The organism is Pseudomonas pichavaramensis (assembly GCF_050473265.1).
Classification (GTDB): Bacteria; Pseudomonadota; Gammaproteobacteria; order Pseudomonadales; family Pseudomonadaceae; genus Aquipseudomonas.
Genome location: NZ_JBJKFJ010000004.1, coordinates 111,764 through 169,434, shown reverse-complemented (window position 1 = coordinate 169,434; position 57,671 = coordinate 111,764). Strand labels below are relative to the sequence as shown.

Here is a 57,671-nt window from a genome sequence, read left to right as displayed (position 1 = left end):
ACCACCAATCGTCTTCGCTGAGGTTGCGGCGCACGTTGGCCAGCGCACGACGGAAACTCAGCGCTTCGTCGAAGGTTTCCTGGATCAGCGAGCGACCCGCTGGCCCCTCCATCATCGCCGAGGCCACATCCAGCGAGGCGATGATGCCGTACTGCGGCGACGTCGAGATGTGCATCATGAAGGCCTCGTTGAAGCGATCACGATCGAGCTGCCGCTGCCCGCCATCCTGTACATGGATCATCGACGCCTGGCTGAAGGCCGCGAGCAGCTTGTGCGTCGAATGCGTGGTGAAGACCAGCGGCGAGCGCTCGCCGCACTGAGTACCCATGCCAAAGCGACCGGCGTAGAAGTCGTGGAAGGCAGCATAGGCGTACCAGGCTTCATCGAAGTGCAGCACCTCGACCGAATCGCCCAGTGCCTGCTTGACCATCTCCGCGTTGTAGCACAGGCCGTCATAGGTGGAGTTGGTCACCACCGCCAGCTTGACCTTCGGCGCCCGCCCGCGCGCCAGCGGGCTGGCGTCGATCTTGGCCTGGATCGACTCGCGACTGAACTCGCTCAGTGGAATCGGCCCGATGATGCCCAGCTCGTTGCGCTCGGGGCAGAGGTACAGGGGGATCGCCCCGGTCATGATGATCGAATGCAGGATCGACTTGTGGCAGTTGCGGTCGACCAGTACCAGATCATCGCGACCGACCATCGAGTGCCAGACGATCTTGTTCGCTGTCGAGGTGCCATTGATGACGAAGAAGGTGTGATCGGCGCCGAAGTTGCGCGCGGCCCGCGCTTCGGCCTCGGCCAGTGGCCCGGTGTGGTCGAGCAGCGAGCCCAGCTCCGGCACCGATACCGATAGGTCCGAACGTAGCGTGTTTTCCCCGAAGAACTGGTGAAAGGCCTGACCGACCGGGCTTTTGCGATACGCCACGCCGCCGCCATGACCCGGCGTGTGCCAGGAATAGTTGGACTGCGCGGTGTGCTGCACCAACGCCTTGAAGAATGGCGGCAGCAGACCTTCCAGGTAGTTATGCGCGGCACGCGCCACCTGCCGTGCCAGGAAGGACACGGTGTCTTCGTAGAGATAGAGGATACCGCGCAGGTGGTTGAGGTCAGCCATGGCTTCGGCTGGCGCGTTTTCGATGGTGACCTGCTCGCCCAGCGCGAAGATCGGCAGTTGCGGGGCCCTCACCCGCGCCACGCGGATCAGCTCGACCATATCCTGCAGCAGACGGCTGTTCTCGCCCGCGCCCTCGGCGGCCACCAGAATACAGGCCAGACCATGGTGGGTGGAGGCAACGATGCGGCCTTCGGCCGCGCTGGCCGTGGGCAGGATGCTGAAGCCGTCCTGGGTGAGTTCCTGAGCGATAGCGCGCACCCGGTCGCCGGCCACGGTGTCGGCCTTAATGTCGCGGTGCACGATTAGGACGGGGAATTTGAGATCTTTATACATTGTGACGTCCTGAAGACTGGCAGACCCGGCCTGCCTATCGCCTCAGGTTAGAGGGTCCCCCTGAGCGGCGGAACCCCCTGAGCATCACACTATAAGAAAAGGTCGCAATTGCGCTGCTCGGTTATTCCGGGGCTTTTTCCAGCTGAGCCCACAATGCCGGACCACCTGCAGATTTTTCGATGGCTGCCAGGCGCGCCATGTGTGCTGCAAGCTCGTCTTCGCTGGCGTGAATGACGCGGGTGCGTGGACGAGCGGGATCCAGACGACGAATCGGAGTGGCCTGCTGGCGCCCGCTGCCATCGCCATCGGCGCCTTCACCGGCCAGAGACAGGTTGGTCTGCCCACCGGTCATCGCCAGGTAGACGTCGGCCAGAATCTCCGAGTCGAGCAAGGCGCCGTGCAGTTCGCGGTTGGAGTTGTCGACGCCGTATCGCTTGCACAGTGCATCCAGGCTATTACGCTGCCCCGGATGGCGTTCACGCGCCATCATCAGGGTGTCGAGCACCGAGCAGTAGTCACTGACATCGGCGCGCTCGCTCTGCCCCAACAAGGCGAATTCGTTGTTGATGAAGCCAACGTCGAACGCCGCGTTGTGGATGATCAGTTGGGCGCCTTTGATGAACTCGTAGAACTCATCGGCCACTTCCCTGAACCGTGGTTTGTCGGCCACGTACTCATTGGTGATGCCGTGGACCGCGATGGCGCCTTCGTCGATTTCGCGGTCCGGATTGAGGTAGACATGGAAGTGACGCCCGGTCAGGCGCCGTCCCAGCAGCTCGACACAACCGATCTCGATGATCCGGTGCCCATCCGTGACCGGCATGCCCGTGGTTTCGGTATCCAGCACCACATAGCGCTTGAGGGTGTTATCGATCGTCACGCCTTGTCTCTCTCATCATTCAGGTTGCCGCAAAGCGCAGCATCTTACCCCAGGTTGCAGTGCATCACTCAGCGCGCAGAGCGCACCTCGTCGACACCGCGGTTGGCCAACTGATCGGCACGTTCGTTGCCCGGGTGGCCAGTATGCCCGCGCACCCACTGCCAACTGACCTGGTGCCGATTGACCTCTTCGTCCAGCTTTTGCCAGAGGTCGGCATTCTTCACCGGCTCTTTCGAGGCCGTTTTCCAGCCGCGCTTCTTCCAGTTGGGCATCCACTCCTGGATGCCTTTCATCACGTACTGCGAGTCGGTCACCAGCTTGACCGAACAGGGCCGGGTCAGGGCAATCAGGCCAGCGATGGCAGCCATCAACTCCATGCGGTTATTGGTGGTGCTGGGGTCGCCTCCCCACAGCTCCTTCTCCGCCCCCTTGTAGACCAGTAGCGCGCCCCAGCCGCCAGGGCCAGGATTGCCCTTGCAGGCGCCATCGGTGTAGATCACCACTTCATCGGTTTCAGACATTCACGAACTCTGTAGGGTTTTGACCATGCGGACGGCTGCTCAGCTGTCCAGGTCGCGCCGACTGATCTTCGCGACCGGCATCGGCAGCAGCTTGCCCATTGGTTCTCGGCGCGCCTGGCGCAACGGACGCAAGCCGACCACCAGCTTGCGCGCGACCAGCAGATAGAAGCCTGCGCCCGGAAGCTGCCAGGCATCGCCCCAGCGCTCCATTCGCCGCAATCGAATCTGCCAGGCCAGCGAAGCGAGCGGCGGACGATAGCATCCGAACCGGCGTTTCTCCAACGCAAAGCCCAGCAGCGTCAGCCAATCGCCCACCCGACGCGGATCGATACAACGCGCCTTGGCCAGACCATCTCGCGCGAACAGGCGACGAGCGCCCCATGCACTCCACGGATGAATACCCAGGATCAGCAAGTGCCCGCCGGGCCTGACACTACGCGCGGCCTCGCGCAGCAAGCCATGAGGCGACAGGCTGAAATCCAGGCCATGCTGCAACAGCACTACATCGGCGGCGTGCTCGCCGAGCGGCCAGGACTGTTCTTCGCAGACGATCTGCACACCGGGCAACGGCGCACCCAGGCGCACATTGTGCTGGATCTGCCCGGCCTCGGGCGTGCGCTCGGCACCAGGGCCGTAGCTCACCAGGTAGCCGCCGAAAAAACGTGCGAGCTCATCCTCCAGCAAACGTCGCTCCTCCTCCAGCAACAACTGCCCAACCGGCCCTGAAAGCCAGTCGCGTGCCTCGCTGATGAGCTTGAGCCACTCAGGGTCTGCCTGAGCGAATGCCTGATCGGTCATCGCTGCCTCCGCATGACAGGTTCTGCATCCAGTGTCTAAGATGCACCTTTATACCCAGCTTAGCGACCTACAATGATTCAGATCGACGCATTGCCCGCCTTCAACGACAACTATCTCTGGCTGCTGCAGGAGCCAAGCAGCAAGCGCTGCGCGGTGGTCGACCCGGGCGATGCGGCGTCCGTGCTGGCCTGGCTCGAAGCGCACCCTGGCTGGCAGCTCTGCGATATCCTCATCACTCACCATCATTTCGACCATGTCGGCGGCGTCGAGACGCTTAAAAAAGCCACCGGCGCCCGGGTCGCCGGCCCGGCAGCGGAAAAGATTCCAGCGCGCGAGCTGGATCTGGGCGACAACGACGAAATCGAAGTCCTTGGCCTGCGTTTTCAGGTCATGGCAGTCCCCGGACACACCCTTGGTCATATCGCCTACTACAACGCCGATCAGCATCTGCTGTTCTGCGGTGACACCCTGTTTGCCGGTGGCTGCGGCCGCCTGTTCGAGGGCACGCCGCAACAGATGCATGACTCGCTCAGTCGCCTGGCCGCCCTCCCCGCAGCGACGCAGGTCTACTGCACCCACGAATACACCCTGAGCAACCTGCGTTTTGCCCACGCCGTAGAGCCGAACAACCCGCGCCTCAACGAGCGCCTGGACGAAGTGACTCGCTGGCGCGACGCAGACCGCATCAGCCTGCCTTCCAGCATCGAGCTGGAGCTTGCCACCAATCCTTTCCTGCGCACCGGCGAGCCAGCAATCATCGCTGCGACCACAGATCGCGAAGGCCGTCAGCTCGGCGAGCCCAGCGCGGTGTTCGCCAGCCTGCGTGCCTGGAAAGATAAATTCTGAACATCCAACGGCCTCACCAACGCCTTGCAGCAGCATTTTTCTGGCGTCATTGCCAAGGCAGATTGAACCAAGCAAGAGGGATACAGGTCACAAAAGGCTGGTGAAAACTTGACCAGCCCCGACCCGATTCCTAGAATCCCCCGATCTTTTTTCCGGGAAAACCACCTCACCCAATGCCTTTTTCGTCACGTAACCCATTGAATATCAAGGCATTGGCGCGAAGCTCTCGAGTGTTCGCGATAATGTGTTGTGTCACCCTGGCCGGCTGCCAAAGCCTGCCCAGCGACAGCCCGGATGGTGCAAGCGATACCTCGCGAGCCGTCGGCCTGGAGCGTGAACCCGAGTGGCTCACCAGCGAGGTCAAGCCGCACGAATACAACGATATCTGGGAGCGTATGCGTGACGGCTTCCAGCTACAGGATCAGATCGGCATCAATCCACGCATCGAGCGCCTGCGTCTCTGGTACGCCAGCAACCCGCGACATGTCGACGCCGTCAGCGAACGCAGTGCACCGTACATCCACTACATAGTCGAACGCCTTGCAGAGCGCGACATGCCAATGGAGCTGGCGCTGCTGCCGGTGATCGAAAGTGCCTACGATCCCCAGGCCTATTCTCCCGCGCATGCCGTTGGCCTTTGGCAATTCATTCCCTCGACCGGCCGACATTTCAATCTACGTCAGACCAACTGGTACGACGGCCGCCGCGATGTCACCGCGTCCACCCAGGCCGCACTGAATTACCTGAGCCGCCTGCACGAGATGTTCAACGGTGACTGGCTGCTTGCCCTGGCAGCCTATAACGCCGGCGAAGGCCGCGTCAGTCGCGCCATCGAACGCAATGAGAAACTCGGCCTACCCAGTGACTACTGGAATCTGTCACTGCCCAAGGAAACCGAAGACTACGTGCCGAAGCTGCTGGCTCTGTCACAGGTGATCCTTGCTCCCGAGGCCTACGGCGTGACCTTGTCACCGATCGCCAACGAGCCCTACTTCGAACAGATCGCCATCAAGCAGCACATGGACCTGTCCCGCGTGGCCAAGCTTGCCGACCTGGATGAAGAACAATTGCTGCAACTGAACCCCGCGTACAAGCGCGGCATCACCCTGGACGGCCCACAGCACCTGCTGGTGCCCACTGACAAGGCCGAACTGCTCAGCGCCAACCTGGCACTGATGAAGCCGCAGGACCTGGTCAACTGGCAGACCTATACCGTTCGCTCCGGCGATAGCCTGCATGCCATCGCCAACCGCAACCACCTCACCGTCAACATGCTCAAGGACGTCAATCGTCTGAGCAGCAACACGCTACGCATCGGCCAGGTACTGACGATTCCAGGCAAGCCCGGCGTACAACCCAGCGAGCCGCTCTATCAGCAGCGCACGGCACTGGCCGCCGCGAGCCCGAGCGCAAGCCGTACCTACACAGTGAAAAATGGCGACAATCTCTGGCAGATCGCCCGCAACCATCAGGTTGCGGTGCATGACCTGCGCAGCTGGAATGCCCTGAAAGGCAACCAGCTGAAAGTCGGCCAGGTGCTGAACCTGGCAGCCGCCGAAGGCACCAGCGCAGTAGCCAGCAACAACGACGCAAGCGACAAGGCGACCTACTACCGCGTCCAGCGCGGTGACTCACTCTACGTCATCGCCAAGCGCTTCAAGATCGAACTCAAGCACCTGCAGGCCTGGAACCCCCGCAGTAACACACTGCGCCCCGGGCAGATGCTGACACTCTATCTCCCCTGATCAGCGTTTGCTGATCGCCTCCAGGCAACGTCCGGTCAACTGGGTAAAACGCTGAAACGCCACGAACTGCTCGTGGCGTAAAGCGCGGCCGGACAGGCGACTGTCGGCATACAGCACGCCGATCTCACGCGTTCCCGCAACGACGGGGGCAATAAAGAACATGCCATTGCCAAGGCTGCGGCGCATCGGCTGAGTGACCAGCTCGGCCAGGTTGTAACTGGCCGGAACCCCCATCCAGATCGCTTCGCGATGTCGCAGCACATAGTTGAAGATGTGTGGCTGCTCAGGCTGCTCGGCGGGCAAGACGAAATCCTCCAGCCATTGCTGGGTGTTATCGCCAATCACACGCTTGGCGCGGAAACGACTTTGCCCATCGGCCAATACTGCAAGCATGACCCTTTCCAGGCCAACGCCGCGATGCAGGCCGTTGAGCAGCGTATCCAGCACCAGACCAACATCGGCTCGCGCGCTGACCATAAGCCCCAGATCCTGCAATGACTGCTGCATCAGCAACAGATCGGGCTGCAACAGTCGTGCACGGCGCTCTTCCTGCTGCAGGCGAATCTGTTCTGGATCGGTATTGGGGATCAGACGACATAGCTTGCTGGCACCGAAGGTCGAGGCGACCTTGACCGCTTCATCGGCGCTTGCCAGCACCTGCTGCAGGGTTTCTTCCTGCGTCAGCGCAGTGAAAGCAGCGACCTTGCCCAGCACCTGCTCCATCTCGGCACAATCCCAGCCGTTGAGCGCCGCCTCACTGATACGCACGCCCAGCTGCACGGCATAGGCCGCCGGATCATGCTGGTTGCTACCGGCTTGGGCCAGACTGGCGGTCTCACCCAGATTCCAGCTCTTCAGCAGGGCCTGAGTCAGCTGGCGAAAGCTGGTACCCAATACCTCACGTACCGCCTCCTCGGGCTCGACACCGGGGCGCTCAAGAGCAGCAACCAGTTCATCCGCCTGCTCACCGGCACAGCCCCAGAACGCGAGCTCACCGAGGTGATGCAACAGCGCCGCGATGAACACCTCCTCGGCATGCCCGGCCAACACGTAACCGGCTATGTTGCGCGCCTGTACTGCAGCATGAAAGGAGCGCGCCAGTAGCGCCTGCAGTTGCTCGCGCGGGGCACGGGTCAGAAGCCCGTCAATCAGGCTTACCGAGAGGCCTATCAGCCGCACATTCTCGAAACCGATCAGCACGATGGCTCGTGAGATGGTCTTGATGGTTTCCTGGGACGGGTTGTAATAGACGCTGTTGCCTACTCGCAGCACCTTCGAGGTCAGTGAGGCGTCGCGCAACAGCACATCGGCCAGCTGCTGCACCGAGGCTGAGTCCTGCTGCGCCAGGCGTTGCAGGTCCTGCACGACGGCAGCCAACGCAGGGAGTTCGGCTTGGTTGAGGCGGTCGATCCATGACTGCAAACCATGGCTACGTTCCGGCAAAATCTTACCCTCTAGGTGTCTGCTTGAAGTGTATGTCAAAGCGCCATGATTGCTCGCCCACCGACCCACTCTTTTTCCTGCCGATACAAGCTGTTACTGTACCGCTCACAAAGCCCAAACGCCGCCATGGATCGGATCTCACACCCGATGCGTCCCCTCCTACTGCTGTTCCTCAGCCTGGCCTTGAGCTTTCCCGCCTCTGCGACTATCAGCGAGAGCCACGGCTACGCCCAGTTCGGGACACTCAAGTACCCTGCCAGCTTCAGTCACTTTGACTGGGTCAACCCCGACGCGCCCAAAGGCGGCACGTTGCGCATCATGGCGTCCGGCACATTCGATACGCTCAACCCCTATACCTTCAAGGGCAGCAGTCCGATCTCGACTGCGCACTTCCTGCAGTACGGTGTCAACGAGCTGAACGAACCATTGATGGTCGGCACAGGTGCCTACGATCCTTCCGGCGATGAACCGGCGTCCAGCTATGGCCTGATCGCCCAGAGCGTGGAATACAGCGAAGATCGCAGTTGGGTGGTCTTCAACCTGCGCCCGGAAGCCCGCTTCAACGATGGCAAGCCGATCACCGCCTACGACGTGGCCTTTTCCTACAGACTGCTACGTAACGACGGCCACCCGCAGTACCGCACCAACCTGCAGGAGGTGAAGCGCGTCGATATTCTGGGCCGTCACCGCATTCGTTTCGTCTTCAAGCGAGCAGGCAATCCGCTGCTGATATTGCGCCTAGGTGAATTGCCGGTGCTGCCGCAGCACTACTGGAAAGATCGCGATTTCAAGAGCACCACCTTCGAGCCGCCACTGGGCAGCGGCCCCTACCGCATCACCCAGGTCGTACCGGGAAGAAGCCTGGTATTCGAACGGGTCAAGAACTGGTGGGGCAAGGATTTGCCGGTCAACCGCGGCAAGTACAACTTCGACCGGGTCGAGGTAGAGTTCTACCGCGACAACAACGTGGCCTTCGAAGCCTTCAAGGCTGGCGAGTTCGACTTCTATATCGAGAACCAGGCGAAGAACTGGAGCAACGGCTACAACTTCCCGGCCGCCGCGCGCGGCGAAGTGGTGCGCGCCGAGATACCGCACCAGATCCCGACCCAGACCCAGGCATTGTTCATGAACACCCGCCGCGAGCTGCTCGGTGACCGTCGAGTACGCGAAGCACTGGGGTTGATGTTCGACTTCGAATGGACCAACCGTACGCTGTTCAGCAACGCTTACGTCCGCGCGTCCAGTTACTACCCCAACAGCGAATTCTCGGCGACCGGCAAACCCGAGGGTGCGGAGTGGCTGCTGTTGTCCCCCCACCGTGACAAGCTCCCTGCCCGTCTGTTTACCGAAGCCCCGACGCAACCGGTAACCAACGGCCGTGGCATCCCACGGGAAACCTTGCGCCGCGCCCTCGGTCTATTGGCCGAAGCCGGCTGGAAACCGGTCGGCCAGGAGTTGCGCAACGCCCGAGGCGAACGCCTCGAATTCGAGATCATGCTGGTCAACCCCAGCCTCGAACGCATTCTCCAGCCCTATACCGCCAATCTCGCCAGCATTGGCATACAGGCGAATCTGCGCACCGTGGACCGCGCTCAGTACAAGCAACGCCTCGACCAGTTCGATTACGACATGATTCTGCTGACCCTACCGCAAACGCTCAGCCCCGGCCTGGAGCAGTCACTGTATTTCCACTCCAGCCAGGTGAACGTCAAGGGCGGCAAGAACTACGCCGGGGTCAACGACCCCGTGGTCGACGAAATGATCGACAAACTACTCTCGGCGCAAACCCGCGACGAACAGATTGCCGCCACCCGCGCACTCGACCGAGTGCTGCTCTGGCAGCACTACAGCATCCCCAACTGGTACATCAATTATCACCGCCTGGCGTACCGCAACCGGTTCGCCTTCGTCACCACGCCACCCTATACATTGGGCCTGCGCACCTGGTGGCTGAAGCCAACGGAGAACGCTCGATGATCCACCCGCTGCGCAGTTTCCTGCTTCACGGTAGCAGCCTCATTCTGCTCGGCCTGGCCGGCCTGACATTCGCCGCTCCGCAACACGCCATCACGCTCTATGACGAGCCATCCAAATACCCTGCGGACTTCACCCACTTCGAGTACACCAACCCCGACGCGCCCAAGGGTGGCACTTTTCGCGAAGCAGGCTTCGGTGGTTTCGACAGTCTCAACCCCTTCATCAGCAAGGGCGTGGCCGCAGACGACATTGGCCTGATTTACGACACCCTGACCGTACAGAGCATGGATGAGCCATTCAGCGCCTACGGCCTGGTGGCAGAGAAGATCGAGAAGGCGCCGGACAACGCCTGGGTACGCTTTCTGCTGCGCAAGGAAGCTCGCTTCCATGACGGCACCCCGATTACCGCCGAGGACGTCAAATTCAGCTTCGACATCCTGATGGAGAAAGGCGCGCCGATGTACCGTGGCTACTACGCCGACGTCGACCACGTTGAAGTCGAATCGCCGCGCAGCGTGCGTTTCGTGTTCAAGCATGCTGGCAACCGCGAACTGCCGCTGATTGTCGGCCAACTGCCGGTGCTGCCCAAGCACTGGTGGGCCGAGCGCGATTTCGCCAAGAGCAATCTCGATGCGCCCCTGGGCAGCGGCCCGTACAAGGTCGGTCGGGTCCAGGCCGGGCGCAGCATCCGTTACGAGCGGGTCAAGGACTGGTGGGCCAAGGACCTGCCAGTCAGCCGTGGCTTCTACAACTTCGACACCATCCAGATCGACTACTACCGCGACAACACCGTAGCCCTCGAGGCGCTCAAGGCGGGACAGTTCGACTACTGGCTCGAGACCAGCGCGAAGAACTGGGCCACGGCCTACAACACGCCAGCAGTGGCCAACGGCCAACTGATCAAGGAAGAAATCCAGAACCGCAACCCGACCGGTATGCAGGGGTTTATCTTCAACACCCGCCGCCCACAGTTTCAGGATCGCCGTGTGCGCGAAGCCCTGGGGCTGCTGTTCGACTTCGAATGGGCCAACAAACGCCTGTTCAATGGCGCCTATATTCGCACCCACAGCTACTTCGACAACTCTGAGCTGGGCTCCAGCGGCCTGCCAGGTGACGACGAACTGGCGATTCTCGAACCGCTGCGCAGCCAGATTCCACCCGAGGTCTTCAACGAAGAATTCCGTGTACCGGTCACAGATGGCAGCGGCATCATCCGCGAGCAGCAGCGTCGCGCCTATCAGTTACTGCAGCAAGCTGGCTGGCGTATCGAGGGCGACCGCATGCTCGACGCCAACGGCCAGCCGGTGAGCTTCGAGTTCCTTCTCGCCCAGACCGAGTTCGAGCGCATTCTTCTGCCGTTCAAACGCAACCTCTCCGACCTGGGCATGGAACTGGTGATCCGCCGTGTCGACGTATCGCAGTACATCAACCGTCTGCGCTCACGCGACTTCGACATGATTGTCGGCGGCTTCGGCCAATCCAATTCGCCCGGCAACGAACAGCGTGAATACTGGCATTCCTCCAGCGCCGACAACCCAGGCAGCCGCAACTACATCGGCCTGAAAGATCCAGCCATCGATCAACTGGTCGAAGGTCTGATCAACGCCGACTCCCGCCAGAACCTGATCAGTCATACCCGCGCCCTGGATCGCGTTCTGCTGTGGGGCTACTACGTGATCCCCAACTGGCACATCAAGACCTGGCGCGTGGCCTACTGGAATCGCTTCGAGCACCCGAAGGTGACACCGCTCTATGACATCGGCCTGCACACCTGGTGGGTGCGCCCTGGCCTCGAGCAACCAAGCGAAGAGCAGCAACAAGCCACTGAACAGGCGGAGCAATAAGCATGCTGGCCTATATCATTCGCCGCTTGTTGCTGATCATTCCGACCCTGTTCGGCATCCTGGTGATCAACTTCGTCATTATCCAGGCCGCGCCCGGCGGCCCGGTCGAACAGATGATCGCCAAGCTCGAGGGCTTCGAAGGCGCCACCAGCCGAATAGCCGGCGGCGGTGCAGAGGTCTCGGTGGCCGGCTCCAACTACCGCGGCGCCCAGGGCCTGGACCCGCAGCTGATCGCCGAGATCGAGAAGATGTACGGCTTCGACAAGTCGGCGCCCGAGCGCTTCTGGATCATGCTGAAGAACTACGCCCAGCTGGACTTCGGCTCCAGCTTCTTCCGCGACGCCCAGGTCATCGACCTGATCCTCGAGAAGATGCCCGTCTCCATATCGCTGGGGCTGTGGAGCACCCTGATCATGTACCTGGTGTCGATTCCGCTGGGTATCGCCAAGGCCACCCGCCATGGCAGCGCCTTCGACGTCTGGACCAGCTCGGCGATCATCATCGGCTACGCCATTCCTGCGTTCCTCTTCGCCATCCTGCTGATCGTGCTGTTCGCTGGCGGCAGCTACTGGGACTGGTTCCCCCTACGCGGTCTGACGTCCAACGACTTCGAATCACTCAGCCTCGGCGGCAAGATCCTCGACTACCTCTGGCACCTGGTCTTGCCTGTCACAGCACTGGTCATCGGCAACTTCGCCACCCTGACCCTGCTGACCAAGAACAGCTTCCTCGACGAGATCAACAAGCAATACGTGGTCACCGCCCGCGCCAAGGGCCTGACCAACCACCGCGTGCTTTACGGCCACGTCTTTCGTAACGCCATGCTGCTGATCATCGCCGGCTTTCCAGCTGCGTTCATCGGTATCTTCTTCACCGGCTCCCTGCTGATCGAGGTGATCTTCTCCCTCGATGGCCTGGGACTGATGAGCTTCGAGGCGGCAATCAACCGTGATTATCCTGTGGTGTTCGGCACCCTGTTCATCTTCACCTTGCTGGGGCTGATCGTGAAACTGATCGGTGATATCACCTACACCCTGGTCGATCCGCGCATCGACTTCGAAAGCCGGGAGGGTTGAAGATGAAACTCTCCCCACTCAATCAACGCCGTCTCGATCGTTTCAAGGCGCACAAGCGTGGCTGGTGGTCGCTCTGGCTGTTCCTGATCCTGTTCGGCCTGAGCCTCGGCGCGGAATTGATCGCCAACGACAAGCCTCTGGCCGTGCGCTATGACGGGGAATGGTATTTCCCGGTGCTCAAACGCTATCCGGAGACCGTATTCGGCGGCGAATTCCCGTTGCAGGCCAACTACAAGAGCCCCTATATACAGGACCTGATCGCAGAGAAGGATGGCTGGATGCTCTGGCCACCTATCCCCTTCAGCTACTCGAGCATCAACTACGACCTGGAAGTCCCCGCCCCTGCGCCACCTTCGGCGCAAAACTGGCTCGGCACCGATGACCAGGGGCGTGACGTACTGGCACGAGTCATCTACGGCTTTCGTATTTCGGTGCTGTTCGCCCTGACCCTGACCCTGGCCAGCTCGGTGATCGGCGTCATAGCCGGCGCCGTGCAGGGTTTCTATGGCGGCTGGGTCGACCTGCTCGGCCAGCGCTTTCTGGAAATCTGGTCAGGCCTGCCCGTGCTCTACCTGCTGATCATCCTCGCCAGCTTCGTGCAGCCGAATTTCTGGTGGCTGCTGGGCATCATGTTGCTGTTCTCCTGGATGAGCCTGGTCGATGTGGTGCGCGCCGAGTTTCTCCGCGGGCGCAACCTGGAGTACGTGCGCGCGGCGCGCGCGCTGGGCATGGGCAATGGCGCGATCATGTTCCGCCATATCCTGCCCAACGCCATGGTCTCGACCATGACCTTCATGCCCTTCATTCTTACCGGCGCGATCGGCACCCTGACGGCCCTGGACTTCCTCGGCTTCGGCCTGCCACCCGGCGCACCGTCACTGGGCGAGCTGGTTGCCCAGGGCAAGAGCAACCTACAGGCGCCCTGGCTGGGTATCAGTGCCTTCGCCGTGCTGGCGATCATGCTCAGCCTGCTGGTGTTCATCGGCGAAGCCGCCCGCGATGCGTTCGACCCAAGGAAGTGACATGAGCCAGAACGAAACCCTGTTGCAAGTTCGCGACCTGGCCGTCGAGTTCGTCATGGGCGAGCAGTGCCAGCGCGTGGTCGAAGGTGTCAGCTTCGACATCAAGAAAGGCGAAACCCTCGCCCTAGTCGGCGAAAGTGGTTCGGGCAAATCAGTCACCGCGCACTCGATCCTGCGCCTGCTGCCCTACCCGCTCGCACGTCATCCGCACGGCAGTATCGAGTACGCAGGCGAAGACCTGCTCAAGCTCGGCGAGGGCCGCCTGCGCGGTATTCGCGGCAACCGTATCGCCATGGTCTTCCAGGAGCCGATGACTTCGCTCAACCCGCTGCATACCATCGAGAAGCAGATCAACGAGGTGCTGGCTCTGCACAAGGGGCTACGCGGCAAGGCTGCCAGTGCGCGCACCCTTGAGCTTCTCGAACTGGTCGGTATTCCCGAGCCGAAGAAACGGCTGAAAGCCTACCCGCATGAGCTTTCCGGCGGCCAGCGCCAACGCGTGATGATCGCCATGGCCCTGGCCAACGAACCACAGCTGCTGATCGCTGACGAGCCGACCACCGCACTGGACGTCACCGTACAGCTGAAAATCCTCGAGCTACTCAAGGATCTGCAGGCGCGCCTGGGCATGTCCTTGCTGCTGATCAGCCATGATCTCAACCTGGTTCGCAGGATCGCCCACCGCGTATGCGTCATGCAGCGCGGTCAAATCGTCGAACAGGCCCCGTGCGAGGAATTGTTCCAGGCCCCGCAGCATCCCTACACCCGGGAGCTGCTCGGTGCCGAGCCCAGCGGTGAACCCGCGGCCAATTCCGTGGGCGAACCGATGCTGGAAGTGGACGATCTGCGCGTCTGGTTCCCGATCAAGAAGGGCTTGCTGCGCCGGACGGTGGATCATGTCAAAGCAGTGGACGGTATCAACTTCAGCCTGCCCCAGGGTCAAACACTGGGCATTGTTGGCGAAAGTGGTTCCGGCAAATCCACCCTGGGCATGGCCATTCTGCGGCTGCTCGCCAGTCGCGGCGATATTCGTTTCCAGGGCCAGCAGTTACAGGGACTGAGCCAGCAGGAAGTACGCCCGCTACGCCGGCAGATGCAGGTGGTGTTCCAAGACCCTTTCGGCAGTCTGAGCCCACGCATGTCGGTGAGCCAGATCGTTGGTGAAGGGCTGCGTATCCATCGCATGGGCAGCGAAGCTGATCAGGAACAGGCCATCATCGACGCGCTGCTGGAGGTAGGTCTGGACCCGGATACACGGCATCGCTATCCGCACGAGTTTTCCGGCGGACAACGCCAGAGGATCGCCATCGCCCGCGCGCTGGTGTTGAAACCGGCGCTGATTCTGCTCGACGAGCCCACCTCGGCACTTGACCGTACGGTACAGCGCCAGGTCGTGGAGCTGTTGCGCGGCCTGCAGGCCAAGTACAACCTGACCTACCTGTTCATCAGCCATGACCTGGCGGTGGTCCGAGCGCTGAGCCATCAGCTGATGGTGGTCAAACAAGGTCAGGTGGTCGAACAGGGCTCTGCCGAGTCGATCTTCAGTGCACCGCAGCACCCCTATACCCAGCAACTGCTGGAAGCCGCGTTCATGGTCCCGGCCAGCGCACACTGAAGCAAGCACAAGCGACAGACAGAGCAGGCATAAAAAAACCCGCATCGATGCGGGTTTTTTTATGCCTGCTGGGCGCCTCGCGAGAGGCGCTCAAGGCAGGTTAGAAGCGTTCGATGTCGGCCTTGGCCGCCAACTGCTGACGCAATGCGGCGAAGTCCTGCTGGCCTTCACGCGATGCCAGGAAGTTACGGTACATGGCCAGCTCTTCAGCCGCGACCGCCTCTTCCGGGACGTTGACGCCGTCAAGGCGCAGCAGCACGTAGTCACCATTGTTCAGCGTCACGCCTGCGAACGTCGGTTCACCAGCCTTGGCCGGCTTGGGCATACGGAACAGCGCCTGCAGCACCTTGGGCTCCACGCCGTCCTGGCTACGGGTAGCCGCTTCCTGAACCTGCCAGTCAGCACCTTGCACCTCGCCAGCCTGAGCAGCTGTCAGTTGCTTCTCGCCCTCGGCTTTCGCCGCCGCACTTGCACGCTCCTGCAACAGATGGCCACGGATACTCTCCGCGACCTGCTCCAGCGGCAGTTGCTCAGGCTTGTTGTGCTCTTTCACACGCACCACAACCACAGTGCTCGGATCCAGCTCGATGGTCGAGCTGTTGGCACCGTCCTCGAGAACCTCGGGGCTGAACGCCGCCTGCAGCACCTGACGATTAGCGGTGATACCGCTAGCGCCGCCCTCACGACCAAAGGCCTCGCTGACCTTCACCTCGAGACCGAGATCTTGAGCCGGCTGGACCAGATCCGAGGCTTCGAACGCAGAATCTTCCAGTTGCTTGGTCGCTTCGACGAAACGCTGCTCGACCTGCTGTGCCTTGAAGTCACGCGCCAACTTGTCCTTGAGACTGTCGAAGCTCGGTACCTCAGGCGCCTGAACGCCCAGCAACTTGATCAGGTGCCAGCCGAACTCGCTCTTCACAGGCTCGGAAACCTGCCCTTGCTGCAGCGCATAGAGCGCCTCTTCGAAGGCCGGGTCATAGACGCCCGGACCGGCATAACCCAGGTCACCGCCCTCGGCAGCCGAACCCGGGTCCTGCGAGAACTCCTTGGCCAACGCAGCGAAATCCTCACCGGCGTCCACTCGCGCCTTGATCTCGTCGATCTTGCTACGCGCAGCTTCATCATCACCCTCGATGAGAATATGCGCGGCCTGACGCTGCTCGGCCAGGTTGGCGATCTCAGCCTCGTACAAGGGCTTGAGGTCCTCGTCACTGACCTCCACCTGATCGAAGAAGCTGTCTTTCTGCAGCTCGACGTACTCCAGCACCACTTGCTCAGGGCTCATGAACTCGCTGGCATGCTCGTCATAGTAGGCACTAACGTCAGTGTCGCTGAGTTCAACCGCAGCGGTGTCGGCCTTGATGGTGAGGCTGGCAAAATCACGGGTCTGACGCTCGAGGTTGGCGAAAGCACGTGCCTGCTGTTCGGTAACGAAACTGCTGGCACCGATGCCTGCACGCAGTTGGCCGATCAGCATTTCCTCTTCCAGCATCTGACGGAACTGCATGCGGGTATAACCCATCTGGCGGATTACTTGGTCGAAGCGCGCAGCATCGAAGCGACCTTCCACCTGAAATTCGGGGGTCTGCAGAATGACCTGGTCCAGCGCAGCTTGCGAGAAAGCGAAATCAGCGTCGCCAGCAGCCTGCAGAAGCAGCTTGCGATCGATCAGCCCCTTGAGCGAAGACTCTCGCAGCAACTTGTCGTCGAGCTGCGAAGCATCGAAATCACGCCCGAGTTGCTGCAGCAGCTGACGGCGCTGCATCTCAACGGCCTGACTGAGCTCGTTGAGGGTAATGGTGTCACCGTTGACGTCCGCAGCATTGTTGCGATTGCTGGTACCCGTCACGATGGCTTCGAAACCGGTGAAGGCCATCAGCATCACAATGAGGCCGATAATGGTTTTGGCAATCCAACCGCGTGAATTGTCCCTGATGTTTTGCAGCATGCTTCCCCCAGAACGACTGTACTGAACCACCAGCCGCGCAGTGTGGGTAATGTCCAGATAGAAGAAAGGCGCATCCTTGGATGCGCCTTCTCGTAACGCGTTAAGCGGCCGGTGCAGAAGAGTCCAGACTTCCTGCTCCGCCTCCTAACAGCCGCCGGGCCATGGCCCTAACGGCGAGGCAAACCCGGAAGACGCTTAGTTGACAGCGTCTTTCAGAGCCTTGCCAGCTTTGAAGCCCGGGATCTTGGCAGCAGCGATGCTGATCGGCTTGCCAGTCTGCGGGTTGCGGCCAGTGCGAGCAGCACGCTCTTTGACAGCGAAGGTGCCGAAGCCAACCAGTACAACGGAGTCACCAGCCTTCAGAGCGCCAGTGACGGATTCAATCACTGCATCCAGCGCGCGGCCAGCAACAGCTTTCGGGATATCAGCAGATGCAGCGATGGCATCGATCAGTTCCGACTTGTTCACTCTAAGTCCCCTTATTTCTGTTGAGTTTGTTTCTTGATTTTTAGTGTAAGCAAAGCGGGTGCTGGATGGCCTGCCGACACAATAAAAGCCGCTTTATAACAAGGGCCCAAAAATTGTGTCAAGAAAGCCCCCCGGCTAATGCGTGCTGATTCGCTCCTTGGAATCAGACTCGCGCTTGTCATCCGTTGCAACCATCTCGGGAGCCGCATCGGGCAAGGGCTCCGGGGCGTATTGCAGCGCAATTTGCAGGACCTCGTCAATCCATTTAACCGGTTTAATCTGCAGGTCCTGCTTAATATTTTCCGGAATTTCTTTCAGGTCACGCACATTTTCTTCCGGAATGATCACAGTCTTGATACCACCGCGATGAGCAGCCAGGAGTTTTTCCTTCAAGCCGCCAATAGCCAGCACCTGACCACGCAAAGTAATTTCACCCGTCATGGCGACATCCGCGCGCACCGGAATCTGCGTCAGAGCAGACACCAGAGCGGTGCACAGACCGATACCAGCACTTGGGCCATCCTTGGGCGTGGCACCTTCGGGCATATGGATGTGAACGTCGCGCTTCTCGTTGAAATCACTAGGGATTCCGAGACTCTTTGCACGACTGCGCACCACGGTCATGGCTGCCGTCATGGACTCGGCCATGACATCACCGAGAGAACCGGTCTTGATCAGATTACCCTTACCCGGCACGACCGCCGTCTCGATAGTCAGCAACTCGCCACCCACCTGAGTCCAGGCCAGGCCGGTCACCTGACCGATCTGATCCTGCTGTTCGGCAAGGCCGTAGCGATGCTTGCGCACACCCAGGAAATGCTCCAGCGAATCGGCGGTTACCGTGACCTGGAAACGCTTCTCGCGCACGTGCTCCTTCACCGCTTTGCGGCACACCTTGGCGATCTGCCGCTCGAGGCTACGGACCCCTGCTTCGCGGGTGTAGTAACGAATGATGTCGCGGATGGCCGACTCATCGAACTCCAGCTCGCCCTTCTTCAGGCCATTGGCCTGAGTCTGTTTGGGCGCCAGGTATTTGATGGCGATATTGACCTTCTCGTCCTCGGTGTAACCCGGCAAACGAATGATCTCCATCCTGTCCAGCAACGGACCAGGGATATTCATCGAGTTGGCGGTACAGAGGAACATCACATCGGAAAGGTCGTAGTCGACTTCCAGATAGTGATCGTTGAAATTGTGGTTCTGCTCCGGGTCGAGGACCTCAAGCAGCGCCGACGCAGGATCGCCGCGCATGTCCTGGCCCATCTTGTCGATCTCGTCGAGCAGGAACAACGGGTTGCGTACGCCGACCTTGGTCATCTTCTGAATCAGACGCCCAGGCATCGAGCCAATGTAGGTACGACGGTGACCACGGATTTCGGCCTCGTCACGCACACCGCCAAGGGCCATGCGCACGAACTTGCGATTGGTCGCAGTGGCGATCGACTCGGCCAGCGACGTCTTGCCAACACCGGGCGGGCCAACCAGACAGAGCACCGGCCCCTTGAGCTTCTTCACCCGTTTCTGCACGGCGAGATACTCGAGGATACGATCCTTGACCTCTTCGAGGCCGTAGTGGTCGGCATCGAGAATGCTCTCCGCACGGGCCAGATCCAGGCGCACCTTGCTCTCGGCCTTCCACGGCACATTCACCAGCCAGTCGATGTAAGAGCGCACCACTGTGGCTTCGGCAGACATCGGCGACATCTGCTTCAGCTTGTTCAGCTCGGCATTGGCCTTGGTCAGCGCCTCCTTGGACAGGCCGGCGTTGTCGATACGCTTGCGCAGTTCGTCGAGCTCGTTATGACCTTCGTCGATATCGCCCAGCTCTTTCTGAATGGCCTTCATCTGCTCATTCAGGTAGTACTCGCGCTGGCTGCGCTCCATCTGCTTCTTGACCCGCCCACGGATACGCTTCTCGACCTGCAGTAGATCGATCTCTGCATCCAGCAGCGCCAGCACATGCTCGACACGCGCAGACAGCGATGTGATTTCGAGAATTTCCTGCTTCTGCTCGATCTTCAGGGCCATGTGCGCAGCCATGGTGTCGACCAGACGGCTGGGCTCTTCGATGCTATTGAGCGAGGACAGCACTTCAGCAGGCACCTTCTTGCCCAGCTGAACGTATTGCTCGAACTGGCTCAGCAGACTGCGAGTGAAGACTTCGGACTCGCGCTCGGCGGTCTCGCCCTCCTCGATCAGCTGCACCTCGGCACGGCAGTGGTCGTCGATCTCGACGACGCGTTCGATGGAGCCGCGCTGCTCGCCTTCGACCAGCACCTTGACAGTGCCATCAGGCAATTTGAGCAGTTGCAGAACGGTGGCCACGGTGCCGACGCGGTATAGATCCTGATCATCCGGATCATCGACAGCCGGATTCTTCTGGGCCACCAGCAGAATCTGCTTGTCACCCGTCATCGCAGCCTCGAGGGCCTCGATGGATTTCTCACGCCCGACGAAAAGCGGGATGACCATGTGCGGATAGACCACAACATCGCGCAACGGCAGGAGAGGCAATTCGATGGTTGTCTTCATGATTTCGGCTCAGCGGCGGCCATAAGGCCGTAAACAGGCGGGATTACCCTTGGCTTTTAAGATGGGGGCAGCTTCCACAAAAAACAAGCGTAATGTCCATAAAAGCGAAGGGGCCCATAGGGCCCCTTCTTTGCACCGTGTAACAGGCGTTACGCCTCGGGTGCGGCTTTGGCGGGCGGCTCGCTGTTCTCGTAAATCAACAGCGGCTTGGAAGAGCCATCGATGACGCTCTCGTCGATCACCACCTTGCTCACGTCCTGCTGGGACGGAATTTCGTACATGGTGTCGAGCAAGATGCCCTCGAGAATCGAGCGCAGACCACGCGCTCCGGTCCTGCGCTCCAGCGCCTTCTGCGCGACGGATTTCAGCGCGTCGGGACGGAACTCCAGATCGACGCCTTCCATCTCGAAGAGCTTGCCATACTGCTTGGTCAGCGCGTTCTTCGGCTCGGTAAGGATCTGCACCAGTGCAGCCTCATCCAGCTCCTCGAGAGTGGCAATGACCGGCAAACGACCGACGAACTCGGGGATCAGGCCAAACTTGACCAGATCGTCCGGCTCGACCTCACGCAACGACTCGCCGATCTTCTTGCCTTCCTGCTTGCTGCGCACTTCCGCACCGAAACCGATGCCGCCCTTGGTGGAGCGAGCCTGGATGACCTTCTCCAGACCGGCGAAAGCGCCGCCACAGATGAACAGGATGTTGCGCGTATCGACCTGCAGAAACTCTTGCTGCGGATGCTTGCGACCACCCTGCGGCGGTACCGAGGCTACAGTGCCTTCGATCAGCTTGAGCAGCGCCTGCTGCACGCCCTCACCGGATACATCGCGAGTGATCGACGGGTTATCCGACTTGCGCGAGATCTTGTCGATTTCATCGATGTAGACGATACCCATCTGGGCTTTCTCGACATCGTAATCGCACTTCTGCAGCAGCTTCTGGATGATGTTCTCAACATCCTCACCCACGTAGCCAGCCTCGGTCAGCGTGGTGGCATCGGCGATGGTGAATGGCACATTGAGCAGACGAGCCAGGGTTTCAGCCAACAGCGTCTTGCCCGAACCGGTCGGACCGATCAGCAGAATATTGCTCTTGCCCAGCTCGACATCATCTTTCTTGTCACGCTGGTTGAGACGCTTGTAGTGGTTGTAAACCGCTACCGACAGCACCTTCTTGGCGCGCTCCTGACCAATGACATACTGATCGAGGATGCTGCTGATTTCCTTGGGCGCTGGAAGCTTGTGCGCGCTGCTCTCGGCCTGGGCTTCCTGCACCTCCTCGCGGATGATGTCATTGCACAGGTCGACGCATTCGTCGCAGATGAAGACGGAGGGACCGGCGATCAACTTGCGCACTTCGTGCTGGCTCTTGCCGCAGAAGGAGCAATAAAGCAGTTTGCCGCTGTCCTCACCGTTACGGGTATCAGTCATTCGATCAATCCAATACGGTAGGCTTGAAACACAAGATGAAGGCAAATGCGGGCATTTTCAAGGGCACGAATTGCACCCATTGAGAATGCCCGCTGCCGGCGCCGCATCTAGACCGGCATTTGACGCTTCTCATGCACCGCATCGACCAGGCCGTACTCGACGGCGCGCGAGGCGCTCATGAAGTTGTCGCGGTTGGTATCACGCTCGATGGTTTCCAGGCTCTGGCCGGTGTGCTGGGCCAGCAACTCGTTCAGGCGCTCACGGATAAAGAGGATTTCCTTGGCGTGGATCTCGATGTCCGAGGCCTGGCCCTGGAAGCCGCCCAGCGGCTGGTGGATCATCACACGCGAGTTAGGCAGGCAGAAACGCTTGCCCTTGGCGCCGCCAGCCAGCAGGAAGGCACCCATGCTGCAGGCCTGACCGATGCATGTGGTGGACACATCCGCCTTGATGAACTGCATGGTGTCGTAAATGGCCATACCAGCAGTTACCGAACCACCGGGCGAATTGATGTACAGGTGAATGTCCTTGTCCGGATTCTCTGCCTCAAGGAACAGCAACTGGGCACAGATCAGGTTGGCCATGTAATCCTCGACCTGGCCAACCAGGAAGATCACACGCTCCTTGAGCAGGCGCGAATAGATGTCATAGGCACGCTCGCCACGAGCGGATTGCTCGATGACCATCGGCACCAGGCCGCCAGCGGCCTGGATTTCAGGCATGTTTTGCATAAAAGGATTGCGGGACATGTCTTGCGCTCACTCCCTAATAGTCATGTCTCAAATACACATAAGCCAGCGCGGAGGCTGGCTTATGGTGGTGTTCTCGAACGAGCTTACGAGATCAGTCGGCTTTAGGAGCTTCCGCCGGCTTGACTGCGTCTTCGTAGGAAACTGCTTTATCGGTCACGTTGGCCTTCTGCAGAACAGTATCTACAACTTGCTCTTCCAGTACAACCGAACGCACTTCGTTCATCTGCTGGTCGTTCTTGTAGTACCAAGCCACCACCTGCTCAGGCTCCTGGTAGGCCGAGGCCATCTCTTCGATGAGCTCACGCACGCGGGCCTCGTCAGGCTTGAGTTCGAACTGCTTGACCACTTCAGCGACGATCAGGCCCAGCACGACACGGCGCTTGGCCTGCTCTTCGAAAAGCTCGGCCGGCAGTTGATCAGGCTTGATGTTGCCACCGAACTGCTGAACAGCCTGCACACGCAGACGATCCACTTCGTTACCGATCAGCGCCTTCGGCACTTCAACCGGATTGGCAGCCAGCAGGCCGTCCATTACCTGGTTCTTGACCTTGGATTTGATGGCCTGACGCAGTTCGCGCTCCATGTTCTTGCGAACTTCGGTACGGAAACCTTCCAGACCACCTTCCTTGATACCGAACAGGGCGAAGAACTCATCGTTCAGCTCAGGCAGCTGCGGTGCGGAAACGCTGTTCACGGTAACGGTGAACTCGGCGGTTTTGCCGGCCAGATCGAGGTTCTGATAGTCCTCGGGGAAGGTCGGATTGATCACGCGCTCTTCACCGGCTTTGGCGCCAACCAAAGCGTCTTCGAAGCCCGGGATCATACGGCCGCTACCCAACACCAGCTGAGTGCCCTTGGCACTGCCGCCAGCGAAGGCTTCGCCGTCGATCTTGCCGACGAAGTCGATGTTCAGCTGATCGCCGTTCTCGGCTGCGCGCTCAACGTCTTCGAAGCGAGTGTTCTGCTTGCGCAGGATGTCCAGCATGTTATCGACGTCAGTATCGGCAACCTCGGCCTGCAGACGCTCGATGGCGATGCCTTCCAGACCGGTGACTTCGAACTCCGGGAACACTTCGAAAGTCGCGACATACTCCAGCGCCTGGCCCTTCTCGAAGGATTTCGGCTCGACCGACGGAGCACCAGCCGGGTTCAGCTTCTGCTCGACGACGGCCTCATAGAAGGTCGCCTGAATCAGATCACCCAGCGCTTCCTGACGTGCGGCATCTTCGTAACGCTGACGAATGACGCTCATCGGCACTTTGCCAGGACGGAAGCCAGGCACTTTTGCACGGCGGGCAGTCTGTTGCAGACGCTTGTTGACTTCGGTCTCGATGCGCTCGACGGGTACGCCGACGGTCATGCGGCGCTCAAGAGCAGAAGTGCTTTCAACAGAAACTTGCATGGATATTCCTCGTTGCACAGACACAAGCCGGCACAGGCCGGCCCCGATTCAAGGCCAAGCATTCTAGAGGGTCGATTTGAAGAAGTCACCCTAGAAACAGGCGGCAATACGGGGGGATTTGTAAGATGGTGCGGACGGAGAGACTCGAACTCTCACACCTTGCGGCGCCAGAACCTAAATCTGGTGTGTCTACCAATTTCACCACGTCCGCGTGGTTTGAAGCCTAAAACAAAAACGCCAGGCTTTGGGCCTGGCGCTTTGGAATATGGGGTGGACGATGGGAATCGAACCCACGACACCAGGAGCCACAATCCTGTGCTCTACCAACTGAGCTACGCCCACCATATTGCATTGCTACTCATATTGCCTGACCGCCAAATGGCGCACCCGGCAGGACTCGAACCTGCGACCATCCGCTTAGAAGGCGGATGCTCTATCCAGCTGAGCTACGGGCGCTTATCCATCCGCTAGCGCAGACTTAGAAGCTTTCGGCTCCAGCCTCACCACAAGGGTTTGACTCTTGCCGTCTCACCCAGCGAGTGGCTGTTCCTGAGAAGCGGGGCGAATGTTATAGACGCCCCCTGACCTCGTCAACATAAATTTTCAAAAAAGTTCAGCGATATAAAGGAGTTACGCGAAAACGACGGCAGGCGCCTTTGCCCAGGTCAGCGCCCATGCGAGAATGCGCGTCCTTTTTTCATCCTTATTAATGGTTAACCAGCGTAATGACCGCACAACTGATCGATGGCAAAGCGATCGCCGCCAGCCTCCGCCAGCAGATTGCCAAACGCGTCGACGAACGCCGCCAACAAGGCCTTCGCACTCCGGGTCTGGCCGTTATTCTGGTCGGTACCGATCCGGCCTCTCAGGTCTATGTGTCACACAAACGCAAGGATTGCGAAGAGGTTGGCTTTCTGTCCCGCGCCTACGACCTACCGGCAGAGACCAGCCAGACCGATCTGCTCGCCCTGATCGACGAACTCAACGAAGACCCGGCCATCGACGGCATCCTGGTTCAGCTGCCGCTGCCTGAACACCTGGACAGCTCACTGCTGCTCGAGCGCATTCGCCCAGACAAGGATGTGGACGGATTCCACCCCTATAACATCGGCCGCCTGGCCCAGCGCATGCCGCTGCTGCGCCCCTGCACGCCCAAGGGCATCATGACCCTGTTGGAAAGCACCGGCGTCGACCTCTATGGTCTGCACGCGGTGGTAGTCGGCGCCTCCAACATCGTCGGCCGCCCGATGGCCATGGAGTTGCTACTGGCCGGCTGTACGGTCACCGTCACCCACCGCTTCACCAAGGACCTTGCCGGCCATGTCGGCCAGGCCGATATCGTGGTGGTCGCCGCCGGCAAGCCGGGACTGGTCAAGGGCGAGTGGATCAAGCAAGGCGCCATCGTTATCGATGTCGGCATCAACCGCCAGGACGACGGCAAGCTGGTCGGCGACGTGGTATACGAAACTGCCCTGCCCCGCGCCGGCTGGATCACTCCCGTTCCGGGCGGCGTCGGCCCGATGACTCGCGCGGGCCTGCTGGAAAACACCCTGCACGCGGCCGAGCACCTGCATAAATAAGTTGTGCGGTTGAATAAAAACGGCACCCCAGGGTGCCGTTTTTTTCGCGACTAAAGCCGCTCCTACAACAAAGGCATCGGCCTCACTTGCGCGCCTGCTCCCAGGATTTGAGCAGTTCGTCATAGGCGATGGTTTCGCCCTTGGGCTTCTCGTTGGCCAGCTTGGGCTTGGGCGCACCGGGCTGATCGAACCAGTACTGCGGATCACGCGGCTCGTTCAGTTTCGGCCCGCACTCACCCAGTACGTTGGAGCGTTCCAGGCGACCAAGCATGGTGTCCTGCGCAGCCGCCAGGCCATCGAGCGCCTGCTGTGGCGTCTTGTCGCCACTGGCTGCCTCGGCGATGAACTGCCACCACAACTGCGCCAGGCGCGGATAGTCCGGCACATTGGTACCGGTCGGCGTCCACTGCACGCGCGCCGGGCTGCGGTAGAACTCCACCAGGCCACCGAGTTTGGGCGCTACTTCGCTCATCGCATCGGAGTTGATGTCCGACTCACGGATCGGCGTCAGGCCAACCAGAGTCTTCTTCAGCGACACGGTCTTGGACGTGACGAACTGGGCATACAGCCAGGCCGCCAGACGCTGCTTCTCCGGGGTGGACTTGAGGAAGGTCCAGGAGCCGGTGTCCTGGTAACCGAGCTTCATGCCCTCCTCCCAATATGGTCCCTTGGGCGACGGGGCCATACGCCACTTCGGCGTGCCGTCCTCGTTGACCACCGGCAGGCCCGGCTTGGTCATGTCGGCGGTGAAGGCGGTGTACCAGAAGATCTGCTGGGCGATGGCGCCCTGCGCTGGCACCGGCCCGGCTTCGGAGAAGGTCATGCCCTGGGCTTCCGGCGGCGCATACTGGCGCATCCAGTCGACGTATTTCTGCGTGGCGAACACCGCTGCCGGGCCGTTGGTATCGCCGCCCCGGGCGACGCTGGAGCCTACCGGGCGGCAACCGTCGACTCGAATACCCCACTCGTCCACCGGCAGGCCATTGGGCAGACCCTTGTCGCCACCACCGGCCATGGAGAACCAGGCATCAGTGAAGCGCCAGCCCAGCGACGGGTCTTTCTTGCCGTAGTCCATATGGCCATAGACGCGCTGACCATCGATTTCCTTGACGTGCTCGAAGAAGAACTGGGCAATGTCCTCATAGGCCGACCAGTTGACCGGCACGCCCAGCTCGTAGCCATAGATGTCCTTGAACTTGGCCTTGAGCTCCGGACGCTCGAACCAGTCGGCACGGAACCAGTAGAGGTTGGCGAACTGCTGATCCGGCAGTTGGTACAGCTTGCCGTCCGGACCTGTGGTGAAGGAAATACCGATGAAGTCTTCGAGATCCAGGGTCGGCGAGGTGAAGTCCTTGGCTTCGCCTTCGATCATGTCGCTGATGGCCATGGCCTTACCGTAGCGCGCATGAGTACCGATCAGGTCGGAGTCGTTGACCCAGCCGTCGTAGATGTTCTTGTCCGACTGCATCTGCGTCTGCAGCTTCTCGACCACATCGCCTTCCTGCAGCAGGTCATGGCGCAGCTTGATCCCGGTGATCTCGCTGAAGGCCTTGGCCAGCACCTTGGACTCGTACTCATGGGTGGTGATGGTTTCCGACACCACGCTGATATCCATGCCGCGGAATGGCTCGGCGGCCTTGATGAACCATTTCAGTTCCTCGAGCTGCTGCTCGGGCGTCAGGGTCGAGGGGTTGAATTCCTCGGCGATCCATTTCTTCGCGGCCTCTTCATAGGCATCCGCCCAGGCCGCACCGCTCAAACCGGACAACGCCAGCAAGGCAGCCAGCGCCATGCTATGTCGGGTCTTGTTGTTATTGTCGAACATAGAGACCTCCATCTCAGGATTTGGGGAGAGGCACACCGGCGGCAGCCCGGCTCAGCCCCAGCGCATGACTGCGCACAACCACACCAGCGATAGCAATGACGCTATCCACACGCTCCAGTCGGTCACACCTATCACCAGCAGGTGCAGATAGGCGCTACCGAGCAGACCGATGAACAACCGGTCGCCACGGGTGGTGGCGATCGGCAGAAACCCCTTGCGCTCGACGCACGGCCAGCGCAGCTCCACCAGCGTCATGCCAGCCAGCAGCACGGCAATGCCGGCGAAGAACAACGCGGTAGGCAAAGTCCAGGCCATCCAGCTCATGAGTAACCTCCTTACACGCGCCCAAGGGCAAAGCCCTTGGCCACATGATTGCGAACGAACCAGATCACCAGCATGCCGGGGATGATGGTCAGTACCCCGGCCGCCGCCAGCACGCCCCAGTCGATGCCCGAGGCGGACACCGTGCGGGTCATCACCGCCGCGATGGGTTTGGCGTCCACGGATGTCAGAGTGCGCGCCAGCAGCAGCTCGACCCAGGAGAACATGAAGCAGAAGAAGGCCGTGACGCCGATGCCGGAGCGGATCAGCGGGAGGAATATCTTCACGAAGAATTTCGGGAAGCTGTAGCCATCGATATAGGCCGTCTCGTCGATTTCCTTGGGCACGCTGGACATGAAGCCCTCGAGAATCCATACCGCCAACGGCACGTTGAACAGGCAGTGCGCCAGCGCCACGGCGATGTGGGTGTCGAACAGGCCGATGGACGAATACAGCTGGAAGAATGGCAGCAGGAACACCGCCGGCGGCGCCATGCGGTTGGTCAGCAGCCAGAAGAACAGGTGCTTGTCACCGAGAAAGCGATAGCGCGAGAAGGCATAGGCCGCCGGCAACGCCACGCTGAGCGAAATCAGGGTGTTGAGGCTGACGTAGTACAGCGAATTGAGGTAGCCCTCGTACCAACTGCGGTCGGTGAAGATCACCCGATAGTTGTCCAGGGTGAAGCTCTGCGGCCACAGACTGAGCCCGCCGAGAATTTCCGTGTTGGTCTTGAACGACATGTTCAGCAGCCAGTAGATCGGCACCAGCAGGAACAGGAAATAGATCAGCAGTGCCAGGCGTTTGCGTAGCATCATGGTCGGCCTCAGCGATTCTTGTCGTTGTGGGTCATGGCTGTGTAGAACAGCCAAGACACCAGCAGGATGATCAGGAAGTAGACCAGCGAGAACGCCGCCGCCGGGCCCAGGTCGAACTGGCCGATGGCCATTTGCGTCAGGGTCTGGCTGAGGAAGGTGGTGGCGTTGCCCGGGCCGCCACCGGTCAGCACGAACGGCTCGGTGTAGATCATGAAACTGTCCATGAAGCGCAACATCACCGCGATCAACAGCACGCTCTTCAGCTTGGGCAGCTGGATATGGCGGAACACCGCCCAGTTCGACGCACGGTCGATGCGCGCCGCCTGGTAGTAGACGTCGGGTATCGCCCGCAGCCCCGAGTAGCACAGCAGCGCCACCAGCGACGTCCAGTGCCAGACGTCCATGATCAGCACCGTCACCCAGGCATCCATGGTGTTGGCGGCATAGTTGTAGCTGAGGCCCAGCTTGTTCAACGCCCAGCCCATCAGGCCGATGTCGGCACGGCCAAAGATCTGCCAGATGGTGCCCACCACGTTCCATGGAATCAGCAGCGGGATGGCCATCAGGATCAGGCACAGCGACGCCCAGCGCCCGCGGGTCGGCATGCACAGGGCGATGGCGATGCCCAGCGGAATCTCGATCAGCAGCACGCAGGCGGAGAAGATGAACTGGCGCAGCAGCGAGTCGTGCAGGCGCGGGTCCTGCAACACCTGGCGATACCAGTCGACGCCGACGAAGTAGCGCGTGGCCGGATCGAAGATGTCCTGCACCGAGTAGTTGACCACCGTCATCATCGGCACAATGGCGCTGAAGGCCACCAGCAGGAACACCGGCAGCACCAGCCACCAGGCCTTGTTGTTCTGCACCTTCATGGCGCCACCTCCACCAGGTAGTCATCGGCATAGAGCATCAGCCACTGCGCAGGAAAACTCAGGTACACCTGCTCGCCAGGAACAGGCTGATCCTCCTGCAGGCGCGCCTTGAGCACCTGGCCGTCGAGGTCGAAGGTGAGAATTTTGTAGGTGCCGAGGTCCTCGACATGCAGCACGCGGGCGCACAGCGCGTCTTCGTAGGCGCCATCCCAGATGTGCACGAACTCGGGGCGGATACCCACCTGCAAGCGCTTGCCCTCCAGTTCGGCCAGGCGCTGGTTGAGCGCGTCGGAAAGCGGCAGCACCGTATCGGCGAAGCGCACGCCGCCCGCGCAGCGCTGCACCTCGATCAGGTTCATCCCCGGACTGCCAATGAAGTAGCCGACGAAGGTGTGTCCGGGGCGCTCGAACAACTCGCGCGGGGTACCGAACTGGACGATCTGCCCGCCATACATCACCGCGATCTTGTCGGCGAAGGTGGAGGCCTCCAACTGGTCGTGGGTGACGTAGACCATGGTGATGTTGAACTGCTCGTGAATCTGCTTGAGCTTGCGCCGCAGCTTCCACTTCAGGTGCGGATCGATCACCGTCAGCGGCTCGTCGAAGAGGATCGCCGACACGTCGTCGCGCACCAGCCCGCGCCCCATGGACACCTTCTGTTTCTCGTCGGCGGTGAGGTTGCGCGCCTTCTTCTGTAGCAACGGATGGAGTTCGAGCACCTCGGCAATCTCGTGCACCTTGCTCATCACCCTCGCCTCGTCCATGCCCTGGTTGCGTAGTGGGAAGGCCAGGTTGTCGAACACCGTCATGGTGTCGTAGACCACCGGGAACTGGAAAACCTGAGCGATGTTGCGCTGCTGCGGCGACAGCGCGTTGACCGCCTTGCCGTCGAACTGCACCTCGCCCTGCGAAGGACTGAGCAGGCCGGAGATAATGTTGAGCAGGGTCGACTTGCCGCAGCCCGACGGCCCCAGCAGGGCATAGGCGCCGCCCTGCTGCCAGATGTGGTTCATCTCGCGGATCGCATAATCTTCCGCCGCCTTCGGCGCACCGCTGTAGCTGTGCGCCAAGTTATGCAAACGAATCTCGGCCATCAGGCAGCCCTCCCCTGACGACGACTGGGCGCCTGCACCAATTGCCCATTGGCAGCGAAGACGAACAGCTTGTGGGTGGGGATGTAGATCAGGATCGACGAATCCACCGCGTACTCGTGCACGCCGGGCAGATGCAGCACCAGCACGAACTGCTCGTTGCGCACATGGAGGAAGGTTTCCGAACCGCTGATCTCGGCCAGCTCCACGGTTACCGCCAACTCCAGGTCATCGTCATTGGACGGCACCAGGCCGATATGGCTCGGACGCACGCCGAAGCGGTAATCACCCTCGGCAATGCCGCGCAGATCAGGGTTAAGCGGAAAGTGCACGCAGTCGGCGAAGCTCACCTCACTGCCGCTGATTCGCCCCGGCATCAGGTTGATCGCCGGTTCCGAGAACAACTCGGCGGCCAGCACCTGTTGCGGGCGGTGATAAACATCGGCGGTCTTGCCACTCTGCACCACCCGCCCCTCGTGCAGGATGGTGGTGGTGCCGCCCAGAGCCAGCGCCTCGTTCGGTTCGGTGGTGGCGTAGATGGCGATGGTGTGGCGCGCCTGGAACAGCTCGCGCATTTCCTGGCGCAACTCCTCGCGCAGCTTGTAGTCGAGGTTGACCAACGGCTCGTCGAAGAGGATCAGCGAAGCGTCCTTGACCAGCGCCCGCGCCATGGCTGTGCGCTGCTGCTGACCGCCAGACAGCTCCAACGGGTAGCGTGACAGCAGGTTGTCGATACGCAGCATGCGCGCCGTGCTCTCGACCTTCTCAATGACCTGCTCCCTGGCCATACCAGCCTGGCGCAGCGGCGAGGCGATGTTCTCGAACACCGTCAAAGTCGGATAGTTGATGAATTGCTGATAGACCATCGACACATTGCGCTGACGCACCGGCACACCGGTGACATCGGCGCCATTCATCAGCACGCGGCCGCTGCTGGGTCGATCCAGGCCAGCCATCAGCCGCATCAGGCTGGTCTTGCCGGCCAGGGTTCGGCCCAGCAGCACATTGAACGAACCGGGTTCGAAACTCAGGCAGGCATCATCGATATGCACCTGGCCATCGACGATACGGGTGACGTGTTCGAGCTTGAGCGACATGGCCTGTCCTTTTTCTTGTCGTGCCATTCGATTGCGAACCTATACAGCGACAAGCGTGCCAGCCCTTCAAAATCCATCTCATCTCGTTGATAAGTATTGAAAAATACCGAAAGCGAGAATTGCTCTTCCAGCCTCTCGCTGAACACTTTTGAACAGTCGGATGTGAACAACTGAACAATTCGTTCGTTGACTTTGAACAGTCTTGAACGAGACTGGACTGATCGCGGCGCAGATCGCGAAACAACAAGAAGAGATCACCGATGACCGAAGCTGCCCGTGCCCCGGCACATGACACCATCATCCGGGAGTCCTGGTCGCGCTGTCGTGACTATGGCCTGACCCACCAAAGCCCGCCGCGCTTCGACCTGCCGACGTCCGGTGATCTTTCGGCTCTGCTGGAAAGTCGCCAGGCCCTGGTGCAGACCACCCATCAGGAGGTGTTGCCCTACTACGGCACCATCCTCGCCAACTCCAACTGCCTGATCATGCTCGCCGACGAACAGGGCCGACTGCTGCAGTCATGGGGCGATCAGCGTTTTATCGAGCCGCGCCAGGCCGCGGGTTTCGTCGCCGGCGCCAGCTGGCTGGAACGCTATACCGGCACCAATGCCATCGGCACCGCACTCAGTTGCGGGCAAGCCGTGCACATCCAGCATGACGAGCATTTCCTCAAGGCCAACCGCTTCATGACCGGCTCGGCCTCACCGATCTTCGACGAACAACGGCGCATGATCGCCGTGCTCGACGTCTCCAGCGACAGCTACCTGCCACCGGCGCATACCCTGGGCATGGTCAAGATGATGAGCCAGTCGGTGGAGAACCGCCTGATCCTCAAACTGTTCGCCGACCAGTACCACCTGCTCAGCTTCAACACCAGCCTCGACAACCTCGACAGCCCCTGGGCTGGCCTGGTGGTATTCGACGATCAGGGCCACGTGGTGTCGGCCAACCGCCGCGCCGATAACCTGCTCGGGCAACCGCTCGCCTATGGCGCTGTCGAGCAGTTATTCGACCTGCCGCTACAACAACTGCTCAATCAGCCGGACGGCCAGCCATTCAATCTGCGCACCCGCGGCCACTTTCGTTTTCATGCGCGGGTACGACGCCCGTCGCGGCCTGCACCAATCCAGGCACGTGACTTTCGCCCGCCCGCCACACCGAGCACGGAAGAACCACAGCTGCATACCCTGAGCCTGGGCGATGCGCGCATGAACAAGGCCATCCGCCAGGCCGAACGCCTGCTGGAGAAGGACATTCCCATCCTGGTGCAGGGCGAAACCGGCGCCGGCAAGGAGGTGTTCGTCAAGGCGCTACACCGTGCCAGCTCGCGCGCCAACCAGGCATTCATTGCGGTCAACTGCGCGGCCATTCCGGCGGAACTGGTGGAGTCGGAGCTGTTCGGCTACGAAAAAGGCGCCTTTACCGGCGCCAGTCAGAAAGGTCACGTCGGCCTGATCCGCAAGGCACACAAGGGCACGCTGTTTCTCGACGAAATCGGCGATATGCCGCTGCGTGTGCAAGCTCGCCTGTTGCGCGTGCTGCAGGAGCGCTGCGTGCAACCGCTGGGCAGCAGCGAGTTGCACCCGGTGGATGTCCGCCTGATCTCCGCGACCAACCGCCCGTTGCGCCAGGACGTCGACAGCGGTCAGTTTCGCGCCGACCTCTACTACCGCATCAGCGGGCTGAACCTGGAGCTGCCGCCACTGCGCGAACGCAGCGACAAGGCGGCCCTGTTCCAGAAACTCTGGGAACAGCACCGCGAACCCAGGCAATGGGCAGGGCTCAGTCGCGAAGTACTCGAACTATTCCAGCGCCACACCTGGCCAGGCAACCTGCGCCAGTTGAGCAGTGTTTTACGGGTCGCGCTGGCCATGGCCGACGACCAGCCTATCCGCGCGGAGCACCTGCCGGACGATTTCTTCACCGACCTGCCCAGCGAGGCGCCGCAGCCTTTGTCACCCCTGACAGACAGCGACGACCTGGCCAGCCAGTACCAGGCGTGTGGCGGTAATATCTCCTACCTGGCCCGCCACCTCGGCCTGAGCCGCAACACTCTGTACAAGCGCCTGCGCGAACAGGGCGTCAGGCCCTGAACCTTTGCTCGAAGACTCGGCCCAAGCCATACATTTGCCACCGCACTTGCCTGCCGAGCGGACACGCGCCGCACCGCCACGAAAGGAACTCAGCATGCGCCACCTGTATCGCCCCCTGTTCGCCGCCCTGACTCTGCTGGCCGCCAGCCAGGCGCCGGCATCGCCTTCACTGGAAACACAGGTGGACGCCGCAGCAAAATCGGTGATGCAGGCCTACGCCATCCCCGGCATGGCCATCGCTATCAGCCACCAGGGCCAGCAGCACTTCTTCGACTATGGCCTCGCCTCCCGTGAAAGTGGCCAGGCCGTGGATCGTCACACCCTGTTCGAGCTGGGTTCGATCAGCAAGCTGTTCACCGCCACCCTCGGCGCCTACGCGCAGGCGCGTGGCACCCTGAACCTCAGTGACAATGCCAGCCAGTATCTGCCGGCGCTGCAGGGCAGCGCGTTCGACCACATCAGCCTGCTGGACCTGGCGACTTACAGTGCCGGCGGCCTGCCGCTGCAGTTTCCGGATACCATCGGCAACGAACAGCAGATGCTCGACTACTACCGCAACTGGCAGGCCGTCTATCCGGCGGGCACCCGTCGCCTGTACTCGAACCCGAGCATCGGCCTGTTCGGTCACCTGGCAGCGGCCAGCCTGGCCAAACCCTTCCAGCAGGTGATGGAGCAGGACCTGCTGCCGCAACTGGGCATGCGCGAAAGCTACGTGCAGATACCTGCCGAGCAGATGCAGCACTACGCCTGGGGCTATCGCGACGATAAGGCGATTCGGGTGGCCCCCGGCGCCCTGGATGCCGAAGCCTATGGGCTGAAATCCAGCACGACCGACATGCTGCGCTTCATCGAGGCCAACCTGCACCCGGATCGCCTGCCCGCGCCTCTGCACCAGGCCGTCAGCGCTACTCACCGCGGCTACTACCAGAGCGGCGACATGACCCAGGGCCTGGGCTGGGAACGCTATGCCTATCCAATCAGTCTGGAACGCCTGCAGGCCGGCAACTCCGCCGAAATGGCGCTGCAGCCACAGCCCGTCGAACGCTTCGCAGTGGCCAAGCCCGCCGAGGGCGACCTGTTGCTGAACAAGACCGGTTCCACCAACGGCTTCGGCGCCTACATCCTGTTGCTGCCAGCGCACGACACCGGCGTGGTGATCCTTGCCAACCGCAACTATCCCAATGCCGAACGCGTGCGTCTTGCCGTGCAGATACTCGCAGCGCTGGAGTCTTCAAGCGACTAAGGCGCCCTCCCCGCAGCATTAGCGCAACCCAGCGGCGGCCGGAGGTGTCATCTCCAACATCACGCATGCGCCCGTCAGTCCCCAGCCAATTGCATGCACTTGGACATGTTGTTGCAACTTGTGCGGCCCTCGCACAGTCGGAACCTAGACACCGCACTCCTGGGGCGATAGCGCATCGCCCGCATGCCAAAGCGAAGGAGACAAGCATGAGTGACTCCAGCGGGAACCAAGGTTATTCACGACGCGACGTCCTCTCACTCAGTCGCAATCTGATGGTACTGGGCACGGCCCCGATCGCCGGCCTGAGTGAGGCCGCCCCCCAGCAACCGCGCCCAGTTCGCGAGGTGCAGAAGTCCAGGGTGGGCTTCAAGGTCAATGGCCGGCAGCAGGAGCTGGAACTGGACAATCGCACCTCGTTGCTGGATGCACTGCGCGAGCACCTGCACCTTACTGGCAGTAAGAAAGGCTGTGATCATGGCCAATGCGGGGCCTGCACCATGATCGTCGACGGCCGTCGCATCAATAGCTGCCTGACCTTGGCAGTGATGCACCAAGGCGCCGAGATCACCACCATCGAGGGCCTGGGTACGCCTGAAAACCTGCACCCGATGCAAGCCGCTTTCGTCAAGCATGATGGTTACCAGTGCGGCTACTGCACACCTGGCCAGATATGTTCGGCCGTCGCCGTTCTGGAAGAGATCGAACAAGGCGTACCCAGCCATGTGACCGACGACCTGCAAGGCGCCCCCAAACGTAGCGAGGCAGAGTTGCGCGAACGCATGAGCGGCAACATCTGCCGCTGCGGGGCCTACTCAAACATCATCGAAGCGATCAACACGGCCTCGGAGGAACTGGCATGAAACCGTTTTCCTACGAGCTTGCCAGCTCGCCAGCCGAAGCGGCCGCCGCGGCAGCGCGCACGCCAGGCGCCAAATTCATCGCTGGCGGCACCAACCTGCTCGACCTGATGAAACTCGAGATCGAAACGCCACTGCACCTGATCGACGTCAACGCCCTCAAGCTTGACCGCGTGGAGCAAACCGGAGACGGCGGCGTGCGCATCGGTGCTCTGGTACGCAATACCGACCTGGCTGCTGACCAGCTCATCCGCCGTGACTACGCGGTGCTGTCGCGTGCGCTACTGGCCGGTGCCTCCGGCCAGCTGCGTAACAAGGCCACCACTGCCGGCAACCTGCTGCAACGCACGCGCTGCCCCTACTTCTATGACAGCAACCTGCCGTGCAACAAGCGCCAGCCCGGCTCGGGATGCTCGGCTATCGAGGGTTTCAGCCGCCAGCATGCAGTGCTGGGCACCAGTGACGCCTGTATTGCCACTCATCCCAGCGACATGGCCGTGGCGATGCGCCTGCTCGACGCAAAAGTGGAAACCGTCAAACCAGACGGAAGTACCCGACACATCGCCATTGCCGATTTCCATCGCCTGCCTGGCGATACGCCAGAGATCGAACACGCGCTGAGCCCCGGAGAGCTGATCACCGCAGTCACGCTGCCCAAACCCATTGGCGGCACCCATCTCTATCACAAGGTGCGTGACCGGGCCTCCTATGCCTTTGCCCTGGTATCGGTGGCCGCAGTGATCCACGACGACGGTAGTGGGCGCGTTGCCCTGGGCGGGGTAGCCGCCAAGCCCTGGCGGCTGACCGCCGCCGATGCCGAACTGAGTCGCGGCGCCAGCGCGACGGCCGAGGCGCTGCTCGTCGGCGCTCGTACAACCGAGCACAACGCCTTCAAATCCACATTGGTTCGGCGCACCCTGAACGCCGTGCTGGCAGACGCGAGGGCCCGCGTATGAAGTTCGAAAGCGCAGCCGGCAGCAATCCGATCGACCAGCAACGGGTGATAGGTCGTCCGTTCGAACGCATCGACGGACCGCTCAAGACCACCGGAACCGCCACCTACGCCTACGAGTGGCACGAACAGGCCAGCGACCTCGCCTACGGCCAGATAGTCGGTGCGGCCATCGCCAAGGGACGTATCACCTCCATCGATCTTTCCCTCGCCCGTGCGGCCCCGGGGGTTGTCAGCATCATCACCGCTGAAAACGCCGGCAAACTTGCCAAGGGCCAGCGCAACAATGCCCGGCTGCTGGCCGGCCCAGAGGTACAGCACTACCATCAGGCCGTCGCACTGGTGGTCGCACAAACCTTCGAGCAGGCTCGCGCAGCTGCCGAACTGGTAAGGATCGAGTACGCGCCACAACAACCCCAATCGGACCTTGCGGCGGCCAGAGAGCAGGCCACCAGGCCGGATAAACTGGTCGGAGGGCCGGCCGACAGTGAGGTCGGCGACTTCAATCAGGCTTTTGCCACGGCCGAGGTACAGCTGGACGCCACCTACCACACACCCGATCAGTCGCACGCGATGATGGAGCCACATGCGTCGATGGCACGCTGGGATGGTGATCGCCTGACCTTATGGACCTCCAATCAGATGATCGAGTGGGGCGCGAAGGATCTTGCCGAGACGCTGGGCGTGCCGCGCGAAAAGGTCCGTATCATCTCCCCCTATATCGGCGGCGGCTTTGGCGGCAAGCTGTTCATCCGCGCCGATGCCCTGCTCGCTGCGCTGGGCGCTCGTGCTGCGGGCAGGCCGGTGAAAGTGGCACTGCCACGACCGATGATCATGAACAACACCACCCACCGTGCCGCCACCATCCAGCGCATACGCCTAGGCGCCACCCGCGACGGCGGCATCGTCGCGATTGGCCACGACAACTGGTCGGGCGATCTCAACGGCGCCAATGCCGAGTCCGGAGTCATCTACTCGCGCCCGCTGTATGCCGGGGCCAATCGCTCCACTACCTCCCGCGTCGCCAGACTCGACCTTCCCGAAGCCAACGCCATGCGCGCGCCGAGCGATGCGCCCGGGTCGATGGCACTGGAGGTTGCCATGGATGAGATGGCGGAAAAGCTCGGCATCGACCCGGTCGAGTTTCGCATCATCAATGACTCACTGGTCGATCCGCAGCAACCTCAACGCTCATACTCCCAGCGTCACCTCAAAGAATGTTTGCGCCAAGGCGCCGAACGCTTTGGCTGGGCTCGCCGCCAGGCTGTCCCTGCCTCGCGCCGCGACGGCGACTGGCTGATCGGCCTTGGCGTGGCAGGCGCCTATCGTGATGCGCTGGTGGCGCCGTCGGCGGCGCGCGTCCGCCTGGATACTACGGGCAGGATCATCGTTGAAACCGACATGACCGATATCGGCACCGGCAGCTACACCATCATCGGCCAGACGGCGGCGGAGATGCTCGGCGTACCTCTGGAACAGGTGCATGTGCGTCTCGGCGACTCCGAGTTCCCCGTATCCTCCGGTTCCGGCGGCCAATGGGGTGCCAATAGCTCGACTGCCGGCGTATATGCGGCCTGCGTGAAATTACGTGAAAAAATCGCTCGCCAACTGGGTTTTGACCCGACACAAGCGACCTATGAAGCAGGCGAAGTTCGCCAGGGAGAAAGACGGGCCAGCTTGACGGAGGCCACCCTGGACGGCCCTCTGGAGGCAGAGGACGGCATCGAATTTGGTGATCTGAACGAGCGCTATCGCCTCTCCACCTTCGGCGCACACTTCGTGGAAGTCGCCGTGCATGCTGCAACTGCCGAAATACGTGTGAAGAGGATGCTCGCGGTGTGCTCGGCCGGACGCATTCTCAACCCGAAAACAGCACGTAGCCAGGTGATCGGCGCCATGACCATGGGTGTCGGTGCAGCACTGATGGAGGAGCTTGCCGTCGACACGCGCTATGGATTGTTCGTCAATCACGACCTGGCCGGCTACGAGGTGCCTGTACACGCAGACATTCCCCATCAGGATGTCGTTTTCCTCGACGAAAGCGATCCCCTGTCGTCTCCGATGAAAGCCAAGGGCGTAGGTGAGCTGGGAATCTGCGGCGTATCAGCCGCCATTGCCAATGCGATCTACAACGCTACCGGCGTCCGCGTGCGCGAGTACCCGGTAACGCTGGACAAGCTGCTCTCCCAGATGCCATCGAGTTGACAGGCCTGCGTACACAAGACAGCCGCTCCCTTGAGCGTCTGTTTTGTGTCATCGACCGCCTTACGCTGCGCGTACTCAGGCCGAGAAACCACCGTCGATGGTCAGGTTGGCGCCGGTGATATAGCCCGCTTCAGGGCCCGCAAGATACGCCACTAAACTGGCGATCTCCTGTGCCTTGCCATTCAGCGCACAGAAGCTGCTGCCGGCGAAGACGCGAGTGTTCATCGTCGAGCGCTTTCGCGAGCAGCGCTGGGCATAGCGCTTCGATGCCCGACGGCGCGATTAGAACCCCATAAACGACCAAGGCCGCTTCTCAGCGGCCTTGGTCATTGTGCAGCACGGCTTATTCAGCCAGACGCCAGGTCGTGCCACCCTTGCCGTCTTCCAGCACCACGCCCATGGCGGTGATCTGGTCACGGATACGGTCGCTCTCTGCCCAGTTCTTCTCGGCACGCGCCTGCAAACGCGCAGCGATCAACGCCTCAACCTCAGCCGCATCGACCTTGCCGACCGCACCAGCCTGAAGGAAGGCCTCCGGCTCCAGTTGCAGCACGCCGAGCACGCCGGCCAGCCGCTTGAGCTGCGCCGCCAGCGCGGCAGCCGCATGCAGGTCGGATTCGCGTAGGCGGTTGACCTCGCGAATCATCTCGAACAGTACCGCGCAGGCTTCCGGCGAGTTGAAGTCGTCGTCCATTGCCGCACCGAAGCGCTCGACGAAGCCTTCGCCGCCAGCAGGCGCCACGTCCGGCAAACCTTTCAGGCCGTTGTAGAAGCGCTCGAGGGCGCCCTTGGCTTCCTTGAGGCTCTCCTCGGAGTAGTTGATCGGGCTGCGGTAATGGCTGGACACCAGCAAGTAACGCACCACCTCCGGCTGGTACTTCTCCAGCACCTCGCGGATGGTGAAGAAGTTGCCCAGGCTCTTGGACATCTTCTCGCCATCGACGCGCACCGCGCCGGCATGCATCCAGGCATTGGCGTAAAGCTTGCCGGTGGCGGCCTCGCTCTGCGCGATCTCGTTCTCGTGGTGCGGGAACACCAGATCCGGGCCGCCGCCGTGGATGTCGAAGGTCTCGCCCAGGCAGCAGGTGGACATCACCGAGCACTCGATGTGCCAGCCCGGCCGGCCCTTGCCCCACGGCGAATCCCAGCTCGGCTCGCCCGGCTTGGCGCCCTTCCACAGCACGAAGTCCAGCGGGTCTTCTTTGACTTCGTCGACCTCGATGCGCGCGCCGATCTTCAGCTCGTCGATCTTGCGCCGCGACAGCTTGCCGTAGGTTTCGAACTTGGTGACCCGGTAATACACGTCACCATTGCCCGGCGCGTAGGCGAAGCCCTTGTCGATCAGGGTCTGAATCATTTGGTGCATACCGGCGATATGCCCGGTGGCACGCGGCTCGATATCCGGGCGCAGCACGGACAGACGCGCTTCGTCCTCGTGCATAGCGGCGATCATGCGCTCGACCAGCGCTTCGAACGGCTCGCCGTTCTCATTGGCACGCTTGATGATCTTGTCGTCGATGTCGGTAATGTTGCGCACATAGGTCACGTCATAGCCGCGCTCGCGCAGCCAGCGCGTGACCACATCGAAGGCGACCATCACTCGGGCGTGGCCGATGTGGCAGAAGTCATAGACGGTCATGCCGCACACGTACATGCGTACGCTGTTGCCTTCTAGCGGCTTGAACGGCTCTTTGACCTTGCTCAGGGTGTTGTAGATGGAAAGCATCTTTTCTAATTCCTCAAGAACGGCTTTCAAAGCAGCGAGCGACGATCAGGCAAGGCGGCGCGAGGTGAGGAAGCGGAGTGTACTGAAGTACATGAGCATTCCGAACCTCGCACCAACGCAGCATGATCGAGCGCAGCAATTTGACAGCCGTTATTGCCCCCACGAATCGCGCAGCGTGACAGTACGGTTGAACACCAGCGCCTCGGCGCTCGAATCCTTGTCCAGGCAGAAGTAGCCCTCGCGTTCGAATTGGAAGCGGTCATCGGCAGCGGCCTGGGCCAGCGACGGCTCGGCGCGGCAGCCTTTGAGCACCACCAGCGAATCAGGGTTGATGTTGTCGAGGAAGCTGCCGCCCTCTTCGGCTTTCTCCGGGTTGGCCGAGCGGAACAGGCGGTCGTACAGACGCACTTCACACTCGACGCTCTCGGCGGCCGGCACCCAGTGGATCACGCCCTTGACCTTGCGCCCTTCCGGGTTCTTACCCAGGGTGTTCTCGTCGTAGGAGCAGCGCAGCTCGACGATATTGCCGGCGGCGTCCTTGACAGCCTCGTCGGCACGGATCACGTAGCTGCCGCGCAGGCGCACTTCGCCACCGGGAATCAGGCGCTTGAATCCGTCCGGCGGGGTTTCTTCGAAGTCGCTGGCGTCGATGTAGATCTCGCGGGAGAACGGCAGCACGCGCACGCCCATGTCCTGCTTCGGGTGGCGCGGCAGTTCGAGGTTCTCGACCTGATCTTCCGGGTAGTTGCTGATGACCACCTTCAGCGGCTTGAGCACGCACATGGCGCGCGCGGCATTGGCGTCCAGATCGTCACGAATGGCGAACTCAAGCATGCCGATGTCCACCAGGCCGCCGGCACGGTTGACGCCGATCATGTCGCAGAAGGTGCGGATCGAGGCCGGCGTGTAGCCGCGACGACGGTAGCCGGACAAGGTCGACATGCGCGGGTCGTCCCAGCCGTTGACGTGCTTCTCATCAACCAGTTGCTTGAGCTTGCGCTTGCTGGTGATGGTGTAGTTCAGGTTCAGACGGGCGAATTCGTACTGACGCGGCGTCGCCGGCACCGGCAGGTTGGCCAGGAACCATTCGTACAGCGGGCGGTGATCCTCGAACTCCAGGGTGCAGATCGAGTGGGTCACGCCCTCGATGGCATCGGACTGACCGTGGGTGAAGTCATAGCTCGGGTAGATGCACCACTTGTCGCCCGTCTGATGGTGATGAGCGTGGCGAATGCGATAGAGGATCGGGTCGCGCAAGTTGATGTTCGGCGAGGCCATGTCGATCTTGGCGCGCAGCGAACGGGCGCCATCGGGGAACTCGCCGGCTTTCATGCGGGCGAACAGGTCGAGGTTTTCCTCGACGCTACGCTCACGGAACGGGCTGTTCTTGCCCGGCTCGTTGAGGCTGCCGCGGTATTCGCGCATCTCGTCAGCGTTGAGGTCGCAGACGAAGGCCTTGCCCGCCTTGATCAGCTCGACGGCCCAAGCATGCAGTTGGTCGAAGTAGTTGGAGGCGTAGCGCTCCTCGCCCGCCCACTTGAAGCCCAGCCACTCGACGTCGGCCTTGATCGCGTCGATGTATTCCTGATCTTCCTTGGCCGGGTTGGTGTCGTCGAAACGCAGGTTGCACTGGCCGCCGAACTCTTCGGCCAGGCCGAAATTCAGGCAGATGCTCTTGGCATGACCGATATGCAGGTAGCCGTTGGGCTCCGGCGGAAAGCGGGTCACGATCTGGGCGTGCTTGCCGCTGTCCAGATCGGCCTGGACGATGGGGCGCAGGAAGTTGGCAGCTTTTTCGACGGTGGGCTTGCTCATGGTGTCCTTAACAATACTGGCGCGGCACGGGTAGGCCGCTTCGGGCAAAGTCCGTATCATAACCAACCTGTCAAGCCCCTGACAGGGTGCATACCAACCTGCCAGGGCTGTTCACCCCGAGCCACTGGCTCGAATCTGCCTCATCACGGATACGATCATGATCAAACTGCACACCAACCACGGCGTCATCACCCTCAACCTGTTCGCCGACAAGGCCCCGGAAACCGTGGCCAACTTCGAGCAATACGTTAAGGAAGGCCACTACGACGGCACCATCTTCCACCGTGTGATCGGCAACTTCATGATCCAGGGCGGCGGTTTCGAGCCGGGCATGAAGCAGAAGCCGACCCGCGCACCGATCAAGAACGAAGCCAACAACGGCGTAGCCAACAAGGTCGGTACCGTGGCCATGGCCCGCACCATGGAGCCGCACTCTGCCAGCGCCCAGTTCTTCATCAACGTCGCCGACAACGGCTTTCTCAACCACAGCGCGCCGACCGTTCAGGGCTGGGGCTACGCCGTGTTCGGTGAAGTGGTCGAAGGCATGGACGTGGTCGAGAAGATCAAAGGCGTTTCCACCACCATGAAAGCCGGCCACCAGGACGTACCGGTGGACGACGTGATCATCGAGAAGGCCGAAGTCGTAGCCGAGTAAGTCGATGATTCTGCTGATCTCCGATCTGCACCTCGAAGAGAAACGCCCGGACATTACCCGGGCGTTTCTGCATTTTCTCGCCACGCGCGCGCGCCAGGCCGAGGCGCTGTACATTCTCGGCGACTTCTTCGAAGTCTGGATCGGCGACGACGGAATGTCGCCCTTCCAGCATGAAATCGCCCGCGCCCTGCGCGAGCTGAGCGATGCCGGCACGCGCATCTACCTGATGCACGGTAATCGCGACTTCCTCATCGGCAAGGCGTTTTGTCACGAGGCCGGCTGCACCCTGCTCAGCGATCCCTGCACGGTGCAGATGGGCGGTGAAAAGGTGCTGCTGATGCACGGCGACAGCCTGTGCACCCTGGATGTCGGTTACATGAAGCTACGGCGCTGGCTGCGCAATCCGTTGTCGCTGCTGATTCTGCGCAACCTGCCACTGGCCACCCGGCAGAAGCTGGCGCGCAAACTGCGCAACGAAAGCCAGGCGCAAACACGGATGAAGGCCAGCGCAATCGTTGATGTCACGCCGCAGGAAGTGGTCAAGGTGATGGCCGCGCACGGCGTGCGCACGCTGATCCATGGCCACACTCACCGCCCTGCGGTGCATGAGCTGGAGGTCAACGGCCAGCCGGCACGGCGCATCGTGCTGGGCGATTGGGATCGTCAGGGCTGGGCCTTGCAGATAGACGGCGGGGATTGGCAGCAGGCCCCCTTCCCGCTCGCCTGATCACAGCGGGCAAACTACCTGCTAGCCCAACCGATATTGCGGGCTTTCCTGAATAGTCTGCGCCAGGCGCCGGGTCGCCTCGTTGGCCTGATCCGCGACGAACAGGGTGATGTCCGTGGCGGGTAACTCGGGCAAGCCCTCCTCGATCACCTTCAGATCCGGCTCCAGCGTCGAACGTGGAATGACGCCTACACCGATTCCCGCGCGCACAGCGGCGAGAACGCCGGCACGGCTTTGACTGGCGAAGGCGATCCGGTAGGGAATCCCAGCTGCGGCGAGCGCCAGACAGGCCGAGTCACGGTGCAGACACCCCTCGACGAAAACCGCCAACGGCAGAGGTGTGCGCTGCTGGGGCGCATGCACCTCGGTGCGCACCCAGATCAGTTGGTCACGAAACAACCGGCAACCGCCGTCCGAGCCTGCCGGCATCTCCGCCAGCGCCAGATCCAGCTTGCCCTCTGCAACGCATGCCGCCAGGTACTCGGGACGATGATCGCAGAGCACCTCCAGGCTGGCCTCGGGATAACTCAGGACGAAGGTTTCCAGCAACGGCGTGAGGGAGCGGGTAGCGTACTGATCATGCGTACCAAAGCGCACCCGCCCCACCACCTCGGCATGACGAAAGCTTCCCAGAACGCGGTCGTGCAGGCTCAGCAGCTGCTGGGCATGGGCTTTCAGCTGCTCTCCAGCGTGGGTCAGCCTGACACCATACTGGCCCCGCTGCAGCAAATCGACCGCCACCAAAGCCTCCAGGCGATTGAGCTGCATGCTGATGGTCGACGGCGCGCGGTGCAGGCGCAGCGCCGCACTGGTCAGGTTGAGCGTCTCGGCGACCACCACGAAGGTACGCAGCAGAGCGATGGGCAGGTCGCGCATGACAGAATTCAGCTTTATTGAACGTGACGATCAAAATTTATCGTTTCCGCGGATTCTGGCAAGCCTCTATGTTAGGCGCCATCCGCTTCTTGCGGATGTCCGATACAACCTCGCGGAGCCCGAATCCATGCGGATGCCCACCACGTTCGGTATGAACCAGATCGTCAGCCACGGATTTGGCATGTTTCTCTTCGCCGCCTTGTTGCCATTCATGCGCGAGGCCATCGGCTTCAGCCCCTGGCAACTGGCAATAATCGGTGCACTGACCCAGCTGGCCTATCTTGGCGGAGCCTTGCTGCTTGGCACGCTCGGCCACCGTATCGGCACCAGTCGCCTGGCCTTGGTGACCGGTATCACCTCTAGCGGTCTGCTGTTCTTGATGTCGCAGCTCCGCGATCCTCTGACCATCACGCTGGTGCTGACCTGCCTGGCCGCCAGTGCTGCGATCAGTTGGGGCTGCATCGTCGAAATCGTGAGCCGCTGCGCCCGCGCCGAGGACCGCGCCACCTATCTTTCCTGCGCCTCCAGCGGCACAGCCTGGGGCTACGCGATAAACGGCCTGCTGATACTGCTGGTGGTACCTGCGCTCGGCTGGCAGACGAGCTGGCAGCTCGCGTCGCTGTTCGGCGTCCTGGTGGTGTGCCTGACCTGGCACCTGCTGAAGCACCTGAAGACGCTGCCAACGACTTGTACAGACAGCCACGAGGCCATGATCGCTCCGCGGCGTCTGCTGGCGATCGTGTTAGGCGAACGCACCGCCCTGATTGCCTGTCTGATCTGTCTGTTAGTGGGATTCACCACCATGCCCTTCTCCTACTGGCTCAACACCTATCTGGATGAGCTCGGTCTGCCAGCCACACTGGGCGGCTACACCTGGGCGATGGTCGGTGGCAGCGGCATGATCGCTGGCCTTGTGATCGGCAAGCTGGCTGATCGCAAGGGTCATGGCGCAGCACTGGCGCTGATCTTCGGCGGCTTCGCCATGGGTCTGTGGGCGTTCGCTCATGATCCGGGACGCTGGGCGCTGTTCGCAGGGTTCGGCTATGGCCTGATGTACTTCCCGATGTGGGGCATCGTCGCCGGCTGGGTCAACTGCCGTTACTCATCCACCGCCACCATGCAAATCAGCGGTATCTGCATGGTGGCCTTCGGCCTGGGCGGTGCATTGGGCAATCTGCTGGCAGGTTATGTCCGTGAAAACATCGGCTCGTTGCAGGGCGTATTCTTTGGTCTGGCGGGGGCGTCATTACTTTTGGTGCTGCTGGCGTTGATCATCCTGCGCGGCGACAAGGCATCGGTCACGCCGCCGACTGCGGCCGGAGCCTGCTGAACACGGCAGCCGGTAAAGTGCACAACCTACAGCGGCACACCGCTGTGAAAGCGGAACTGCTCGTCCGGCAAGGTGATCAGTTCCTGCTCCACCGCGCGCACCACCTCGATACGCGTGTCCACGTCCGCCGCGTCACCATACCGATAGGCGAGTTTGAGATAGCCACGGTAGTGGCGCCCTTCGCTCTCCAGCAACCCGGCGTAGAACTTGGCCAGCTCGGCATCCAGACGCGGCACCAATGCGGCGAAACGCTCGCATGAGCGCGCCTCGATGAAGGCGCCCACCACCAGCACGTCCACCAGCCGCTCCACTTCGCCACCGCGCAGCAGCGCCCGCAGTCCCGCCGCGTAGCGCGACGCTGAAACATGGCGAACTTCGATGCCACGCGCGCGGATGATCTTGCTCACCTGTTCGAAATGCACCAGCTCCTCACGGGCCAAACGCGACATTCTCGCGGTCAATTCGGTCTTGGTCAGGTAGCGCCCCATCAGGCTAAGGGCGGTCTGTGCTGCCTTGTATTCCAGGTTGCGGTGGTCGAGCAGGAGGATTTCCTGCTGACGCAAGGCCTCGTCCAGCCAGGCATCCGGTGTGGCGATGCCGCCGAGGAATTCGAGAATTTCCTGCAGGATCGATACCGATTCTTCGCCGTTACCGGGATTATGCTGGGCATTTGACATCATATGTGAAGCGCTCTTGGTGCTGGCGAGGTTGAAAATGGCGGGCCATTATACGAGTGGCAGGCCCGACGACCAGCGCGCCGTTGATGCAGGTCAACGAGCTGCTTGAACCGACGCCCCTATAGTTGGCTAAGCGCTATTCATTCTCAGGGAGACGACCATGCAAGCGATCCGTAGCATTCTGGTGGTGATGGAGCCCCAACACCCGGAAGGCCTCGCATTGAAGCGGGCAAAACTGATAGCTGGAGTCACCCAGTCGCACTTGCATCTACTGGTGTGCGACAAGAAAGGCGACCACAGCGCCTGGCTCAACGACCTGAGCAGCAGCCTCGCAGCAGAGGGCTTCGGCGTATCCACGCAACAGTCCTGGCATGACAACCAGCACCAGACCATCATCGCGGTGCAGCAGGCCGAAGGCTGTGGTCTGGTGGTCAAGCAGCATCTGCCGGACAACCCGTTGAAGAAAGCCCTGCTCACGCCTGAGGACTGGAAGCTGCTGCGTTACTGCCCGGGCCCCGTGCTGATGGTCAAGACGGATCGCCCCTGGACTGGCGGAACCATCCTGGCCGCTGTGGATGTCGGTAACGCCGATGGCGAACACCGCACCCTGCATTCCGGCATCATCAGCCACGGTTACGATATCGCCGGCCTGGCCAAAGGCACACTGCACGTGACTACCGCACACCCGACGCCGATGTTGTCGGCAGCCGACCCAACCTTCCAGCTCAAGGAAACCATCGAGGCGCGCTACCGTGAGCAATGCCGCAGCTTCCAGGCCGAGTACGACATCAGCGACGAACGCCTGCATGTGTTAGAAGGCCCGGCCGACGTAGTGATCCCGCAAACGGCTCACCGGCTCGGCGCAGCGGTCACGGTGATCGGCACCGTGGCCCGCACGGGGCTGTCCGGTGCGCTGATCGGCAACACCGCTGAAGTCATACTCGACGCACTGGAAAGCGATGTACTGGTCCTCAAGCCGGATGAAGTCATTGCTCACCTCGAGGAACTGGTGGCGCAGCGCTGAAGCACCTGCACAAATGAAAATGCCGCTCTGGACAGAGCGGCATTTTCAGCAATAACTGACCCGCAGCTAGACCCGCACCTCCAGACCTTCTCGCAGAAACCTGGGCGCAATGTAGCGCTCGTAGTGCGCCTCGGACAGCAGGAAGAACTCGCGGTCGATGGCATCGCGCAGCTCGGGCAGGCCCCAATCGCGAAACTCCGGCAGTAGCACCATGCCGTAGGCTTCCAGCTGATTGATCATCCGCGCCCCGCGCGCGATCAATTGGTACGCCCAACAGTAAGGTGACTGCTGCGGCACGAAGCGAATCTGCCGCTGCTCCAGCTGGCTGCGCAAGCGCTGCTCATCGAATACTTCCAGCTTGGCCGCCATTACCTGTACCAGCAGCACTTCCAGCCGCGTCCAGACCGCGCGCTTCTCATCGTCGTTGTAGCTGTTCCAGTTGATCACCTCATGATGAAAGCGCTTGCAACCGCGGCACACGACATCGCCGTATACGGTCGAACACAGCCCCACACAGGGCGTCTTGATGCGCTGATTGGACATGGCGAAACAACATAAACAGCAAAACGGCCGAGCATCTTAGCCCTTTGTCTAATCCTTATCACCCCCACGGATGCGGGGACATCGGCTTAACTTTATCCGCGCTTTCCAGTAGAATCAGCCCGCCTTTTACGGCGCCAATGTCCGTTGGAAGCTGTTTTCAAAGCGTCACGAGCACAGTCGATCCTGCAGGTACGATGGCGGCGCAGCCACTCGGAGTCCCCCCGAGCGTCTGCGTCGGCTTCATCAGAAACCGTCCTGCCGGCGTAAAACTTTGAAAGCAGCTTCTACAAGAGATCCATGAAACCTCGGCTGATCGGCTCATAAAGTCGAAAAGCGCCTGGTTCGTGGGTATCTGGATCGCGTCCCGGACAACCCTTTGGGACCACTGATGAGGGTAATAACTGTGCTTGAAGCCTATCGCAAACACGTAGCAGAGCGTGCCGCTCAGGGTATCGTGCCCCAGCCGCTGAACGCCGAACAAACCGCAGGCCTGGTCGAGCTGCTGAAGAACCCGCCGGCTGGCGAAGAAGAATTCCTCGTAGACCTGATCACCAACCGCGTACCGCCAGGCGTGGACGAAGCCGCCTACGTCAAGGCCGGTTTCCTCTCTGCTGTCGCCAAGGGCGAAGCCAAATCCCCGCTGATCAGCCAGCAACGCGCCGTTGAGCTGCTGGGCACCATGCAGGGCGGCTACAACATCGCCACCATGGTCGAGCTGCTGGACGATGCCGCTCTGGGCACCGTCGCCGCCGAGCAACTCAAGCACACCCTGCTGATGTTCGATGCCTTCCACGACGTGGCTGAAAAAGCCAAGGCCGGCAATGCCAACGCCAAAGCCGTGCTGCAGTCCTGGGCCGATGGCGAGTGGTTCACCAACAAGCCGGCCATCGCCGAAAAATACAGCCTGGCCGTGTTCAAGGTACCGGGCGAAACCAACACCGACGACCTGTCCCCTGCCCCGGACGCCTGGTCGCGCCCCGACATCCCGCTGCACGCACTGGCCATGCTGAAAATGGCTCGCGACGGCATCGTGCCGGAGCAGCAAGGCGCCATCGGCCCGCTGAAGCAGATCGAAGAGATCAAGGCCAAGGGCTTCCCGGTTGCCTACGTCGGCGACGTGGTCGGTACCGGTTCTTCGCGTAAATCCGCTACCAACTCGGTACTGTGGTTCTTCGGCGACGACATCCCGTACGTTCCGAACAAGCGCGCTGGCGGCTTCTGCTTCGGCACCAAGATCGCTCCGATCTTCTACAACACCATGGAAGATGCCGGCGCCCTGCCGATCGAGTTCGACGTATCGAACATCAACATGGGCGACGTGATCGACGTCTACCCGTACGCCGGCAAAGTGTGCAAGCACGGCACCGACGACGTCATCACCACCTTCGAACTGAAGACCGCGGTGCTGCTCGACGAAGTCCGCGCTGGCGGCCGTATCCCGCTGATCGTCGGCCGCGGCCTGACCGAGAAGGCGCGCGCCGAACTGGGCCTGGGCTCCTCCGACCTGTTCAAGAAGCCGGAGCAGCCGGCTGACAGCGGCAAGGGCTTCACCCTGGCACAGAAGATGGTCGGCAAGGCTTGCGGCGTCGAAGGCGTGCGTCCGGGCACCTACTGCGAACCGAAGATGACCACCGTCGGCTCCCAGGACACCACCGGCCCGATGACCCGCGACGAGCTGAAAGACCTGGCTTGCCTGGGCTTCTCCGCTGACCTGGTGATGCAGTCGTTCTGCCATACCGCGGCCTATCCGAAGCCGATCGACGTCACCACCCACCACACCCTGCCGGATTTCATCCGCACCCGTGGCGGCGTGTCCCTGCGTCCGGGCGACGGCATCATCCACAGCTGGCTGAACCGCATGCTCCTGCCGGACACCGTCGGCACCGGCGGCGACTCGCACACCCGCTTCCCGATCGGCATTAGCTTCCCGGCCGGCTCCGGCCTGGTGGCCTTCGCTGCTGCCACCGGCGTCATGCCGCTGGACATGCCGGAATCCGTTCTGGTGCGTTTCAAGGGCAAGATGCAACCGGGTATCACCCTGCGTGACCTGGTCCATGCCATCCCTTACTACGCCATCCAGAAAGGCCTGCTGACCGTCGAGAAGAAAGGCAAGAAGAATATCTTCTCCGGCCGCATCCTCGAGATCGAAGGCCTGGACAGCCTGACCGTCGAGCAGGCGTTCGAACTGTCCGACGCCTCCGCCGAGCGTTCGGCTGCTGGCTGCACCATCAAACTGCCGGAAGCGGCCATCGCCGAATACCTGCAGTCCAACATCACCCTGCTGCGCTGGATGATCAGCGAAGGCTACGGCGATGCCCGCACCCTGGAGCGTCGCGCTCAGGCGATGGAAGCCTGGCTGGCCAACCCGGTGCTGATGGAAGCCGACAAAGACGCCGAGTACGCCGAGGTCATCGAGATCGACTTGGCCGAGCTCAACGAGCCGGTACTGTGCGCCCCGAACGATCCGGACGACGCCCGCCTGCTGTCCACTGTGGCCGGCGACAAGATCGACGAAGTGTTCATCGGTTCGTGCATGACCAACATCGGCCACTTCCGCGCTGCCGGCAAGCTGCTGGACAAGGTCAAGGGCAGCATCCCGACCCGTCTGTGGCTGTCGCCGCCGACCAAGATGGATGCCCACCAGCTGACCGAGGAAGGCTACTACGGCATCTACGGCAAGGCCGGTGCACGCATGGAAATGCCGGGCTGCTCGCTGTGCATGGGTAACCAGGCGCGAGTGGCTGCCAACGCTACCGTGGTCTCGACCTCCACCCGTAACTTCCCGAACCGTCTGGGCGATGGCGCCAACGTGTACCTGGCCTCCGCCGAACTGGCAGCGGTCGCTTCGATCATCGGCAAACTGCCGACCGTCGAGGAGTACATGGCCTACGCGAAAGATATCGACAGCATGGCTGGCGACATCTACCGCTACCTGAGCTTCGACCAGATCGCCGACTTCCGTGAAGCCGCGGCCAACGCCAAGATCCCGGTCGTTCAGGCCTGATCCAAGCGTTGTAAAAAGAGCCCCGCCCAGTGCGGGGCTTTTTTGTGCACGCTGAAAAAGACCTTTTGCCGCACTGCCTTGCAGCCGCTACAGCAGCAGCTAACTTCATTCAGTGGGGATCCCCCGCACCTTTAAGGAGTACATCATGAAGCCATGGATCATCGTCGGCCTGTGCCTGCTCGGCCTGGTCGGTTGCGCCAGCGAGTACATCATTACCACCACCGACGGGCAGATGCTCACCAGCGATGGCAAGCCTGAGCTGGACGAGGACACCGGCATGCTCGAGTTCACCGACAACGAGGGCCGCAAGCAGCAAATCCCACAGAGCAGCGTCAGGCAAATGCTGGAACGCTGATGAGTGAATGCCCACTGGCATATGCCTTGCTTCATTTCGTGGCATAAGGCCCTTCCAACGCTGGAAACGGCTTGATCGACAACGGCGTCGTATGCAACTCCGGCTCTGCAGCCGGGGATTGCTACGACGCTTTTTTGTGACCGGTCATTGGTGGTCAACACTGTCGAGCCAAAGCAGGCGCTAGCGTGCCCCCAGCCGATGGTGAGCCAGAGTATTTGCGTAAACGCTAAGGACGCAGCATGAGCGAACATGACACCCCTCGCGACGACGCCCTGGCCTGGGCCTGGGGCAGCGATGCACCCGAGAAGAGCAGCTTGAACCTTGGCTTCATGGCCTTGAGCGATTCGGCTTCGGTGATCGTCGCCGCCACCCAGGGCTTCGCCGAAAAGTACGGCCTAAGCCTCAAGCTGCAACGTCAAGCTTCCTGGGCCGGCCTGCGTGATCGCCTGCTCAGCGGCGAACTGGATGCCGCTCACAGCCTGTACGGCCTGATCTACGGCGTACAGCTTGGCCTTGGTGGCGCTCCGGCAACCGATATGGCGGTGCTCATGGGGCTGAACCAGAACGGCCAGAGCATCAACCTGTCTCATACACTGCAAGCGGCTGGCGTGACCAATGGCGAGGCACTGCACCAATACGTGCACCAGCATGAGGCGCGCCTGACCTTTGCCCAAACCTTCCCCACCGGCACCCATGCCATGTGGCTCTACTACTGGCTGGCCAGCCAGGGCATTCACCCGCTGCGCGATGTCGACAGCGTGGTGGTACCGCCGCCACAGATGGTCGAGCACCTCAAAGCCGAACGTATCGATGGTTTCTGCGTCGGCGAGCCCTGGACCGCCAAGGCCGTCGATGAACAGCTCGGCTGCACGGTCACCACCATCCAAGCGATCTGGCCAGACCACCCGGAGAAAGTACTGGGCTGCACGCGCGACTTCATTCAGCAAAACCCCAACACCGCCCGTGCCCTGATCATGGCGGTGCTCGAAGCAGCCCGCTTTATCGACGAGAGCGAAGAAAACCGGCGCAGCAGCGCTCTGCTGCTCAGCGGCAACGAATACGTCAACGCACCGGCCTCGGCCATTACCCCGCGCTTCCTTGGCCAGTATCAGGATGGCCTCGGCCACAGCTGGCAGGACGAACATCCACTGCGCTTCCATGCCGATGGCCTGGTCAACCAGCCCTATCTGTCCGATGCCATGTGGTTCATGACCCAGTTCCGTCGCTGGGGCCTGCTGCGCAGCGACCCCGATTACCTCGGCGTCGCCCGCCAGGTCCAGCAGTTGGGGCTGTATCGCGAGGCGGCTACGGCGCTCGGTATCGCCGTACCGGGTGAAATGCGCAGCTCCATTCTGCAGGACGGCACCTGCTGGGATGGCAGCGACCCGGCCGCCTATGCCCGCAGCTTCCGCCTCCACGCCCTGGCCGACAGCCCGGCTGTCGCCCTGTAACTGCCGGAGAGCCACCGATGCTGCGTATCCTGCTGATCAACGACACCCCGAAGAAAGTCGGCCGCCTGAGGTCCGCACTGATCGAGGCGGGTTTCGAGGTGATCGACGAATCCGGGCTGACCATCGACCTACCCGAGCGCGTCGAGGCCGTGCGCCCCGACGTGATCCTGATCGATACCGAATCCCCCGGCCGCGACGTCATGGAGCAAGTGGTCCTGGTCAGCCGTGACCAGCCGCGACCGATCGTCATGTTCACCGACGAACACGACCCCGGCGTGATGCGCCAGGCAATCCAGAGTGGTGTCAGCGCCTACATCGTCGAAGGCATTCACGCCCAGCGCCTGCAGCCTATTCTCGATGTGGCCATGGCACGTTTCGAGAGCGACCAGGCACTGCGCGCGCAGTTGCAGGCCCGCGATGCACAGCTGGCCGAGCGCAAGCGCGTGGAGTTGGCCAAGGGCCTGCTGATGAAGATGAAAAGCTGCAACGAAGAGGAGGCCTACACCCTGATGCGTCGCCAGGCCATGAGCCGTCAACAGAAACTGATCCAGGTCGCCGAACAGATCATCGCCATGCACGACATGCTCGGCGGCTAAGCAACTGTACCGCTAAAACAGTTCACTGTACCGGTACGGACTGTATCAGCCAGACAACTGTTACAGCCGCCTTCGCCGACGCCTGTGTATGCCCCGTCCCGCCAGCCTCGGCTAGGGTAGACAGCCCCTAGCCGAGGATTCCCTTATGACCGAACACGACCTGCTGGCCGAAGCCGACCGCCGCGCCCTCACCTACCTGGATGGCATCCCCACGCGCCGAGTCTTCCCCGATGCCCCTGCCATCGCGGCTCTGGCTGCTTTCGACCAGCCACTGCCGGAACAGGGCCACGCTGCTGAGCAGGTGCTGCGCCAGCTCGATGACATCGGCTCACCGGCAACGGTGGCGAGCAACGGCGGACGCTACTTCGGCTTCGTCATCGGAGCGACGCTACCAGCGGCAGCCGCCGCCGAACGTCTGGTGCTGGCCTGGGACCAGTGCGCTTCGTCCTTCGACAATTCCCCTGTCGCCGATCGCCTGGAAAAGATTGCAGGGCGCTGGGTCTGCCAGGCATTGGGCTTGCCTGAACAGAGCGCCGTGGGCTTTGGCACCAGCGCGACCGCCTGCACCCTTGCCTGCCTTTGCGCGGCAAGGCGCACGCTACTGGCACGTCTCGGCTGGGACTTCGACGGCGATGGCCTGCTGGGCGCTCCACCGCTGCGAGTCGTTCTCGCGGAGACAGCACATATCACGGTGAAGAAAGCGTTGCGGGTACTGGGTTTCGGCATGAACCATCTGCATTACGCACCGACGGATGCATACGGCCGTATCGACCCGCAAAGCCTGCCAGCACTGGACGAGCGCACCTTACTCATTCTCCAGGCGGGCGAGGTCAACAGCGGCGAGTTCGATCGTTTCTCCGAGCTGCTTCCCCTCGCCCGCAAGGCTGGCGCCTGGGTGCATATCGATGGTGCGTTTGGCCTGTGGGCCCGCGCTTCCTCCTCGGCGCATTGGCTTGAAGGTGTGGAACTGGCCGATAGCTGGACGACCGACGGTCACAAGTGGCTGAACACACCATACGACAGCGCTATGGCTATCTGCCGCGACGCCGACGCACTCGCAGCGGCGATGAACAGCGACGCCGCATACGCCAGTGCCAGCAAGGAGGCGCAGAAGAACCTCACGCTGGAGTTTTCCCGGCGCGCCCGCGGCATTGCCATCTGGGCGGCACTGGCTAATCTGGGGCGCACGGGGCTGCAAGCCATGATCGACCGACATATCCGCCAAGCGGCAGAACTGGCCGAAACGCTGCGCAGCGCGGGCTATCAGGTGTTGAACCGGGTAGTGCTCAATCAGATCCTGGTGCGCGGCGATTCTGACCAGCAGACCCACGCCATTCGCCAGGCTGCACAGGCATCGGGCGAGGCCTGGTTCGGCCCAACGGTTTGGCAAGGGCGCCCGGCCTTCCGCTTGAGCCTGTCCTCCTGGCGCACGGAGGATGCCGATGTACAAGCCCTGGGCGCATTGTTGCTGCGCTTGAAAGAGCAGCATGGCGAGTAACTAACTGCTTTGCTGTTTTCCCCCGGAACTGCACTGGACAGCCTGGCGAGCACGGGCGTATCGTCGCCGCCAGGTCACAGCAGTGACCAACGTCGCTCGGACGGTTCCGGGCGCTTACGTACTTCGAGGAAATCATGGCTGATAACGCCAAGCGCCGCTTTGCGCGCATCGATCGTCTCCCCCCTTACGTCTTCAATATCACCGCTGAACTGAAGATGGCCGCGCGCCGTCGCGGTGAAGACATCATCGACTTTTCCATGGGCAACCCCGACGGTGCGACTCCGCCGCACATCGTCGAGAAGCTGGTGCAGGTCGCCCAACGCGAAGACACCCACGGCTACTCCACCTCCCGCGGTATTCCGCGCCTGCGCCGTGCCATCTCGCGCTGGTACCAGGACCGCTATGACGTGGAGATCGACCCGGAAAGCGAAGCCATCGTCACCATCGGCTCCAAGGAAGGCCTGGCGCACCTGATGCTGGCCACCCTCGACCATGGCGACACCGTGCTGGTGCCCAACCCCAGCTACCCGATCCACATCTATGGCGCGGTGATCGCCGGCGCCCAGGTGCGCTCGGTGCCGCTGGTGCCGGGCGTGGACTTCTTCGCCGAGCTGGAACGGGCTATCCGCGAGTCGATTCCCAAGCCGAAGATGATGATCCTCGGCTTCCCCTCCAACCCCACCGCGCAGTGTGTGGAGCTGGACTTCTTCGAGCGCGTGGTGGCCCTGGCCAAGCAGTACGACGTACTGGTGGTGCACGACCTGGCCTACGCCGACATCGTCTACGACGGCTGGAAAGCCCCGTCGATCATGCAGGTACCGGGCGCCAAGGACATCGCGGTGGAGTTCTTCACCCTGTCCAAGAGTTACAACATGGCCGGCTGGCGCATCGGTTTCATGGTCGGCAACCCCGAACTGGTCAACGCCCTGGCGCGGATCAAGAGCTACCACGACTACGGCACCTTCACCCCGCTGCAGGTCGCGGCCATCGCGGCCCTGGAGGGCGACCAGCAGTGCGTGCGCGATATCGCCGAGCAATACCGCCAGCGCCGCAACCTGCTGGTCAAAGGCCTGCACGAGATCGGCTGGATGGTGGAGAACCCCAAGGCTTCGATGTACATCTGGGCCAAGATTCCCGAGGCCTACGCCCATCTGGGTTCGCTGGAATTCGCCAAGAAGCTGCTGGCCGAAGCCAAGGTCTGCGTGTCGCCAGGGCTGGGCTTCGGTGACTACGGCGACGATCACGTGCGCTTCGCCCTGATCGAGAACCAGGACCGTACGCGCCAGGCGCTACGCGGGATCAAGGCGATGTTCCGGGCAGACGGACTGCTGCCTGGAAAAGCCGTCAAATCCGAAAATCAGTGACAGCTCAGGGGCGCCGCAAGGCGCCCTTTTTCATGGCCGGCAAAGCAGATAAGATCTGCGACAATTCAAGACGTTAGCCAACACCACTTGCAGGTTCCAGGCAATTGCCGGAAAGAGTGAACGTCCGTACACTGCGCGCCCCTCCTCTTACGGTTCCTGCAAATGCTCTTCGTTTTGCGCATGCTACTGATGGGCGTGCATTTTCTCGTGGCCGGTGTACTCGGACTGCTGATCGGCCTGTGCCGCCCATTCAACCCTGACAACAGTCGCCTTTGCGCACGCCTTTATTCGCGCCCGGCGCTGCGTCTGCTACGCCTGAAGCTGAAGACCGATGTAGGCCCGCTACTGGCACACCAACGCTCCTGCGTGATCATCGCCAACCATCAGTCCAACTTCGATCTGTATGTGCTGGGTCGTGTCGTCCCCAAGCGCACAGTGAGCATTGGCAAGAAGAGCCTCAAATGGGTGCCATTCTTCGGCCAACTCTACTGGCTGGCGGGCAACGTACTGATCGACCGCAGCAACGCCCTGGCCGCCAAACGGGCCATGCTGACCACCACCGAAACCCTGCGCAATCGCGACACCTCGATCTGGGTCTTCCCGGAGGGCACACGCAACCTAGGTCGCGGCCTGTTGCCGTTCAAGAAGGGGGCCTTCCAGATGGCGATCAATGCAGGTGTTCCGATCATCCCGGTGTGCGTGAGCAACTACGCCAAATCGATGCGCTTGAATCGCTGGAACAGCGGCGACGTCCTGATCCGCTCGCTGCCGGCGATCCCCACTGCGGGCATGAGTCTGGACGACATGCCGGCATTGATGGAACGCTGCCAGCAGGCCATGAATGAGTGCATCAGCAAGATGGACAAGGAACTGGCGACTGCGTGAGCGGTTGTCAGTAGGCGCTTTGAACCGCATCAATCATCAAAACGATCGATAGTTACTCTAAAAAACATCCATTACTCAATCGAAATGCCTTGAGCGATTCTGTGCCCACGCCCATTCCAGACCTGGAGCACAGACATGTCACGCCTCTCACAAGCGGCCCGCAACGGCGCACTTGCCGCTATCGGCCTGTATCTGATCAGCACGTCCACCGTGTTGGTATTGAGTTATGCCAGCCTGAAGCCAAGTACGCCGACCTTCGAGCAATCCGCGTCCCTGCAGAATTTGATCAGCCATCTGCCGGCACTGCTGCGCGCCCTCTCGCTGAGCTGAGGTGCCGCCATGATCAGAACGCAACGCACCCGCCTGCTCATGCTCGCCGGCATGGCCCTGCTGACCACCCTACTGGCGTTGATCGGCATCGGCAAAAGCTCGGCTGGAGCTGTGGCAC

At 61.5% G+C, this 57,671-nt stretch carries 48 protein-coding genes, 3 tRNA genes and 1 pseudogene (2 of these 52 running past the window's edge); 26 read left to right on the top strand and 26 right to left on the bottom strand.

The genetic code is table 11. The features are described 5' to 3' along the window. The 4 genes from ACJRW5_RS08460 to ACJRW5_RS08445 form a co-directional block, all read right to left on the bottom strand. A protein-coding gene (locus tag ACJRW5_RS08460; protein WP_484570078.1) for an Orn/Lys/Arg family decarboxylase crosses the window boundary here: on the bottom strand, window positions 1–1,447 show its 5' portion. The gene continues 797 nt to the left of window position 1, outside the view; the window shows 1,447 of its 2,244 coding nt (coding positions 1–1,447); its start codon is at window positions 1,445–1,447; the stop codon falls past the left edge of the window. Between the two features lie 121 nt (window positions 1,448–1,568). Beyond that, window positions 1,569–2,327, bottom strand: coding sequence for a DNA polymerase III subunit epsilon (gene dnaQ, locus ACJRW5_RS08455; RefSeq protein ID WP_484570077.1), 759 nt, complete (start codon window positions 2,325–2,327; stop codon window positions 1,569–1,571). A gap of 68 nt (window positions 2,328–2,395) precedes the next feature. Next, window positions 2,396–2,848: a ribonuclease HI gene (gene rnhA, locus ACJRW5_RS08450; protein ID WP_484570076.1), complete on the bottom strand. Its 453-nt coding sequence runs from the start codon at window positions 2,846–2,848 to the stop codon at window positions 2,396–2,398. Between the two features lie 39 nt (window positions 2,849–2,887). Next, complete coding sequence (locus tag ACJRW5_RS08445; RefSeq protein ID WP_484570075.1) at window positions 2,888–3,646, bottom strand: class I SAM-dependent methyltransferase; 759 nt, start codon at window positions 3,644–3,646, stop codon at window positions 2,888–2,890. 72 nt (window positions 3,647–3,718) lie between these two features. Between ACJRW5_RS08445 and gloB the strand changes: the two genes are divergently transcribed. Together gloB and ACJRW5_RS08435 are read left to right on the top strand one after the other, a co-directional pair. Next, window positions 3,719–4,492: a hydroxyacylglutathione hydrolase gene (gene gloB / locus ACJRW5_RS08440; RefSeq protein ID WP_484570074.1), complete on the top strand. Its 774-nt coding sequence runs from the start codon at window positions 3,719–3,721 to the stop codon at window positions 4,490–4,492. A gap of 173 nt (window positions 4,493–4,665) precedes the next feature. Next, window positions 4,666–6,237, top strand: a complete 1,572-nt coding sequence (locus tag ACJRW5_RS08435; protein ID WP_484570073.1) for a lytic transglycosylase domain-containing protein — start codon at window positions 4,666–4,668, stop codon at window positions 6,235–6,237. On the opposite strand, the gene ACJRW5_RS08430 is transcribed toward ACJRW5_RS08435, so the two are convergent. Then, window positions 6,238–7,680 carry an HDOD domain-containing protein gene (locus ACJRW5_RS08430; protein ID WP_484570072.1) on the bottom strand — a complete coding sequence of 481 codons (1,443 nt, stop codon included), beginning with the start codon at window positions 7,678–7,680 and terminating at the stop codon, window positions 6,238–6,240. 147 nt (window positions 7,681–7,827) lie between these two features. On the opposite strand from ACJRW5_RS08430, the gene ACJRW5_RS08425 reads away from it, so the two are divergent. From ACJRW5_RS08425 to ACJRW5_RS08405, 5 genes are read left to right on the top strand one after another with little or no spacing between them, the layout of a single operon-like run. After that, window positions 7,828–9,657 (top strand): extracellular solute-binding protein, encoded by a 1,830-nt coding sequence (locus ACJRW5_RS08425; RefSeq protein ID WP_484570071.1) that lies wholly within the window; start codon window positions 7,828–7,830, stop codon window positions 9,655–9,657. Then, window positions 9,654–11,501 (top strand): extracellular solute-binding protein, encoded by a 1,848-nt coding sequence (locus ACJRW5_RS08420; RefSeq protein ID WP_484570070.1) that lies wholly within the window; start codon window positions 9,654–9,656, stop codon window positions 11,499–11,501. The genes ACJRW5_RS08425 and ACJRW5_RS08420 overlap by 4 nt, the downstream gene beginning before the upstream one ends. A 2-nt stretch (window positions 11,502–11,503) precedes the next feature. Then, window positions 11,504–12,577 carry a microcin C ABC transporter permease YejB gene (locus ACJRW5_RS08415; RefSeq protein WP_484570069.1) on the top strand — a complete coding sequence of 358 codons (1,074 nt, stop codon included), beginning with the start codon at window positions 11,504–11,506 and terminating at the stop codon, window positions 12,575–12,577. Between the two features lie 2 nt (window positions 12,578–12,579). Then, window positions 12,580–13,599 (top strand): ABC transporter permease, encoded by a 1,020-nt coding sequence (locus ACJRW5_RS08410; protein ID WP_484570068.1) that lies wholly within the window; start codon window positions 12,580–12,582, stop codon window positions 13,597–13,599. 1 nt (window position 13,600) lies between these two features. After that, a complete protein-coding gene (locus ACJRW5_RS08405; RefSeq protein ID WP_484570067.1) occupies window positions 13,601–15,214 on the top strand; it encodes an ABC transporter ATP-binding protein in 1,614 nt (537 codons plus the stop codon). Between the two features lie 100 nt (window positions 15,215–15,314). On the opposite strand, the gene ACJRW5_RS08400 is transcribed toward ACJRW5_RS08405, so the two are convergent. The 9 genes from ACJRW5_RS08400 to ACJRW5_RS08360 all read right to left on the bottom strand — a co-directional run bounded on the left by ACJRW5_RS08400 (window position 15,315) and on the right by ACJRW5_RS08360 (window position 24,202). After that, window positions 15,315–17,162: a SurA N-terminal domain-containing protein gene (locus tag ACJRW5_RS08400; protein ID WP_484570066.1), complete on the bottom strand. Its 1,848-nt coding sequence runs from the start codon at window positions 17,160–17,162 to the stop codon at window positions 15,315–15,317. A 195-nt stretch (window positions 17,163–17,357) separates the two neighbouring features. Further along, window positions 17,358–17,630 carry a nucleoid-associated protein HU-beta gene (gene hupB / locus ACJRW5_RS08395; RefSeq protein WP_003239952.1) on the bottom strand — a complete coding sequence of 91 codons (273 nt, stop codon included), beginning with the start codon at window positions 17,628–17,630 and terminating at the stop codon, window positions 17,358–17,360. A gap of 135 nt (window positions 17,631–17,765) precedes the next feature. After that, complete coding sequence (lon, locus tag ACJRW5_RS08390; RefSeq protein ID WP_484570065.1) at window positions 17,766–20,162, bottom strand: endopeptidase La; 2,397 nt, start codon at window positions 20,160–20,162, stop codon at window positions 17,766–17,768. Window positions 20,163–20,311: 149 nt separating this feature from the next. After that, the gene (gene clpX / locus ACJRW5_RS08385; RefSeq protein ID WP_484570064.1) at window positions 20,312–21,592 is read right to left on the bottom strand and encodes an ATP-dependent Clp protease ATP-binding subunit ClpX; all 1,281 of its coding nucleotides are present in this window, start codon (window positions 21,590–21,592) and stop codon (window positions 20,312–20,314) included. A gap of 107 nt (window positions 21,593–21,699) precedes the next feature. Further along, window positions 21,700–22,341: an ATP-dependent Clp endopeptidase proteolytic subunit ClpP gene (gene clpP, locus ACJRW5_RS08380; protein WP_024308001.1), complete on the bottom strand. Its 642-nt coding sequence runs from the start codon at window positions 22,339–22,341 to the stop codon at window positions 21,700–21,702. A 94-nt stretch (window positions 22,342–22,435) separates the two neighbouring features. Then, window positions 22,436–23,746, bottom strand: a complete 1,311-nt coding sequence (gene tig / locus ACJRW5_RS08375; protein WP_484570063.1) for a trigger factor — start codon at window positions 23,744–23,746, stop codon at window positions 22,436–22,438. A 126-nt stretch (window positions 23,747–23,872) separates the two neighbouring features. Then, window positions 23,873–23,957, bottom strand: a tRNA-Leu gene (locus ACJRW5_RS08370). A 55-nt stretch (window positions 23,958–24,012) separates the two neighbouring features. Then, window positions 24,013–24,088, bottom strand: a tRNA-His gene (locus ACJRW5_RS08365). A 37-nt stretch (window positions 24,089–24,125) separates the two neighbouring features. Further along, window positions 24,126–24,202, bottom strand: a tRNA-Arg gene (locus tag ACJRW5_RS08360). A 269-nt stretch (window positions 24,203–24,471) separates the two neighbouring features. Here ACJRW5_RS08360 and folD point away from each other — a divergent pair. Further along, window positions 24,472–25,326, top strand: a complete 855-nt coding sequence (folD, locus tag ACJRW5_RS08355; RefSeq protein WP_484570062.1) for a bifunctional methylenetetrahydrofolate dehydrogenase/methenyltetrahydrofolate cyclohydrolase FolD — start codon at window positions 24,472–24,474, stop codon at window positions 25,324–25,326. Between the two features lie 82 nt (window positions 25,327–25,408). Here the strand turns inward: folD and ACJRW5_RS08350 are convergent, their stop codons facing one another. From ACJRW5_RS08350 to ACJRW5_RS08325, 6 genes are read right to left on the bottom strand one after another with little or no spacing between them, the layout of a single operon-like run. Continuing rightward, complete coding sequence (locus tag ACJRW5_RS08350; RefSeq protein ID WP_484570061.1) at window positions 25,409–27,151, bottom strand: ABC transporter substrate-binding protein; 1,743 nt, start codon at window positions 27,149–27,151, stop codon at window positions 25,409–25,411. 51 nt (window positions 27,152–27,202) lie between these two features. Continuing rightward, a complete protein-coding gene (locus tag ACJRW5_RS08345; RefSeq protein WP_484570060.1) occupies window positions 27,203–27,475 on the bottom strand; it encodes a DUF2160 domain-containing protein in 273 nt (90 codons plus the stop codon). Between the two features lie 11 nt (window positions 27,476–27,486). Then, window positions 27,487–28,287: a carbohydrate ABC transporter permease gene (locus ACJRW5_RS08340; protein ID WP_484570059.1), complete on the bottom strand. Its 801-nt coding sequence runs from the start codon at window positions 28,285–28,287 to the stop codon at window positions 27,487–27,489. A gap of 8 nt (window positions 28,288–28,295) precedes the next feature. Beyond that, window positions 28,296–29,159, bottom strand: a complete 864-nt coding sequence (locus ACJRW5_RS08335; RefSeq protein WP_484570058.1) for a carbohydrate ABC transporter permease — start codon at window positions 29,157–29,159, stop codon at window positions 28,296–28,298. Beyond that, a complete protein-coding gene (locus ACJRW5_RS08330; protein ID WP_484570057.1) occupies window positions 29,156–30,253 on the bottom strand; it encodes an ABC transporter ATP-binding protein in 1,098 nt (365 codons plus the stop codon). The genes ACJRW5_RS08335 and ACJRW5_RS08330 overlap by 4 nt, the downstream gene beginning before the upstream one ends. Continuing rightward, entirely contained in the window at window positions 30,253–31,347 is a 1,095-nt protein-coding gene (locus tag ACJRW5_RS08325; RefSeq protein WP_484570056.1) for an ABC transporter ATP-binding protein, read from the bottom strand. Before ACJRW5_RS08325 ends, ACJRW5_RS08330 begins: the two co-directional genes overlap by 1 nt. 260 nt (window positions 31,348–31,607) lie before the next feature. On the opposite strand from ACJRW5_RS08325, the gene ACJRW5_RS08320 reads away from it, so the two are divergent. The 5 genes from ACJRW5_RS08320 (at window position 31,608) to paoC (ending at window position 38,697) form a co-directional block, all read left to right on the top strand. Beyond that, a complete protein-coding gene (locus ACJRW5_RS08320; RefSeq protein ID WP_484570055.1) occupies window positions 31,608–33,440 on the top strand; it encodes a sigma-54-dependent Fis family transcriptional regulator in 1,833 nt (610 codons plus the stop codon). A gap of 94 nt (window positions 33,441–33,534) precedes the next feature. After that, entirely contained in the window at window positions 33,535–34,683 is a 1,149-nt protein-coding gene (gene ampC / locus ACJRW5_RS08315; RefSeq protein WP_484570054.1) for a class C beta-lactamase, read from the top strand. A 206-nt stretch (window positions 34,684–34,889) separates the two neighbouring features. Continuing rightward, entirely contained in the window at window positions 34,890–35,543 is a 654-nt protein-coding gene (gene paoA, locus ACJRW5_RS08310; RefSeq protein ID WP_484570053.1) for an aldehyde dehydrogenase iron-sulfur subunit PaoA, read from the top strand. Beyond that, window positions 35,540–36,496 (top strand): FAD binding domain-containing protein, encoded by a 957-nt coding sequence (locus ACJRW5_RS08305; RefSeq protein WP_484570052.1) that lies wholly within the window; start codon window positions 35,540–35,542, stop codon window positions 36,494–36,496. Before paoA ends, ACJRW5_RS08305 begins: the two co-directional genes overlap by 4 nt. Further along, a complete protein-coding gene (gene paoC, locus ACJRW5_RS08300; RefSeq protein ID WP_484570051.1) occupies window positions 36,493–38,697 on the top strand; it encodes an aldehyde oxidoreductase molybdenum-binding subunit PaoC in 2,205 nt (734 codons plus the stop codon). The genes ACJRW5_RS08305 and paoC overlap by 4 nt, the downstream gene beginning before the upstream one ends. 75 nt (window positions 38,698–38,772) lie before the next feature. Here paoC and ACJRW5_RS08295 read toward each other — a convergent pair. From ACJRW5_RS08295 to ACJRW5_RS08285, 3 genes and pseudogenes are all read right to left on the bottom strand, one after another. Continuing rightward, a pseudogene (locus tag ACJRW5_RS08295) lies at window positions 38,773–38,874 on the bottom strand (SDR family oxidoreductase); the annotation flags it as partial. A 166-nt stretch (window positions 38,875–39,040) separates the two neighbouring features. After that, window positions 39,041–40,423 (bottom strand): cysteine--tRNA ligase, encoded by a 1,383-nt coding sequence (gene cysS / locus ACJRW5_RS08290; RefSeq protein WP_484570050.1) that lies wholly within the window; start codon window positions 40,421–40,423, stop codon window positions 39,041–39,043. A 150-nt stretch (window positions 40,424–40,573) separates the two neighbouring features. Next, window positions 40,574–42,238 (bottom strand): glutamine--tRNA ligase/YqeY domain fusion protein, encoded by a 1,665-nt coding sequence (locus tag ACJRW5_RS08285; protein ID WP_484570049.1) that lies wholly within the window; start codon window positions 42,236–42,238, stop codon window positions 40,574–40,576. Between the two features lie 157 nt (window positions 42,239–42,395). Between ACJRW5_RS08285 and ACJRW5_RS08280 the strand changes: the two genes are divergently transcribed. Together ACJRW5_RS08280 and lpxH are read left to right on the top strand one after the other, a co-directional pair. Continuing rightward, the gene (locus ACJRW5_RS08280) at window positions 42,396–42,893 is read left to right on the top strand and encodes a peptidylprolyl isomerase (protein WP_484570048.1); all 498 of its coding nucleotides are present in this window, start codon (window positions 42,396–42,398) and stop codon (window positions 42,891–42,893) included. A gap of 4 nt (window positions 42,894–42,897) precedes the next feature. Continuing rightward, window positions 42,898–43,620, top strand: coding sequence for a UDP-2,3-diacylglucosamine diphosphatase (gene lpxH, locus ACJRW5_RS08275; RefSeq protein ID WP_484570047.1), 723 nt, complete (start codon window positions 42,898–42,900; stop codon window positions 43,618–43,620). A 21-nt stretch (window positions 43,621–43,641) separates the two neighbouring features. Here lpxH and ACJRW5_RS08270 read toward each other — a convergent pair whose 3' ends face one another. Next, window positions 43,642–44,496 (bottom strand): LysR substrate-binding domain-containing protein, encoded by an 855-nt coding sequence (locus tag ACJRW5_RS08270; protein WP_484570046.1) that lies wholly within the window; start codon window positions 44,494–44,496, stop codon window positions 43,642–43,644. On the opposite strand from ACJRW5_RS08270, the gene ACJRW5_RS08265 reads away from it, so the two are divergent. Beyond that, complete coding sequence (locus tag ACJRW5_RS08265; RefSeq protein WP_484570045.1) at window positions 44,495–45,826, top strand: MFS transporter; 1,332 nt, start codon at window positions 44,495–44,497, stop codon at window positions 45,824–45,826. The two genes, ACJRW5_RS08270 and ACJRW5_RS08265, sit on opposite strands and share 2 nt — an antisense overlap. 26 nt (window positions 45,827–45,852) lie before the next feature. On the opposite strand, the gene ACJRW5_RS08260 is transcribed toward ACJRW5_RS08265, so the two are convergent. Beyond that, window positions 45,853–46,506 carry a MiaE family protein gene (locus tag ACJRW5_RS08260; RefSeq protein ID WP_484570044.1) on the bottom strand — a complete coding sequence of 218 codons (654 nt, stop codon included), beginning with the start codon at window positions 46,504–46,506 and terminating at the stop codon, window positions 45,853–45,855. Window positions 46,507–46,663: 157 nt separating this feature from the next. On the opposite strand from ACJRW5_RS08260, the gene ACJRW5_RS08255 reads away from it, so the two are divergent. After that, window positions 46,664–47,527, top strand: a complete 864-nt coding sequence (locus ACJRW5_RS08255; RefSeq protein ID WP_484570043.1) for a universal stress protein — start codon at window positions 46,664–46,666, stop codon at window positions 47,525–47,527. A 66-nt stretch (window positions 47,528–47,593) separates the two neighbouring features. Here the strand turns inward: ACJRW5_RS08255 and ACJRW5_RS08250 are convergent, their stop codons facing one another. Beyond that, window positions 47,594–48,070, bottom strand: coding sequence for a DUF1289 domain-containing protein (locus ACJRW5_RS08250; RefSeq protein ID WP_484570042.1), 477 nt, complete (start codon window positions 48,068–48,070; stop codon window positions 47,594–47,596). Window positions 48,071–48,473: 403 nt separating this feature from the next. On the opposite strand from ACJRW5_RS08250, the gene acnB reads away from it, so the two are divergent. The 9 genes from acnB to ACJRW5_RS08205 form a co-directional block, all read left to right on the top strand. Continuing rightward, on the top strand, window positions 48,474–51,074 hold the full coding sequence (acnB, locus tag ACJRW5_RS08245) for a bifunctional aconitate hydratase 2/2-methylisocitrate dehydratase (protein ID WP_484570264.1): 2,601 nt from the start codon (window positions 48,474–48,476) through the stop codon (window positions 51,072–51,074). Between the two features lie 145 nt (window positions 51,075–51,219). Beyond that, window positions 51,220–51,429 carry a YgdI/YgdR family lipoprotein gene (locus tag ACJRW5_RS08240; protein WP_484570041.1) on the top strand — a complete coding sequence of 70 codons (210 nt, stop codon included), beginning with the start codon at window positions 51,220–51,222 and terminating at the stop codon, window positions 51,427–51,429. Between the two features lie 239 nt (window positions 51,430–51,668). Next, window positions 51,669–52,880, top strand: a complete 1,212-nt coding sequence (locus tag ACJRW5_RS08235) for a CmpA/NrtA family ABC transporter substrate-binding protein (protein WP_484570040.1) — start codon at window positions 51,669–51,671, stop codon at window positions 52,878–52,880. A 17-nt stretch (window positions 52,881–52,897) separates the two neighbouring features. Further along, entirely contained in the window at window positions 52,898–53,476 is a 579-nt protein-coding gene (locus tag ACJRW5_RS08230; protein WP_484570039.1) for an ANTAR domain-containing response regulator, read from the top strand. Window positions 53,477–53,621: 145 nt separating this feature from the next. Next, complete coding sequence (locus tag ACJRW5_RS08225; protein ID WP_484570038.1) at window positions 53,622–54,974, top strand: pyridoxal phosphate-dependent decarboxylase family protein; 1,353 nt, start codon at window positions 53,622–53,624, stop codon at window positions 54,972–54,974. Between the two features lie 134 nt (window positions 54,975–55,108). After that, complete coding sequence (gene alaC / locus ACJRW5_RS08220; RefSeq protein ID WP_484570037.1) at window positions 55,109–56,338, top strand: alanine transaminase; 1,230 nt, start codon at window positions 55,109–55,111, stop codon at window positions 56,336–56,338. Between the two features lie 162 nt (window positions 56,339–56,500). Then, complete coding sequence (locus tag ACJRW5_RS08215) at window positions 56,501–57,223, top strand: 1-acylglycerol-3-phosphate O-acyltransferase (RefSeq protein ID WP_484570036.1); 723 nt, start codon at window positions 56,501–56,503, stop codon at window positions 57,221–57,223. Window positions 57,224–57,358: 135 nt separating this feature from the next. After that, a complete protein-coding gene (locus tag ACJRW5_RS08210; RefSeq protein WP_484570035.1) occupies window positions 57,359–57,553 on the top strand; it encodes a hypothetical protein in 195 nt (64 codons plus the stop codon). Between the two features lie 9 nt (window positions 57,554–57,562). Next, window positions 57,563–57,671 carry the beginning of a hypothetical protein gene (locus ACJRW5_RS08205; RefSeq protein ID WP_484570034.1) on the top strand. It continues 134 nt past the right edge of the window, so the window shows 109 of its 243 coding nt (coding positions 1–109); its start codon is at window positions 57,563–57,565; its stop codon lies off the right edge, out of view.

Bases quoted from the DNA above. Each gene is read 5' to 3' on its own strand.
- ACJRW5_RS08265 (WP_484570045.1), top strand. From the start codon at position 44,495: ATGACAGAATTCAGCTTTATTGAACGTGACGATCAAAATTTATCGTTT.
- ACJRW5_RS08445 (WP_484570075.1), bottom strand. From the start codon at position 3,646: ATGACCGATCAGGCATTCGCTCAGGCAGACCCTGAGTGGCTCAAGCTC.
- ACJRW5_RS08235 (WP_484570040.1), top strand. From the start codon at position 51,669: ATGAGCGAACATGACACCCCTCGCGACGACGCCCTGGCCTGGGCCTGG.
- ACJRW5_RS08225 (WP_484570038.1), top strand. From the start codon at position 53,622: ATGACCGAACACGACCTGCTGGCCGAAGCCGACCGCCGCGCCCTCACC.
- paoA (WP_484570053.1), top strand. From the start codon at position 34,890: ATGAGTGACTCCAGCGGGAACCAAGGTTATTCACGACGCGACGTCCTC.
- ACJRW5_RS08330 (WP_484570057.1), bottom strand. From the start codon at position 30,253: ATGGCCGAGATTCGTTTGCATAACTTGGCGCACAGCTACAGCGGTGCG.
- ACJRW5_RS08405 (WP_484570067.1), top strand. From the start codon at position 13,601: ATGAGCCAGAACGAAACCCTGTTGCAAGTTCGCGACCTGGCCGTCGAG.
- ACJRW5_RS08410 (WP_484570068.1), top strand. From the start codon at position 12,580: ATGAAACTCTCCCCACTCAATCAACGCCGTCTCGATCGTTTCAAGGCG.
- ACJRW5_RS08215 (WP_484570036.1), top strand. From the start codon at position 56,501: ATGCTCTTCGTTTTGCGCATGCTACTGATGGGCGTGCATTTTCTCGTG.
- ACJRW5_RS08305 (WP_484570052.1), top strand. From the start codon at position 35,540: ATGAAACCGTTTTCCTACGAGCTTGCCAGCTCGCCAGCCGAAGCGGCC.
- ACJRW5_RS08255 (WP_484570043.1), top strand. From the start codon at position 46,664: ATGCAAGCGATCCGTAGCATTCTGGTGGTGATGGAGCCCCAACACCCG.
- ACJRW5_RS08345 (WP_484570060.1), bottom strand. From the start codon at position 27,475: ATGAGCTGGATGGCCTGGACTTTGCCTACCGCGTTGTTCTTCGCCGGC.
- ACJRW5_RS08325 (WP_484570056.1), bottom strand. From the start codon at position 31,347: ATGTCGCTCAAGCTCGAACACGTCACCCGTATCGTCGATGGCCAGGTG.
- ACJRW5_RS08420 (WP_484570070.1), top strand. From the start codon at position 9,654: ATGATCCACCCGCTGCGCAGTTTCCTGCTTCACGGTAGCAGCCTCATT.
- ACJRW5_RS08210 (WP_484570035.1), top strand. From the start codon at position 57,359: ATGTCACGCCTCTCACAAGCGGCCCGCAACGGCGCACTTGCCGCTATC.
- alaC (WP_484570037.1), top strand. From the start codon at position 55,109: ATGGCTGATAACGCCAAGCGCCGCTTTGCGCGCATCGATCGTCTCCCC.
- gloB (WP_484570074.1), top strand. From the start codon at position 3,719: ATGATTCAGATCGACGCATTGCCCGCCTTCAACGACAACTATCTCTGG.
- ACJRW5_RS08250 (WP_484570042.1), bottom strand. From the start codon at position 48,070: ATGTCCAATCAGCGCATCAAGACGCCCTGTGTGGGGCTGTGTTCGACC.
- ACJRW5_RS08320 (WP_484570055.1), top strand. From the start codon at position 31,608: ATGACCGAAGCTGCCCGTGCCCCGGCACATGACACCATCATCCGGGAG.
- ACJRW5_RS08240 (WP_484570041.1), top strand. From the start codon at position 51,220: ATGAAGCCATGGATCATCGTCGGCCTGTGCCTGCTCGGCCTGGTCGGT.
- ACJRW5_RS08425 (WP_484570071.1), top strand. From the start codon at position 7,828: ATGCGTCCCCTCCTACTGCTGTTCCTCAGCCTGGCCTTGAGCTTTCCC.
- ACJRW5_RS08230 (WP_484570039.1), top strand. From the start codon at position 52,898: ATGCTGCGTATCCTGCTGATCAACGACACCCCGAAGAAAGTCGGCCGC.
- tig (WP_484570063.1), bottom strand. From the start codon at position 23,746: ATGCAAGTTTCTGTTGAAAGCACTTCTGCTCTTGAGCGCCGCATGACC.
- ACJRW5_RS08340 (WP_484570059.1), bottom strand. From the start codon at position 28,287: ATGATGCTACGCAAACGCCTGGCACTGCTGATCTATTTCCTGTTCCTG.
- ACJRW5_RS08280 (WP_484570048.1), top strand. From the start codon at position 42,396: ATGATCAAACTGCACACCAACCACGGCGTCATCACCCTCAACCTGTTC.
- ACJRW5_RS08350 (WP_484570061.1), bottom strand. From the start codon at position 27,151: ATGTTCGACAATAACAACAAGACCCGACATAGCATGGCGCTGGCTGCC.
- ACJRW5_RS08415 (WP_484570069.1), top strand. From the start codon at position 11,504: ATGCTGGCCTATATCATTCGCCGCTTGTTGCTGATCATTCCGACCCTG.
- clpP (WP_024308001.1), bottom strand. From the start codon at position 22,341: ATGTCCCGCAATCCTTTTATGCAAAACATGCCTGAAATCCAGGCCGCT.
- ACJRW5_RS08260 (WP_484570044.1), bottom strand. From the start codon at position 46,506: ATGATGTCAAATGCCCAGCATAATCCCGGTAACGGCGAAGAATCGGTA.
- ACJRW5_RS08335 (WP_484570058.1), bottom strand. From the start codon at position 29,159: ATGAAGGTGCAGAACAACAAGGCCTGGTGGCTGGTGCTGCCGGTGTTC.
- folD (WP_484570062.1), top strand. From the start codon at position 24,472: ATGACCGCACAACTGATCGATGGCAAAGCGATCGCCGCCAGCCTCCGC.
- rnhA (WP_484570076.1), bottom strand. From the start codon at position 2,848: ATGTCTGAAACCGATGAAGTGGTGATCTACACCGATGGCGCCTGCAAG.
- clpX (WP_484570064.1), bottom strand. From the start codon at position 21,592: ATGACTGATACCCGTAACGGTGAGGACAGCGGCAAACTGCTTTATTGC.
- ampC (WP_484570054.1), top strand. From the start codon at position 33,535: ATGCGCCACCTGTATCGCCCCCTGTTCGCCGCCCTGACTCTGCTGGCC.
- lon (WP_484570065.1), bottom strand. From the start codon at position 20,162: ATGAAGACAACCATCGAATTGCCTCTCCTGCCGTTGCGCGATGTTGTG.
- paoC (WP_484570051.1), top strand. From the start codon at position 36,493: ATGAAGTTCGAAAGCGCAGCCGGCAGCAATCCGATCGACCAGCAACGG.
- cysS (WP_484570050.1), bottom strand. From the start codon at position 40,423: ATGCTTTCCATCTACAACACCCTGAGCAAGGTCAAAGAGCCGTTCAAG.
- ACJRW5_RS08285 (WP_484570049.1), bottom strand. From the start codon at position 42,238: ATGAGCAAGCCCACCGTCGAAAAAGCTGCCAACTTCCTGCGCCCCATC.
- ACJRW5_RS08270 (WP_484570046.1), bottom strand. From the start codon at position 44,496: ATGCGCGACCTGCCCATCGCTCTGCTGCGTACCTTCGTGGTGGTCGCC.
- ACJRW5_RS08400 (WP_484570066.1), bottom strand. From the start codon at position 17,162: ATGCTGCAAAACATCAGGGACAATTCACGCGGTTGGATTGCCAAAACC.
- lpxH (WP_484570047.1), top strand. From the start codon at position 42,898: ATGATTCTGCTGATCTCCGATCTGCACCTCGAAGAGAAACGCCCGGAC.
- ACJRW5_RS08435 (WP_484570073.1), top strand. From the start codon at position 4,666: ATGCCTTTTTCGTCACGTAACCCATTGAATATCAAGGCATTGGCGCGA.